Source organism: Kitasatospora sp. NPDC032121 (assembly GCF_055580145.1).
This window is the reverse complement of record NZ_JBVILX010000001.1, coordinates 1,131,260-1,186,492: the sequence shown is the minus strand read 5'-3', so window position 1 is coordinate 1,186,492 and position 55,233 is coordinate 1,131,260. Positions and strand designations below refer to the sequence as shown.

Annotated in this window: 61 protein-coding genes (1 of these 61 running past the window's edge); 33 read left to right on the top strand and 28 right to left on the bottom strand. The window is 66.2% G+C overall.

Translation table 11 applies throughout. The features are described from left to right. Positions 1–62 precede the first annotated feature (62 nt). Positions 63–626, top strand: a complete 564-nt coding sequence (locus ACZ5OX_RS05535; RefSeq protein ID WP_465628831.1) for a hypothetical protein — start codon at positions 63–65, stop codon at positions 624–626. 31 nt (positions 627–657) lie between these two features. On the opposite strand, the gene ACZ5OX_RS05530 is transcribed toward ACZ5OX_RS05535, so the two are convergent. The 3 genes from ACZ5OX_RS05530 to ACZ5OX_RS05520 form a co-directional block, all read right to left on the bottom strand. Then, complete coding sequence (locus ACZ5OX_RS05530; protein ID WP_465628830.1) at positions 658–2,187, bottom strand: chitinase; 1,530 nt, start codon at positions 2,185–2,187, stop codon at positions 658–660. 166 nt (positions 2,188–2,353) lie between these two features. After that, on the bottom strand, positions 2,354–3,499 hold the full coding sequence (wecB, locus tag ACZ5OX_RS05525) for a non-hydrolyzing UDP-N-acetylglucosamine 2-epimerase (protein ID WP_465628829.1): 1,146 nt from the start codon (positions 3,497–3,499) through the stop codon (positions 2,354–2,356). A gap of 49 nt (positions 3,500–3,548) precedes the next feature. Further along, positions 3,549–4,982 (bottom strand): glycosyltransferase family 2 protein, encoded by a 1,434-nt coding sequence (locus ACZ5OX_RS05520; RefSeq protein WP_465628828.1) that lies wholly within the window; start codon positions 4,980–4,982, stop codon positions 3,549–3,551. Positions 4,983–5,166: 184 nt separating this feature from the next. On the opposite strand from ACZ5OX_RS05520, the gene folC reads away from it, so the two are divergent. The 8 genes from folC (at position 5,167) to rodA (ending at position 14,091) form a co-directional block, all read left to right on the top strand. Then, positions 5,167–6,558, top strand: a complete 1,392-nt coding sequence (gene folC, locus ACZ5OX_RS05515; protein WP_449807397.1) for a bifunctional tetrahydrofolate synthase/dihydrofolate synthase — start codon at positions 5,167–5,169, stop codon at positions 6,556–6,558. Between the two features lies 1 nt (position 6,559). Continuing rightward, a complete protein-coding gene (locus tag ACZ5OX_RS05510) occupies positions 6,560–6,910 on the top strand; it encodes a DUF4233 domain-containing protein (RefSeq protein ID WP_465628827.1) in 351 nt (116 codons plus the stop codon). 107 nt (positions 6,911–7,017) lie between these two features. Then, positions 7,018–7,431: a nucleoside-diphosphate kinase gene (gene ndk / locus ACZ5OX_RS05505; RefSeq protein WP_224277488.1), complete on the top strand. Its 414-nt coding sequence runs from the start codon at positions 7,018–7,020 to the stop codon at positions 7,429–7,431. A 328-nt stretch (positions 7,432–7,759) separates the two neighbouring features. Continuing rightward, the gene (locus ACZ5OX_RS05500; protein WP_049648984.1) at positions 7,760–8,785 is read left to right on the top strand and encodes a rod shape-determining protein; all 1,026 of its coding nucleotides are present in this window, start codon (positions 7,760–7,762) and stop codon (positions 8,783–8,785) included. Positions 8,786–8,900: 115 nt separating this feature from the next. Beyond that, positions 8,901–9,872 (top strand): rod shape-determining protein MreC, encoded by a 972-nt coding sequence (gene mreC / locus ACZ5OX_RS05495; RefSeq protein WP_465628826.1) that lies wholly within the window; start codon positions 8,901–8,903, stop codon positions 9,870–9,872. A gap of 3 nt (positions 9,873–9,875) precedes the next feature. Beyond that, a complete protein-coding gene (mreD, locus tag ACZ5OX_RS05490; protein WP_449791775.1) occupies positions 9,876–10,514 on the top strand; it encodes a rod shape-determining protein MreD in 639 nt (212 codons plus the stop codon). A gap of 56 nt (positions 10,515–10,570) precedes the next feature. After that, positions 10,571–12,895 carry a penicillin-binding protein 2 gene (mrdA, locus tag ACZ5OX_RS05485; protein ID WP_465628825.1) on the top strand — a complete coding sequence of 775 codons (2,325 nt, stop codon included), beginning with the start codon at positions 10,571–10,573 and terminating at the stop codon, positions 12,893–12,895. Beyond that, positions 12,892–14,091, top strand: a complete 1,200-nt coding sequence (gene rodA, locus ACZ5OX_RS05480; RefSeq protein ID WP_449791777.1) for a rod shape-determining protein RodA — start codon at positions 12,892–12,894, stop codon at positions 14,089–14,091. The genes mrdA and rodA overlap by 4 nt, the downstream gene beginning before the upstream one ends. 137 nt (positions 14,092–14,228) lie before the next feature. Here rodA and ACZ5OX_RS05475 read toward each other — a convergent pair whose 3' ends face one another. Further along, a complete protein-coding gene (locus ACZ5OX_RS05475) occupies positions 14,229–15,533 on the bottom strand; it encodes a M14 family zinc carboxypeptidase (protein WP_465628824.1) in 1,305 nt (434 codons plus the stop codon). Between the two features lie 555 nt (positions 15,534–16,088). On the opposite strand from ACZ5OX_RS05475, the gene ACZ5OX_RS05470 reads away from it, so the two are divergent. The 3 genes from ACZ5OX_RS05470 (at position 16,089) to ACZ5OX_RS05460 (ending at position 20,043) form a co-directional block, all read left to right on the top strand. Continuing rightward, positions 16,089–18,032 (top strand): TIGR03960 family B12-binding radical SAM protein, encoded by a 1,944-nt coding sequence (locus ACZ5OX_RS05470; RefSeq protein ID WP_465628823.1) that lies wholly within the window; start codon positions 16,089–16,091, stop codon positions 18,030–18,032. A 362-nt stretch (positions 18,033–18,394) separates the two neighbouring features. Beyond that, positions 18,395–19,315 (top strand): hypothetical protein, encoded by a 921-nt coding sequence (locus ACZ5OX_RS05465; RefSeq protein WP_465628822.1) that lies wholly within the window; start codon positions 18,395–18,397, stop codon positions 19,313–19,315. Positions 19,316–19,347: 32 nt separating this feature from the next. Next, positions 19,348–20,043: a hypothetical protein gene (locus tag ACZ5OX_RS05460; protein WP_465628821.1), complete on the top strand. Its 696-nt coding sequence runs from the start codon at positions 19,348–19,350 to the stop codon at positions 20,041–20,043. A 386-nt stretch (positions 20,044–20,429) separates the two neighbouring features. On the opposite strand, the gene ACZ5OX_RS05455 is transcribed toward ACZ5OX_RS05460, so the two are convergent. Further along, on the bottom strand, positions 20,430–20,552 hold the full coding sequence (locus ACZ5OX_RS05455) for a hypothetical protein (RefSeq protein WP_465628820.1): 123 nt from the start codon (positions 20,550–20,552) through the stop codon (positions 20,430–20,432). A gap of 2,302 nt (positions 20,553–22,854) precedes the next feature. On the opposite strand from ACZ5OX_RS05455, the gene ACZ5OX_RS05450 reads away from it, so the two are divergent. The 12 genes from ACZ5OX_RS05450 (at position 22,855) to ACZ5OX_RS05395 (ending at position 30,973) form a co-directional block, all read left to right on the top strand. Further along, positions 22,855–23,661, top strand: coding sequence for a hypothetical protein (locus tag ACZ5OX_RS05450; protein WP_465628819.1), 807 nt, complete (start codon positions 22,855–22,857; stop codon positions 23,659–23,661). A gap of 270 nt (positions 23,662–23,931) precedes the next feature. Further along, positions 23,932–24,090 carry a hypothetical protein gene (locus ACZ5OX_RS05445; protein WP_465628818.1) on the top strand — a complete coding sequence of 53 codons (159 nt, stop codon included), beginning with the start codon at positions 23,932–23,934 and terminating at the stop codon, positions 24,088–24,090. A gap of 67 nt (positions 24,091–24,157) precedes the next feature. Then, positions 24,158–24,328, top strand: a complete 171-nt coding sequence (locus ACZ5OX_RS05440; RefSeq protein ID WP_465628817.1) for a hypothetical protein — start codon at positions 24,158–24,160, stop codon at positions 24,326–24,328. A 90-nt stretch (positions 24,329–24,418) separates the two neighbouring features. Continuing rightward, entirely contained in the window at positions 24,419–24,904 is a 486-nt protein-coding gene (locus tag ACZ5OX_RS05435; protein ID WP_465628816.1) for a hypothetical protein, read from the top strand. Positions 24,905–25,175: 271 nt separating this feature from the next. Continuing rightward, complete coding sequence (locus tag ACZ5OX_RS05430) at positions 25,176–25,967, top strand: hypothetical protein (RefSeq protein ID WP_465628815.1); 792 nt, start codon at positions 25,176–25,178, stop codon at positions 25,965–25,967. 304 nt (positions 25,968–26,271) lie between these two features. Next, positions 26,272–26,607, top strand: a complete 336-nt coding sequence (locus tag ACZ5OX_RS05425; protein WP_465628814.1) for an Lsr2 family DNA-binding protein — start codon at positions 26,272–26,274, stop codon at positions 26,605–26,607. Continuing rightward, positions 26,604–26,852: a hypothetical protein gene (locus tag ACZ5OX_RS05420; RefSeq protein ID WP_465628813.1), complete on the top strand. Its 249-nt coding sequence runs from the start codon at positions 26,604–26,606 to the stop codon at positions 26,850–26,852. The genes ACZ5OX_RS05425 and ACZ5OX_RS05420 overlap by 4 nt, the downstream gene beginning before the upstream one ends. Positions 26,853–27,271: 419 nt before the next feature. Then, positions 27,272–27,466 carry a hypothetical protein gene (locus tag ACZ5OX_RS05415; protein ID WP_465628812.1) on the top strand — a complete coding sequence of 65 codons (195 nt, stop codon included), beginning with the start codon at positions 27,272–27,274 and terminating at the stop codon, positions 27,464–27,466. A 14-nt stretch (positions 27,467–27,480) separates the two neighbouring features. Further along, the gene (locus tag ACZ5OX_RS05410) at positions 27,481–28,926 is read left to right on the top strand and encodes a DUF3987 domain-containing protein (protein ID WP_465628811.1); all 1,446 of its coding nucleotides are present in this window, start codon (positions 27,481–27,483) and stop codon (positions 28,924–28,926) included. 329 nt (positions 28,927–29,255) lie between these two features. Further along, entirely contained in the window at positions 29,256–30,068 is an 813-nt protein-coding gene (locus ACZ5OX_RS05405; protein WP_465628810.1) for a hypothetical protein, read from the top strand. Positions 30,069–30,243: 175 nt separating this feature from the next. Further along, a complete protein-coding gene (locus ACZ5OX_RS05400; RefSeq protein ID WP_465628809.1) occupies positions 30,244–30,732 on the top strand; it encodes a hypothetical protein in 489 nt (162 codons plus the stop codon). Beyond that, on the top strand, positions 30,725–30,973 hold the full coding sequence (locus tag ACZ5OX_RS05395; RefSeq protein ID WP_465628808.1) for a hypothetical protein: 249 nt from the start codon (positions 30,725–30,727) through the stop codon (positions 30,971–30,973). The genes ACZ5OX_RS05400 and ACZ5OX_RS05395 overlap by 8 nt, the downstream gene beginning before the upstream one ends. 46 nt (positions 30,974–31,019) lie before the next feature. Here ACZ5OX_RS05395 and ACZ5OX_RS05390 read toward each other — a convergent pair whose 3' ends face one another. Then, complete coding sequence (locus tag ACZ5OX_RS05390) at positions 31,020–31,238, bottom strand: DUF397 domain-containing protein (protein ID WP_465628807.1); 219 nt, start codon at positions 31,236–31,238, stop codon at positions 31,020–31,022. Next, positions 31,216–32,052: a Scr1 family TA system antitoxin-like transcriptional regulator gene (locus tag ACZ5OX_RS05385; RefSeq protein WP_465628806.1), complete on the bottom strand. Its 837-nt coding sequence runs from the start codon at positions 32,050–32,052 to the stop codon at positions 31,216–31,218. Before ACZ5OX_RS05385 ends, ACZ5OX_RS05390 begins: the two co-directional genes overlap by 23 nt. A gap of 106 nt (positions 32,053–32,158) precedes the next feature. On the opposite strand from ACZ5OX_RS05385, the gene ACZ5OX_RS05380 reads away from it, so the two are divergent. From ACZ5OX_RS05380 to ACZ5OX_RS05350, 7 genes are all read left to right on the top strand, one after another. After that, positions 32,159–32,569, top strand: coding sequence for a hypothetical protein (locus ACZ5OX_RS05380; RefSeq protein ID WP_465628805.1), 411 nt, complete (start codon positions 32,159–32,161; stop codon positions 32,567–32,569). After that, positions 32,566–32,760 (top strand): hypothetical protein, encoded by a 195-nt coding sequence (locus ACZ5OX_RS05375; protein ID WP_465628804.1) that lies wholly within the window; start codon positions 32,566–32,568, stop codon positions 32,758–32,760. The genes ACZ5OX_RS05380 and ACZ5OX_RS05375 overlap by 4 nt, the downstream gene beginning before the upstream one ends. Then, a complete protein-coding gene (locus ACZ5OX_RS05370; protein ID WP_465628803.1) occupies positions 32,757–33,032 on the top strand; it encodes a hypothetical protein in 276 nt (91 codons plus the stop codon). Before ACZ5OX_RS05375 ends, ACZ5OX_RS05370 begins: the two co-directional genes overlap by 4 nt. Before the next feature lie 82 nt (positions 33,033–33,114). Next, the gene (locus tag ACZ5OX_RS05365) at positions 33,115–33,465 is read left to right on the top strand and encodes a hypothetical protein (RefSeq protein WP_465628802.1); all 351 of its coding nucleotides are present in this window, start codon (positions 33,115–33,117) and stop codon (positions 33,463–33,465) included. A gap of 108 nt (positions 33,466–33,573) precedes the next feature. After that, complete coding sequence (locus tag ACZ5OX_RS05360; RefSeq protein ID WP_465628801.1) at positions 33,574–33,774, top strand: hypothetical protein; 201 nt, start codon at positions 33,574–33,576, stop codon at positions 33,772–33,774. 1 nt (position 33,775) lies between these two features. Beyond that, on the top strand, positions 33,776–34,675 hold the full coding sequence (locus ACZ5OX_RS05355) for an MvdC/MvdD family ATP grasp protein (protein WP_465628800.1): 900 nt from the start codon (positions 33,776–33,778) through the stop codon (positions 34,673–34,675). Between the two features lie 62 nt (positions 34,676–34,737). Beyond that, a complete protein-coding gene (locus tag ACZ5OX_RS05350; RefSeq protein WP_465628799.1) occupies positions 34,738–35,073 on the top strand; it encodes a hypothetical protein in 336 nt (111 codons plus the stop codon). Between the two features lie 59 nt (positions 35,074–35,132). On the opposite strand, the gene ACZ5OX_RS05345 is transcribed toward ACZ5OX_RS05350, so the two are convergent. After that, positions 35,133–35,357 carry a hypothetical protein gene (locus ACZ5OX_RS05345; RefSeq protein WP_465628798.1) on the bottom strand — a complete coding sequence of 75 codons (225 nt, stop codon included), beginning with the start codon at positions 35,355–35,357 and terminating at the stop codon, positions 35,133–35,135. A gap of 118 nt (positions 35,358–35,475) precedes the next feature. Here ACZ5OX_RS05345 and ACZ5OX_RS05340 point away from each other — a divergent pair, with 118 nt between their 5' ends. Continuing rightward, entirely contained in the window at positions 35,476–35,721 is a 246-nt protein-coding gene (locus tag ACZ5OX_RS05340) for a hypothetical protein (protein WP_465628797.1), read from the top strand. A 3-nt stretch (positions 35,722–35,724) separates the two neighbouring features. On the opposite strand, the gene ACZ5OX_RS05335 is transcribed toward ACZ5OX_RS05340, so the two are convergent. From ACZ5OX_RS05335 to ACZ5OX_RS05280, 12 genes are all read right to left on the bottom strand, one after another. Next, positions 35,725–37,014, bottom strand: a complete 1,290-nt coding sequence (locus ACZ5OX_RS05335) for a peptidoglycan-binding protein (protein WP_465628796.1) — start codon at positions 37,012–37,014, stop codon at positions 35,725–35,727. A 93-nt stretch (positions 37,015–37,107) separates the two neighbouring features. Then, positions 37,108–37,368, bottom strand: coding sequence for a hypothetical protein (locus tag ACZ5OX_RS05330; RefSeq protein ID WP_465628795.1), 261 nt, complete (start codon positions 37,366–37,368; stop codon positions 37,108–37,110). An 8-nt stretch (positions 37,369–37,376) separates the two neighbouring features. Beyond that, positions 37,377–37,952 carry a hypothetical protein gene (locus tag ACZ5OX_RS05325; RefSeq protein WP_465628794.1) on the bottom strand — a complete coding sequence of 192 codons (576 nt, stop codon included), beginning with the start codon at positions 37,950–37,952 and terminating at the stop codon, positions 37,377–37,379. Then, complete coding sequence (locus ACZ5OX_RS05320; RefSeq protein ID WP_465628793.1) at positions 37,953–38,783, bottom strand: hypothetical protein; 831 nt, start codon at positions 38,781–38,783, stop codon at positions 37,953–37,955. Continuing rightward, a complete protein-coding gene (locus ACZ5OX_RS05315; RefSeq protein WP_465628792.1) occupies positions 38,776–39,540 on the bottom strand; it encodes a hypothetical protein in 765 nt (254 codons plus the stop codon). The genes ACZ5OX_RS05320 and ACZ5OX_RS05315 overlap by 8 nt, the downstream gene beginning before the upstream one ends. Before the next feature lie 9 nt (positions 39,541–39,549). Then, entirely contained in the window at positions 39,550–40,551 is a 1,002-nt protein-coding gene (locus tag ACZ5OX_RS05310) for a hypothetical protein (protein WP_465628791.1), read from the bottom strand. 53 nt (positions 40,552–40,604) lie between these two features. Beyond that, positions 40,605–41,834, bottom strand: a complete 1,230-nt coding sequence (locus ACZ5OX_RS05305) for a siphovirus ReqiPepy6 Gp37-like family protein (protein ID WP_465628790.1) — start codon at positions 41,832–41,834, stop codon at positions 40,605–40,607. A 5-nt stretch (positions 41,835–41,839) separates the two neighbouring features. Beyond that, on the bottom strand, positions 41,840–42,745 hold the full coding sequence (locus ACZ5OX_RS05300) for a phage tail domain-containing protein (RefSeq protein ID WP_465628789.1): 906 nt from the start codon (positions 42,743–42,745) through the stop codon (positions 41,840–41,842). Positions 42,746–42,853: 108 nt separating this feature from the next. Further along, positions 42,854–47,632: a transglycosylase SLT domain-containing protein gene (locus ACZ5OX_RS05295; protein ID WP_465628788.1), complete on the bottom strand. Its 4,779-nt coding sequence runs from the start codon at positions 47,630–47,632 to the stop codon at positions 42,854–42,856. Between the two features lie 8 nt (positions 47,633–47,640). Further along, positions 47,641–47,931, bottom strand: coding sequence for a hypothetical protein (locus tag ACZ5OX_RS05290; protein ID WP_465628787.1), 291 nt, complete (start codon positions 47,929–47,931; stop codon positions 47,641–47,643). Positions 47,932–48,050: 119 nt separating this feature from the next. Then, positions 48,051–48,332 (bottom strand): hypothetical protein, encoded by a 282-nt coding sequence (locus ACZ5OX_RS05285; protein WP_465628786.1) that lies wholly within the window; start codon positions 48,330–48,332, stop codon positions 48,051–48,053. Positions 48,333–48,405: 73 nt separating this feature from the next. Then, entirely contained in the window at positions 48,406–49,326 is a 921-nt protein-coding gene (locus ACZ5OX_RS05280; RefSeq protein WP_465628785.1) for a phage tail tube protein, read from the bottom strand. Positions 49,327–49,438: 112 nt separating this feature from the next. Here ACZ5OX_RS05280 and ACZ5OX_RS05275 point away from each other — a divergent pair, with 112 nt between their 5' ends. Beyond that, positions 49,439–49,771 carry a GNAT family N-acetyltransferase gene (locus tag ACZ5OX_RS05275; RefSeq protein WP_465628784.1) on the top strand — a complete coding sequence of 111 codons (333 nt, stop codon included), beginning with the start codon at positions 49,439–49,441 and terminating at the stop codon, positions 49,769–49,771. Here ACZ5OX_RS05275 and ACZ5OX_RS05270 read toward each other — a convergent pair. The 8 genes from ACZ5OX_RS05270 to ACZ5OX_RS05235 all read right to left on the bottom strand — a co-directional run. Beyond that, positions 49,756–50,139, bottom strand: coding sequence for a hypothetical protein (locus ACZ5OX_RS05270; protein ID WP_465628783.1), 384 nt, complete (start codon positions 50,137–50,139; stop codon positions 49,756–49,758). The genes ACZ5OX_RS05275 and ACZ5OX_RS05270 overlap by 16 nt on opposite strands. Then, entirely contained in the window at positions 50,136–50,462 is a 327-nt protein-coding gene (locus tag ACZ5OX_RS05265) for a hypothetical protein (protein ID WP_465628782.1), read from the bottom strand. The genes ACZ5OX_RS05270 and ACZ5OX_RS05265 overlap by 4 nt, the downstream gene beginning before the upstream one ends. Positions 50,463–50,479: 17 nt before the next feature. Then, positions 50,480–50,761, bottom strand: coding sequence for a hypothetical protein (locus ACZ5OX_RS05260; protein WP_465628781.1), 282 nt, complete (start codon positions 50,759–50,761; stop codon positions 50,480–50,482). Positions 50,762–50,781: 20 nt separating this feature from the next. After that, positions 50,782–51,180, bottom strand: a complete 399-nt coding sequence (locus ACZ5OX_RS05255) for a hypothetical protein (RefSeq protein WP_465628780.1) — start codon at positions 51,178–51,180, stop codon at positions 50,782–50,784. Further along, complete coding sequence (locus tag ACZ5OX_RS05250) at positions 51,180–52,268, bottom strand: hypothetical protein (protein WP_465628779.1); 1,089 nt, start codon at positions 52,266–52,268, stop codon at positions 51,180–51,182. The genes ACZ5OX_RS05255 and ACZ5OX_RS05250 overlap by 1 nt, the downstream gene beginning before the upstream one ends. Before the next feature lie 124 nt (positions 52,269–52,392). After that, on the bottom strand, positions 52,393–52,908 hold the full coding sequence (locus ACZ5OX_RS05245) for a hypothetical protein (protein WP_465628778.1): 516 nt from the start codon (positions 52,906–52,908) through the stop codon (positions 52,393–52,395). Between the two features lie 38 nt (positions 52,909–52,946). Next, positions 52,947–54,389, bottom strand: a complete 1,443-nt coding sequence (locus tag ACZ5OX_RS05240; RefSeq protein WP_465628777.1) for a phage portal protein — start codon at positions 54,387–54,389, stop codon at positions 52,947–52,949. A gap of 9 nt (positions 54,390–54,398) precedes the next feature. Further along, positions 54,399–55,233: the 3' portion of a hypothetical protein gene (locus ACZ5OX_RS05235; protein ID WP_465628776.1), read on the bottom strand. It continues 488 nt past the right edge of the window; 835 of the gene's 1,323 nt are visible here — the last part of the coding sequence; its start codon lies beyond the right edge, outside the window; it ends in the stop codon at positions 54,399–54,401.

Sequence of the window (55,233 nt, the reverse complement as noted above, 5' to 3'; positions counted from 1 at the left end):
TGCCCGCGCGCGTTCGCAGAAGTTTGCAGGTCAGCTGTGTACCGTGTGCACGGAGTTTCCGAATGGGCGTTTCTGCTGAGCGACGGACGGGAGGGCACGGCGTGGTGGTGACCGAGGAGTTGGCCGACGAACTGCCTGCCGAGGCGGTCGAGGAGGCCAAGGCCAGGGCGGCGACCCTGCTGCTCGCGTTCCGGCACGGCAACCAGATCGCGTTCGACCACGAGCTGGACCTGCTGTTCGCCGAGCACGCCGAGCGCGAGGTGACCACCCTGCTCGCCTGGATCGCCGCCGAGGCCGTCCGCAAGGCGTACGCCCCCGAGGTCGGCGACAAGGTGCTGCGGGCGATGGCCCGGCGCGCCCCCGAGGACACCGGTGCGGTCGAGGTGGACGAGGAGACCGCGAACGCCGCCCAGTTGATCGAGGCGGTGGCGGCCGGCGAGGTGGCCGAGGTCCGCGGCCTGGTGGCGGCGACGCCCGACACCACCTTCCTACTGGGCGGTCTGCTGCAGGGCGTCGCGATGATGCTGCCGCTGCTGCCCGACGGTGAACTGGCCGAGATCACGGCCGAGTTGCGTCGTCGGCACGGCGGCGCCGCGCACGTGCCGGAGGCCCGGGCCGGGGTCTGACCCCGGGCCGCCGGCAGGCCGGTCGCGCCGGTTACGGCATGGCGTGCAGATGCGAACCGATGGTGTTCGCGACCGGGTTGCCCGCCTTGGCGTCCCAGTTGGTCGACCAGGTCATCGCGCCGCCGATGCCCGGCCAGGTGGCGTCCGGCTTGTAGCTGCCGCAGTTGCTGCCGGAGGCGAGGCAGTCCAGCGCGCTGTTGACCGTGCCGGCGGCGAGGTACCCGCCGCCCGCGGCGCTGGTGGAGGCCGGCACCCCGAGGCCCACCTGGTCGGGCCGCAGCCCTCCCTTGAGCTGGATGCAGGCCAGCGCGGTGAGGAAGTTCTCGGTGCCCTGCGAGTAGACGTTCCCGTCGCAGCCGTTCATCGCACCGGAGTTGTAGTACTGCATGTTGACGATGGTGAGGATGTCCTTCACGTTCAGCGCCAGCTTGAAGTACTCCATGCCGGTCGACTGCATGTCGATCGTCTGCGGGGCCATGGTGAGGATGAACCCGCTTCCCGCCTTCGCCGCCAGGGCGTGCAGGGCCTGGCCCATGTAGGTGGAGCTGATGCCGTTCTCCAGGTCGATGTCGATCCCGTCGAAGCCGTAACTCTGCATCAGCGCCCAGGCGGTGCCGGTGAAGTTCGCGGCGGAGGCGGAGTCGCCCACCCAGACCGTGCCGTTCTGCCCGCCGACGGAGAGCACCACGCGCTTCCCGGCCGCCCGCTTCGCCGCGATGTCGGCCTTGAACTGGGCGTCGGTGTAGCCGCCGAGACGGGAGGAGAGGGTGGGGTCGAGGGTGAAGCCCAGGCCGCCGCGGGTGGCGGTGGCGTCCGCGAAGGAGACCGCGATGATGTCGTAGGCGGCCGGGACGTCGCTGATCCGCTGGACGGTGGCGCCGTTGTCGAAGTTCTGCCAGTAGCCGGTGAGGATGTGCTTGGGCAGGTTCGGCGGCCTGCCGGTGGACGTGGCGGTGGGGGAGGGGCTGCCGGTGTCCGTGGCGGTGGGCGTCGGGCTGGGCGAGGCCGTGGCGGTCGGGCTCGGTGACGGCTGCGGTCCGCCGGGCCCGAGCAGCGAGACGTCGTCGGCGGCGAAGGCGGGCTGCCCGTACCAGCCGTGCAGGTAGACGGTGACGCTGGTGGTGTTCGGGCCGGTGGTGAAGCTCGTGTCCAGTCGGGTCCAACCGGTGCCGCCGGGGGTCCAGGTGCTCGGGTCGGTGCCGCCGGTGCCGCGGGCGCCCAGGTAGACGTACGAGCCCTGGACCCAGGAGCTCAGGGTGTACGAGGAGGAGGGCTTCACCGGGACGGTCTGGGTGCACTCGCCGGTGTCGCCGCCGCCCGGAGTGGACTGCAGGGCGTACGTGCCGGAGTGGGTGGTGGTGCTCTGGACCGTGCCGCTCGAACAGGTCCAGCCGGACAGGTTCCCGGTCTCGAAGCCGCCGTTGGTGATCAGGTCCGTGTCGGCGGCGTGGGCTCCGGTGCCGCCGGCGAGCACGAGCCCGCTCAGGCCGACGGCGACGGCGCTCGCACCGGCGAGCAGCGAGTGGACGGCGCGGGTGCGCCGGTGTCGGGCAGGTGGCATGACTCCATCTCCAGTGGGGGAGGGCCCGGCGGCGCCTCGTGGGGGGGGAACGCCGTCCGGGGTGTCGATGGTGCGCTTGCGGGAGCTACCGACAACTCAAGTCCCGTTCGGGAACGGAGACTTGCCTCACAAGGTGGAGTAGACCAATTCTGCTGTCAAGGGGGTGTCAGGCGGCCGGTGGCACCGCGTCGGCTCGTTCGGGCGCGGCGATCGCCGCGGTCAGCGCGGCGATCCGGGCCGAGGCCAGGCCGTCGCCGTACGGGCTCGGGGTGGCCGCCAGCCGGGCGAGCCGCTCGGGGGAGTCGGAGAGCCAGGCGCGGGCCAGGGAGCCCAGCTCCTCGCCGGGCCGCACGAGAGCGGCGAAGCCGGCCGCCATCGCCTCCGGTCGCTCGGTGGAGCGGCGCACCACCAGCAGCGGGCGGCCGAGCACGGTGCACTCCTCCTGCACGCCGCCGGAGTCGGAGACCAGCAGCGCCGCGTGGCCGGCCAGGCCCAGGAAGTCGCCGTAGCCGACCGGGCCGGTGACGGCGAGGCGCTCCAGCAGGCCGTCCAGGCCGAAGCGCTCGACGGCGGCCCGGGTGCGCGGGTGCATCGGGAACAGCACCGGGGTGCCGGCCCGGGCGATCCGGTCCAGCTCGGCGAGCACCGCGCCGAGCGCCTCGGCGGTGTCGGTGTTCTCCGGACGGTGCACGGTGGCCAGCACGTACGCGTCCGGGCGCAGTCCGTGCGCGGCGAGCAGCGCGGCGCGGGCGGCCTCGTCCGGCAGCTGACGGCGGACCACCTCGACGACGGTGTTGCCGGTGAGCTCGATCCGCTCCTCGGCCAGCGACTCGGCGCGCAGGTTGGCGACGTTCTCCCCGGTGGCGGCGCAGAGCAGGTCGGAGACGTGGTCGACCATCACCCGGTTGTGCTCCTCGGGCATCGCCCGGTCGAAGCTGCGCAGCCCGGCCTCGACGTGGACCAGCGGGATCTCCCGGGCGTTGGCGGCCAGCGCCCCGGCCAGGGTGGCGTTGGTGTCGCCCTGGACGACCACGGCGGCGGGGCGGTCCTCGGCGAAGGCGGCGTCCAGCTGGCCCAGTGACCGGGCGATCTGGCCGGCCCGGGGGCGGCCGCCGACGCCGGTGAGCAGCTCGGGCTCGGGCAGGTCGAGGTCGCGCAGGAAGCGGCCGGACATCGCCTCGTCCCAGTGCTGGCCGGTGTGCACCAGCCGGGTGGCGTCGCCGAGTTCGTGGATCAGCGGGGCGAGTTTGACCAGCTCGGGGCGGGTGCCGAGGACGACGGCGACGCTGGACGGGGGCAGGCACGTGCTCATGCGGGACTCCGGGTCGGGACGTGGTGCGTGGGGGAGGCGTGGGGGCGGCTCAGGACTCGAGCGCGGTGGGGGCACCGAGGGCGACTTTCTCGGCGTTGCGGCGGGTCTTGGCCCAGCCGTTGCGGCCGAGCAGCATCCGGACCGCGGCCCGGGCGGCGACCACGAACAGGTGGTAGGCGTAGAGCCAGACCAGCAGGCCCCAGAGCAGCGCCGTCAGCCGGCCGCGGTCGGGGTGGGCGGTCCTGCGGTAGGCGAAGCCCCAGAACACCATCGGCAGCGTGGCGAGCACGAAGACGAGCAGCATCCACGGGCCGAACCTGAGCTGGAACTCGGCGGTCTCCTCGGGGAAGAGCACCACCCCGGCGCCGGTGATCCCGAGCGAGAGCGGGAAGAGCAGCACCAGCAGCACGCAGACCACCGGCTGGAGGAAGGTGTACAGCACCTCGGCCTTGCCGGAGAGGGTGTAGTGCGGCGAGCGCAGCACCCGGCCGGTGTAGCGCAGGCACTGCATGTTGCCCTGGGCCCAGCGGGTGCGCTGGGTGAGGAAGCGGCGCAGCGAGATCAGGCCCTCCTGGGAGACCTGGGCCTCGGTGACGTGGGTGAGCCGCCAGCCGGCCAGCCGCAGGTCGAGGCCGGACTCGTAGTCCTCCAGCAGGGCGCGCTCCGGCCAGGGGCGGCCGGCCCGGCCCTCCTCGGCGGTCAGCGAGTCGAGGGCGGTGAGGCGGGCGAACTGGCCGTTGCCGCCGAGGCCGACGCTGCCGGTGCGGCGGCGCAGCAGCTGCATGCCGGTGTTGGTGGCCTGGAACTCGACGTCCTGCATCCGCACCAGGGCGCGGGCCAGGGCGTTGGCCGCCCGGCCGCGGCCGGGCAGCGGGAGCTCGTCGTCGGCGTTGCGCATCCGGACGCCGATCTGGACGGCGCCGGTGTCGGGCCGGCCGAGCGCCCTGGCGTTGCAGACCTGGGCGAGGGTGCCCGGGTCGAGCTGCCCGTCGGCGTCGACCACGCCGATCACCACCCGGGAGCGGTCCGCGTCCTCGGGCAGCCAGGCGGAGATCTCCCGGTAGGCGGCGTTGAGGGCGGCGCCCTTGCCGATCCGGGCGTGCGGGCGGCGGCGCTGGACCAGGTGCACCCGCGGGTCGCGGGCCGCGGCGGCGAGCACCAGCTCGCGGGTGGCGTCCTCGCTGTCGTCGTCGATCACCCAGAGGTGGGCCTCGGGCGCGGCGGCCCGCAGGCCGTCCAGCGTCTGGGTGACCACGGCCTCCTCGTCCCGGCAGGGGATGACCAGGTGCCAGCGGAAGGCGGTGGGGTCGCCGGGTTCGGCGGGGCGGTTGTGCCGGAAGGCGTGCCGGGAGCCCGCCCAGTACACGAGGAAGCGTCCGAAGACGAGGGCCATGTAGCCGACGAGGGCCAGCGAGATCAGTCCGGCGACCCAGACGACGGCGTCCTGGCGGAGCACGATCCAGTCGTGCAGGGCGTCAGGCATGGCGCAATGCTCCTCATGATCAAAGGTTGAAGGCTCCTATCGGCTGCGAATCGATGCTTCATTGCGGGTCAAATCGCCAAATCAATAGTAAAGGGACGAAACTAGGTGATCATGGAAAAGAACGGGCAAAGTGGTCGTTCTCACCCCGTGAGGAGGACCCGTCGGCGCTCCGTAGACTGTGGTCGTGAGCGACAAGGCCGACCCGAACCCGTACACCATCCGCCCCGCCGACGGCGGCACCGGCGACGCCCTGCGCGACGTCGAGGTGGAGCTCTCCGAGCGCTGGCCGGAGAACAAGCTGGAGCCCTCGCTCGACCGGATCGAGGCGCTGATGGACATCCTGGGCCAGCCCCAGCGGTCCTTCCCCTCCATCCACATCACCGGCACCAACGGCAAGACCTCCACCGCCCGGATGATCGAGCAGCTGCTCAACACCTTCGAGCTGCGCACCGGCCGCTACACCAGCCCCCACGTGGAGTCCGTCACCGAGCGGATCAGCCTGGACGGCGCCCCGATCACCCCCGAGCGCTTCGTCGAGGTCTACCGCGACATCGAGCCCTACGTGCAGATGGTCGACGCGGCCCAGCCGGTGCCGATGTCCTTCTTCGAGGTGCTGACCGGCATGGCCTACGCGGCCTTCGCCGACGCCCCGGTGGACGTCGCCGTGGTCGAGGTCGGCATGGGCGGCTCCTGGGACGCCACCAACGTCATCGACGCCGCCGTCGCGGTGATCACCCCGATCGGACTGGACCACACCGACAAGCTCGGCGAGACCACCGGTGAGATCGCGGGCGAGAAGTCCGGGATCATCAAGTCCGGCTCCGTCGCCGTCGTCGCCCAGCAGCAGCTGGACGCCGCCCAGACCATCCTGCGCCGCGCCGTCGAGGTGGACGCCACGGTCGCCCGCGAGGGCATGGAGTTCGGCGTGATCCGCCGCGAACTCGCCGTCGGCGGCCAGCTGGTGACGCTGCGCGGACTCGGCGGCGAGGAGTACGAGGACGTCTTCATCCCGCTGCACGGCGAGTACCAGGCGCACAACGCGGCCCTCGCACTCGCCGCGGTCGAGGCCTTCTTCGGCGTCGGCGGCGCGCGCGGCGGGCAGCTGGACGTGGAGAAGATCCGCCAGGCCTTCTCCGGCGTCTCCTCGCCGGGCCGCCTGGAGGTCGTCCGCCGCAGCCCCACGATCATCCTGGACGCCGCCCACAACCCGCACGGAGCCCGCGCCACCGTGGCCGCGCTCACCGAGTCCTTCGGCTTCACCCGGCTCGTCGGCGTGATCGGCACCTCCGGGGACAAGGACGTGGCCGGCGTACTGGAGGCCTTCGAACCGATCCTGGCCGAGGTCGTCATCACCCAGAACTCCACCCACCGCGCGATGGACGTCGACGCGCTCGCCGCCCTGGCCGTCGAGGTCTTCGGCGAGGACCGCGTCCAGGTCGAGCCCCGGCTCGACGACGCCATCGCCGCCGCCGTCACCCTCGCCGAGGAGGAGGGCGACCTCGGTGGCGCCGGGGTGCTGGTCACCGGTTCGGTCATCACGGTGGGCGAGGCCCGCCTGCTGCTCGGGAGGAAGTGACATGAGGACGCTCTGCTCCTCGACGCTGATCGGCGAAGCGCTCCTGATCATGTTCGCGGCGCTGGTCGCGATGCGGCTCTCCGACGTCTCCACCGGGGAGATCTGGACGGTCAGCGGCATCGCGATGGCCCTGTGCATCGCGCTCTGCGGCATGATCAACCGCCGCGGCGCGGTGCAGATCGGCTGGGCGCTGCAGATCGGACTGATCGCCGCCGGCTTCATCCTGCCGACCATGTTCGGCCTCGGCGTGGTCTTCGCCGGCCTGTGGTGGTGCTCGGTGCACTACGGCCGCAAGGTGGACGACTTCAAGGCCGCCCGGGCCGCCGCCGAGGCCGCCGCCGTACACGCCTGAGGCCCGGACCGGCCGACCGACACGCCGTGTACGCAAGGTAACCTCTGCCCTGTCGGCACCGCTTGTCGACCCGACTGTCTGCCGAACCGAATCCCAGGAGACGCACCGTGTCCCAGCGCACTCTCGTCCTGCTCAAGCCCGACGCCGTCCGCCGCGGCCTGGCCGGCGAGATCATCAGCCGCATCGAGCGCAAGGCCGGCTGGCGCTTCGCCGCCATCGAGCTGCGCACCTTCGACCGGGCGACGCTGGAGCAGCACTACGCGGAGCACGTCGGCCGCCCGTTCTACGAGCCGCTGCTGGAGTTCATGACCTCCGGTCCGTCGATCGCGCTGATCGTCGAGGGCGAGGAGGTCGTCAAGGGCATCCGCATGCTGGCCGGCGCCACCAACCCGCTGGAGGCCGGGGCCGGCACCATCCGGGGCGACTACGCGACGATCACCCGCGAGAACCTGATCCACGCCTCCGACTCCCCGGAGTCCGCCGAGCGCGAGATCAAGATCTTCTTCCCCGCGCACGCCTGATCCGGCGAGCCGAAACCGGGCGACACGCCCGGGGGACGTTAGTACCGCCCCGGTCGGGACCATTGGCCCGGCCGGGGCATTCTTATCGTGAAATAGGGAACTGGCGGCGCCGACACGGCGTCCCAATCCTCGGAGAAGCGATCACGCCCCGGACAATGGACGGTATGCCCCACGTCGATGTCCGTACCGCGCGGCGTGACTACGATGGACGCGACTCAAGGGCCCGGTAAGGCAGCTCAGCTGGTCTCCGCCCAAGCGTGGGCGCGCATTCGTCCACCCCCCATGAACTCCGAGCCCGGGAAGGCACCCACACCCCATGGCGAGCAACCTGTCGTTCATCGGCCGCGACTTGGCGATCGACCTCGGAACAGCCAACACGCTGGTGTACGTCAGGGGCAAGGGCATCGTCCTGAACGAGCCGTCCGTCGTCGCGGTGAACACCAACACCGGCGGGATCCTCGCCGTCGGCGCCGAGGCCAAGAAGATGATCGGCCGGACCCCGGGCAACATCGTCGCCATCCGCCCGCTCAAGGACGGCGTGATCGCCGACTTCGAGATCACCGAGCGGATGCTGCGGTACTTCATCCTCAAGATCCACCGCCGCCGCTACCTCGCCCGCCCCCGCGTCGTGGTCTGCGTGCCCTCCGGCATCACCGGCGTCGAGCGCCGCGCCGTCATCGAGGCCTCCTCCCAGGCCGGCGCCCGCCAGGTGCACATCATCGAGGAGCCGATGGCCGCCGCCATCGGCGCCGGCCTGCCCGTCCACGAGGCCACCGGCAACATGGTCGTCGACATCGGCGGCGGCACCACCGAGGTCGCCGTGATCTCCCTCGGCGGCATCGTCACCGCCCAGTCCATCCGGGTGGCCGGCGACGAACTGGACAACGCGATCGTCCAGCACATCAAGAAGGAGTACTCGCTGCTCCTCGGCGAGCGCAGCGCCGAGCAGATCAAGATGAGCATCGGCAGCGCCTTCGGCCTCGAGGGCGAGAAGGACGAGCACGCCGAGATCCGCGGCCGTGACCTGGTCAGCGGCCTGCCCAAGACCGTCGTCATCTCCGCCGCCGAGGTCCGCGAGGCCATCGACGAGCCGGTCAACGCGATCATCGACGCGGTCAAGACCACCCTCGACCAGTGCCCGCCCGAGCTGGCCGGCGACGTCATGGACCGCGGCATCGTGCTCACCGGCGGCGGCGCCCTGCTGCGCGGACTGGACGAGCGGCTGCGCCGCGAGACCGGCATGCCGATCCACATCGCGGAGAACCCGCTCGACTCCGTCGCGCTCGGCTCCGGCAAGTGCGTCGAGGAGTTCGAGGCGCTCCAGCAGGTACTCGACGCCTCACCGCGTCGTTGACAGGTCGCCGCACCACCGCTACCACGCGTCACATCCGACACTCGACTGAACGGGCCGCCGCCCGGGCCCCACAGCCCCGGGCGGCGGCCGGGTACGAAGGGGCAGTACCAGCACCGTGAGGGACACACGAGAGAGCCGGCTGCTGCTGATCCTGCTGGTGGCCGTCGCCTTCGCGCTGATCACCGTGGACATCAAGGGCGGTGAGGACTCCCCGCTCGGCCCGGCCCGGCACGCCGCCGCCCGCGTCCTCGGACCGGTCGAGCGCGGCGCCGCCACCGTCGTCGACCCGGTCGCCGACACCGTCCGCGCCTTCCGGGACGCGGCCACCGACAGCGGCCGCACCGACCAGCTCGCCCGCGAGAACACCGAACTGCGGCAGAAGCTCGCCTCCTCCGACATGGCCACCGGGCGCACCAAGCAACTGGACGACCTGCTGCGCACCGCCGGCTCCGGCGGCTACACCGTCAAGGCCGCCCAGGTCATCGCGATCGGCCCGGCCCAGGGCTTCTCCTGGACCATCACCATCGACGCCGGCAGCGACGACGGCCTCACCCGCGACATGACGGTGATCAACGGCCAGGGCCTGGTCGGCCGGATCACCACCGTCGCCCCGACCACCGCCACCGTGCTGCTCGCCTCCGACCCCGGCTTCTCGGCCGGCACCCGGCTGGAGGGCACCGGCGAGATCGGCTTCGCCTCCGGCGGCGGCGACAGCCCGATGAAGGTCTCCCTGCTCAACGGCAAGGCCCAGGTCAAGGCCGGCGACCGACTGGTCACCTTCGGCTCGCAGAGCGGCCGCCCGTTCGTGCCCGGCGTCCCGGTCGGCAAGGTCACCGAGGTCCAGGCCAACGCCGGCCAGCTGACCAAGACCGTCCTGGTCGAGCCCTTCGTCCAGTTCACCCGGCTGGACCTGGTCGGCGTGGTGGTCGTGCCGCCGCGCACCGACCCGCGCGACGCCGTCCTGCCGCCGGCGCCCGCCCCGGGCCAGCCGGCCGCCGCGCCGGGCCAGGTCCCGGCCGCGCTCCCCGGCCAGGCCCCGGCCGTCGTGCCCGCCGCCCCGCCCGCACAGCCCACTGGGGGGAACTGAGCCATGCGCCTCGCCCGCATCCCCGTCTCCGCCGGCCTCGTCCTGTTCGGCCTGATCCTCCAGGTCAGCGTCTTCGGCCGGCTCCAGCTCCCGGGAGCCACCCCGGACATACTGCTGCTCGTCGTGGTCGGCCTCGCCATGGTCTACGGGCCCACCGGCGGCTGCCTGGTCGGCTTCTTCGGAGGGCTGCTGGCCGACCTCGCGCCGCCCTCCGACCACGCGATCGGCCGCTACGCGCTGGTGCTCTGCCTGATGGGCTACGCCGCCGGACTGCTGCGCCCGGACCACGGCCGCCAGCGCTCGGTGGCCGGCTCGCTGGTCGTGGTCGGCGTCGCGGCGGTCGCCTCCACCCTGCTCTACGCGATGGTCGGCGCCCTGGTCGGCGACACCGCGGCCCGGCACGTCGGCCTCGGCGGACTGGTGATCAGCGCCCTGCTCTACGACCTGCTGCTGGCGCCCTTCGTGGTGCCGCTGGTGATGTACCTCGGCCGCCGCTTCGGGCGCGACCCGGTGACCGCCGCGGACGACGACGAGGGCGGCTCCGGCCTGGGCACGCTGTCCCGCTACCGGACCACCCGCGAGACCTCCTCCGGTCCGTCGTACAAGAAGCGGCGCGTGCCCGGCTTCGCCCGCCGCCCGTAACCGGCCCGGCCCGGCCCCGACCACCCGACCTCCCCGCATCCTGGAGCGCACGAGACGTGAGCAACATCCCCGAGACCGGACGCACCCGACGGGTGACGATCCGTCTGGTGGTGCTGCAGATCCTGGTGCTGTCGCTGCTCGCCACCCTCGGCGGGCGGCTGTGGTACCTGCAGATCCGCAACGCCAAGGAGTACACCGCGAAGGCGACCGGCAACCACATCCGCGAGGTGGTCGAGCCGGCCGTCCGCGGCGAGATCCTGGACGCGTCAGGGCGGGTGCTGGCCGGCAACGAGACCCGGCTGGTGGTCTCCGTCAGCCGCACCTCGCTGCTGCAGCAGAAGGACGGCGGCAAGGCGGTGCTGTCCCGGCTGGCCGAGGTGCTGGGGATGCCCGCCAAGGACGTGCAGGAGAAGGTCCGGCTCTGCGACGCCAAGACCTCGCAGCCCTGCTGGAACGGTTCGCCGTACCAGCCGATCCCGGTCACCAAGGAGGCGACCACCCAGCAGGCGATGCAGATAATGGAGCGCCGCGAGGACTTCCCCGGGGTCACCGCGCAGCCCACCGCCGTGCGCCACTACACCGGCGCCGAGGGCGCCAACATGGCCCAGGTGCTCGGCTACCTCTCGCCGGTCACCGACGAGGAGGTCAGCAAGACCGCCGGCAAGAGCGGCCTGGACCGCTACCTGCCGGCCGACCAGATCGGGCGGGCCGGCCTGGAGTCGGTGTACGACCGCGACCTGCGCGGCACCGCGGGCATCACCAAGCTGGAGGTGGACAACCTCGGCCGGGTGATCGGCAACGCCGGCACCGTCGCCCCGCAGACCGGCGACAACCTGGTCACCAGCATCGACGCCCGGGTGCAGAAGGTGGTCGAGGACAACCTGGCACAGGCCATGAACGACGCCAGGAACACCTTCGACAAGGTCACCAACCGCAACTACGAGGCCGACTCCGGCGCCGCCGTGGTGATGGACGTCCACACCGGGCGGATCGTCGCGATGGCGAGCGCCCCGACCTACGACCCGAACCTCTGGGTGGGCGGCATCAGCGGCAAGGACTACCAGTCGCTGACCAGCAAGGAGTCCAACTTCCCGCTGCTGAACCGGGCCATACAGGGCCAGTCCGCCCCCGGTTCGACCTTCAAGGTCATCTCCACCACCGCCGCCGTGCAGGCCGGCTACTCGCTGGACGGCCGCTACGACTGCCCGAAGAGCATGACCATCGGCGGCCGCGAGTTCAAGAACTTCGAGAGCGAGAACTTCGGCCAGATCTCCCTGGAGAAGGCGCTCGAGGTCTCCTGCGACACCGTCTTCTACGGCCTGGCGTACGACCAGTGGATGAAGGACGGCGGCATCAAGCCCAAGAAGGACCCGGGCGACTGGTTCTTCAAGACCGCCCACCAGTTCGGCCTCGGCGCCAAGACCGGCATCGACCTGCCGGCCGAGGTGCCCGGCCGGGTGCCGGACCGGCAGTGGAAGCAGTCCTTCTACGACAACAACAAGGACGCCTGGTGCGCCCAGGGGCAGAAGGGCGGCAACAGCTACTCCGACCAGATCGCCCGGGAGAACTGCGTCGACGGCTACCAGATGCGCGCCGGTGACGCCGTCAACTTCGCGATCGGCCAGGGCGACACCCTCGTCACCCCGGTCCAGATGGCCCGGATCTACTCGGCGCTGGCCAACGGCGGCACCTTCTACCGGCCGACCGTCGCCAAGGCCGTGATAAGCCCGGGCGGGGACCTCGTCCGCGAGATCGCCCCGCAGGCGGACGCCCAGTTCCCCGGCGACCAGAAGCTGCTCAGCTACATCGACCAGGCCACCGAAAGCGTCATCAAGTCCGGTACCGCCGCCTGGAAGTTCAACGGCTGGCCGCAGGACAAGATCGCGCTGCACGCCAAGACCGGCACCGCCGAGGTCGAGGGCAAGCAGACCACCTCCTGGCTGACCACGTACAGCAAGGACTACGCCGTCGTCATGACGATCAGCCAGGGCGGCACCGGCTCCGGCGGTTCCGGTGACGCCATCCGCCGGATCTACCAGGCGCTGTACGGCGTGGACGACAAGGGCACCATCGACAACAGCAAGGCGCTGCTGCCCGCGCCGCAGTCCGAGCTGCCGAAGTTCAACCCGGACGGCACCGCGATCATCAAGCCGGTCGCGTACGGCGCCGGCCAGGGGGCGGGCGTCCAGGGCCAGGGCCCGGCTCAGCTCCAGGCGGCGGGCGTTGTGCCGGCCGCCGCGCTGCCCGACGCGGACGCGGTGCAGCCGGCCCCCGCGACGGCCTTCCTCGACCGGACGCCGCCGACCGACCGTCCGGCGTCGTACACCGCGGCCGACGCCGCGCTCGAACCCTCGCGCGGACCGGGAAGGGGACGGGCATGACCTCCTACGGCTCGTACCGGCAGCTGCGGCTGGCCCCGCAGCGCAGCGGGGTCTCCAAGGCCCTGGCCAAGGACTCCCCGCTCTGGCGGCTGGACTGGATACTGCTGGTGGCCGCGCTGGCCCTGTCGGCCGGCAGCTCGCTGCTGGTCTGGTCGGCCACCCGCGGGCGCGACTCGCTGACCCACGGGGACCCGCAGTACTTCCTGTACCGGCACCTGACCAACTTCGTGGTCGGGCTGGTGCTGTGCTCCGTGGTGATAGCGATAGGGAGCCGGCGCTTCCGCACGATCGTGCCGTTCCTGTACGTCGGCGTGATCGTGATGCTGCTGGCGACGCTCAGCCCGCTCGGCTCGACCATCAACGGCGCGCACTCGTGGATCCAGCTCGGCGGCGGCTTCTCGATCCAGCCGGCCGAGTTCGCGAAGCTCGCGATCGTGCTGGCGATGGCGGTCGTGCTGTCGGACCAGGTGGACGCGGGGGAGCGGGAGTTCCCCTCGCACCGGGCCGTGTTCCGGGGCCTGCTCTGGGCCGGCCTGCCGATGGCCATAGTGATGCTGATGCCGGACGCCGGCTCGGTGATGGTGATGGCCGCGATCGTGCTCGGCATCCTGCTCGGCTCGGGCGCCGCGAACCGCTGGGTGCTCGGCCTGCTGATGGCGGGCACCGCCGGGTGCGTGGCGATCTGGAAGTTCGGGCTGCTGAGCCAGTACCAGATCGACCGCTTCGCCGCCTTCGCCAACCCGCAGCTGGACCCGAACGGCGTCGGCTACAACACCGCCCAGGCCCGGATCGCGATCGGCTCGGGCGGGCTGACCGGCAAGGGGCTGTTCCACGGCACCCAGACCGTCGGGCAGTTCGTGCCGGAGCAGCAGACCGACTTCGTGTTCACCGTGGCCGGCGAGGAACTGGGCTTCATCGGGGCGCTGGCGATCATCGCGCTGGTCGGCGTCATCCTCTGGCGGGCCTGCCGGATCGCCCGGCAGGCAACCGACCTGTACGGGACGATCGTGGCGGCCGGGATCATCGCCTGGCTGTCCTTCCAGGCCTTCGAGAACATCGGGATGTGCCTGGGCATCATGCCGGTCGCGGGCATCCCGCTGCCGTTCGTCTCGTACGGCGGCTCGTCGATGTTCGCGAACTGGCTGGCCATCGGGCTGCTCCAGGCGGTGCGGAGCCAGCGGCCGATAGCGGCCTGAGCGCGCTCAGCGGCGGGGCCGGTCCGGGACTTCCCGGGCCGGCCCCGCCGTCGTGTCGCGGCCCGTCGTGCCGCGGTGGGCGCGACCGGTCGGACGTGGTCCTGGACGCGGCCCTGGACGTGGTCCCGGACGCGGCCCTAGCGGAGGCAGTCGGCGGTGGCGAGGACGGCGCGGGTCTGGTGCGCGAGTTGCTCCTGGACGGGGACCCAGCGGACGCCGAAACGGTGGCGCAGCCGGTCCAGGCCGTCGCCGACGACGGCCCGGGCGCGGTCCCGGGCGGCCTCCGCGGCGGGCCCGCGGGCGTCGGCGAGCAGCCGCAGCAGGATCGACGCGACCCGCAGCGGCACCCGGGCCGCGACCAGTCCGGCGGTGGTCACCCGGGAGACGGTGAGCGGCTCGGCGCCCCAGCGCTCCAGCCACTCCCCGGCCACCCGCGGGGCGACCGCCAGACTGGACTCGGCGGTGCGCAGCAGCGCGCCGGACGCCTCGGCGCCGTACGCCCGCGCGCCGTGCGCGGGGACGGCCGGGAGCAGGGCGGTGAGCTGCTCGGCGCGGACGGTGAGGTCGCGGGCGGCCGCCGCGAGGGCCTGCGCCCCGGCCGGGTGGGGGCGGGCGTCGCCGACCGCGTCGACGGCCCACATCGGGACCTCCAGGACCGCGCTGACCGCGCCGTACCCCGCCGCGTACGACCAGGTGGACAGCTCGGGCTCGTCCGGCAGGGCCCGGGAGCCACCGGCGCCCGGGGCCGGCATCAGATAGGTGCCGGGGTCCGGGCTGGCCCAGCCGATCGCGTCGTAGGAGTCCACGTCGAGCGGGACGCCGGCCCGCTCCGCGGAGCGGGCGAAGCGCCCGGCCAGGCCCCGGACCGGGCGGGTGAGCTGCACGAACGCGCCGCCGAAGTCCACCCCGTGCAGCGAGCACTGGAGGAAGGGGCGCAGCTCGTCGATCAGGCCGGTCAGTGCCAGGCTCTCCGGCATCGGCGGGCGGCCGGAGCCCGGGGCGGGCAGCAGCTCGGGCTGCTCCTCGAAGGAGGGGCGGAAGAAGTGCTCGTAGTGGCGCCGCATGGTGAGCGGGCCGTCCAGCCAGCCGGCGTTGAGCGCGGCGCCGTCCGGGTCGAGGCAGAGCAGCAGGTGCCAGGAGAGCCCGGGGCGGGCGGGGCCGTCCAGCAGCACCTCGGCGAGCCGGACCGTTCCGGCGGTGCCGATCGGCTCGTTGGGGTGCGGGCCGCCGACCACCAGCACCGCGCGCGGCCCGCGGTCCACGGAGAGCAGCATCAGCGGGCGCCCGGCCCGGGAACGGCCCACCTCGCGCAGTCGGCAGCGGTCCGGGTGCCGCAGCGCGAGCCGCCGCGCGGCGGACTCGGCCTGGGCCGGCGTGGGGTAGCGGGCCGGCCGGGTGTCGAGGGGCCGGAGCGGGTGGATCCGCCGACCGGTGTCGGTCATGGTTCTCCTAGCGCCGGTCGTACGGCCGCCGGGGCGCGGGCGTGCGGGTGCGCCGCCGGGCACGGCGTGCGGGCGGGGGACGGGGACGGACGGGGCGGCACCGCGGGGCCGGGAACGGCGGCCGAGCGGGGCGGGACGGGCCTGGCAGAGCGGACAGGGCTGGTGCTGCGGCGGCCCGTGGTGAGGGAAGAGGCGCGCCGGCCGGAAAACCGACGAGGGCCGAGCGTACGACTCAACTTCCTTGTCCGGAAGGGGTGCAGATCTCTTTGGCGGAGCCCTGTCAGTACCGCACGGCCCGTCCGGGCGTGTCAACGGCGGACGGCACGGGCCGGCGGGCGCCCACCGCACGTGCCGGGGCGGGCCGGGGCGGGCACCGGCGGTCGGCGGGCGGATGCGGGCGGGTGCGGGCGGACTGCGGCCGTCCGGGGCGCGCCGGAGTACGGAGGGCCCGTGAACCGGGGCAGACGGCCCGTTCCCCGGATTGGGCTACCCTTGAGGGTCACCCCTCCCGTGCCGGCTCTCGGCATCGAATCACGTCGTAAGGGTTCCTAGTACATGACTGTCGAATCGGTCTTCCCACGCCTGGAGGCCCTCCTCCCGCACGTCCAGAAGCCGATCCAGTACGTCGGCGGCGAGCTCAACTCCACCGTCAAGGACTGGGACGCCTGCGACGTCCGTTGGGCGCTGATGTACCCCGACGCCTACGAGGTCGGCCTGCCCAACCAGGGCGTCATGATCCTCTACGAGGTGCTGAACGAGCGCGAGGGCGTGCTCGCCGAGCGCACCTACAGCGTCTGGCCCGACCTCGAGGCACTGATGCGCGAGCACGGCGTCCCGCAGTTCACCGTCGACGCCCACCGCCCGGTGAAGGCCTTCGACGTGTTCGGCCTGTCGTTCTCCACCGAGCTCGGCTACACCAACATGCTGACCGCGCTCGACCTGGCCGGCATCCCGCTGGAGGCCAAGGACCGCACCGACGAGGACCCGATCGTCCTGGCCGGCGGCCACGCGGCCTTCAACCCGGAGCCGATCGCGGACTTCATCGACTGCGCCGTGGTCGGCGACGGCGAGCAGGCCGTCCTCGACATCACGGAGATCGTCCGCGCCTGGAAGACCGAGGGCCGCCCCGGCGGCCGGGACGAGCTGCTGCTGCGCCTGGCCCGTACCGGCGGGGTGTACGTCCCGAAGTTCTACGACGTGGAGTACCTGGCCGACGGCCGGATCGGCCGCGTCGTGCCGAACGCCCCGGGCGTGCCGTGGCGGGTGTCCAAGCACACCGTGATGGACCTCGACGAGTGGCCGTACCCGAAGCAGCCGCTCGTCCCGCTCGCGGAGACGGTGCACGAGCGGATGTCCGTGGAGATCTTCCGCGGCTGCACCCGCGGCTGCCGCTTCTGCCAGGCCGGCATGATCACGCGCCCCGTGCGGGAGCGAAGCATCACCGGCATCGGCGAGATGGTGGAGCGCGGGCTGAAGGCGACCGGCTTCGAGGAGGTCGGCCTGCTGTCGCTGTCCAGCGCCGACCACACCGAGATCGGCGACATCGCCAAGGGCCTCGCGGACCGGTACACCGAGGACAAGATCGGCCTGTCGCTGCCGTCCACCCGCGTCGACGCCTTCAACATCGACCTCGCCAACGAGCTGTCCCGCAACGGGCGCCGCTCGGGCCTCACCTTCGCCCCCGAGGGCGGCAGCGAGCGCATGCGCAAGGTGATCAACAAGATGGTGTCGGAGGAGGACCTGATCCGCACCGTCGCCACCGCGTACGGCAACGGCTGGCGCCAGGTGAAGCTGTACTTCATGTGCGGTCTGCCCACCGAGACCGACGAGGACGTGCTCCAGATCGGCGAGATGGCGAAGAACGTCATCCAGAAGGGCCGCGAGGTCACCGGCCAGAACGACATCCGCTGCACCGTCTCCATCGGCGGGTTCGTGCCCAAGCCGCACACCCCGTTCCAGTGGGCCCCGCAGCTGTCCGCCGAGGACACCGACGCCCGCCTCGCCAAGCTGCGCGACTCGATCCGCGGCGACCGCAAGTACGGCAAGAACATCGGCTACCGCTACCACGACGGCAAGCCCGGCATCGTCGAGGGCCTGCTCTCCCGCGGCGACCGCCGGGTCGGCGCGATCATCCGCGAGGTCTACGAGGACGGCGGCCGCTTCGACGGCTGGCGCGAGTACTTCTCGTACGACCGCTGGATGGCCTGCGCGGACAAGGGCCTGGCCGGCACCGGCGTCGACGTCGACTGGTACACCACCCGCGAGCGCAGCTACGAGGAGGTGCTGCCCTGGGACCACCTGGACAGCGGCCTCGACAAGGACTGGCTGTGGGAGGACTGGCAGGACGCCCTGGAGGAGGTCGAGGTCGACGACTGCCGCTGGACCCCGTGCTTCGACTGTGGCGTGTGCCCCCAGATGGGGACATGGGTACAAACAGGCCCCACCGGCAAGAAGCTGCTGCCGCTCACTGTAGTGAATAACCCAGGTCAGCAGGCATGAACGGTTCGCTCAGGCGGTTAGCCGAGGAGATTGCAGCCCTCAATGAGAGTGAGATAGATCACATCCTGGGGGCGCTCGGCTCGCATCGCGAATCCAGCCCACTCGACCGCACCTGCACTCCACTACCCGAACCCAGAGAGGTTCGAGGGGTCGAGGTCTCGATCGAGTGGATCTGAGCGACCAGAAGGCCGCCACACGGCTGTGTGGCGGCCTTCGTTGCGTCTGTGCTGGACCGGAGGGCGGGTGATCGTGTTACGGTTCCCGAGTTGCAAGTAAGATTCGAGTTGCAACCAGGTCCCAAGCACAGCTGACCCCGGCGGCGCGCCAACGCCCCGGGGTCCGACACGAAGAGGAACGTCTCCGTGCAGATTCAGCGTACCCGGCATGACCGGGACTTCACCGTCCTGCCCAACGCGATACTTCAGGCCTCGAACCTGTCCTTGGCCGCTCGTGGCCTCCTCGGACTGCTCCTGAGCCAGCCTTCCCAGACCGCCGAGACGGTCAGGTCTCTCACCGAGGACACTCAGGAGGGGCAGCGACGTGTCACCTTGGCCCTGAAGGAGCTCCGGTCCGCCGGCTACGTCGTGTGCGCCAAGGCTCAGAACGAGTCCGGCCGCTGGTTCACGCAGGTGACAGTCTCGGATGTCCCGATGACCGAGGGACCGGAGATCGAGTCTCCGAAGTCCGGGGGACAGAAGTGCCGGAGCTTCGGGCCTAACCCTTCGGGAAAGAACCAGGAAAAGAACCCCACCCCTGCCCCTCCTGCCGAAGAGGCTGAGGCCGCGCCGGCGGCCGAGGTCGAAGGCGGGCAGGAAGATGACCACCAGGACCAAGCCACGGCTGAAGCCGTGGCTGTCCTGGCCGGTGTCGGTCGCGTTGAGCGCCGCCTTCGCCTGGGTGTCCCCGAGATGCTTCGACTGGCCCCGCTCGCCGTCGAGTGGCTGTCCCGTGGTGCCACCGAGGCCGAGATCCGTGACGCCCTGATTTCCGGCCTTCCTGCCAAGATCAGGTCCGCTGCCCACGTGATCGAGTGGCGTCTCACGAACAAGATCCCGCCGGTTCCTGTCCCCGTCCAGCCGGTTGTCCCCCTGGTCGAGTGCGCCGAGTGCCGGGGGCCGCTTCCCCGTGGCCAGGAGGCCGGAATTTGCGGCCCGTGCGCCGGGGTGGCCCCGCGCGCCACCGCGCCGGCCGACAGCCTTGATTGGCGCGACACCCGGAACCGTCCCGGGCTTGTGTCCCCTGCCGCTGGCGTCGCGCGTGCTCGCGCTGCCCTCGGTTTCTGACCCTTCCGAACCTGGCCTGAGAGGGGACACCCATGTCCGCGACCGTTTCTGTTGACCTGCCCTGGTTCGCACGGGCGACCCGTAAATTTGGCGCACCGGCCGCTTTTGCTGCGGCCCTGATCATGTCCGTCCCGGGTGAAATCCACCTCGCCGAGGTGGCCGGGTGGTCCTCCGGCTTCTCCACGCTGATGCCGGTCTGTGTCAGCGTGTACGCGGCCAGCGCCGCCGTAATGGCCGACGTGGCCCGACGCTTCGACCTCCCGGGAAAGATGTCCGCACAGATCGGCGCCGTCTTGGCCCTGATCCTGGCCATCCTGGCGCAGGACATTTCCCACCTGATCCAGCTCAACTACATGGGCACCTCTGCTGTCCTGGTCGCTGCTGTCTCGGCCATTCCGGGGCTGGTCGTGGCTCACCTACTGCACATGGGCCGTGGCCCGCGTGAGACGGCCATCGAGGTTGAGGCTCCTGATGTCCCCGAGCCCGACGAGAACCAGGAGGACGGACAGCTGTCCCTGATCGACATGGAGACAGGAGAGGCGAGGCCGCGGCGAGGGAAGCGCGGTCGGCCGGCAGTGGCCCCGGAGGTGGTCCAGGCAGCGGCCGAGAAATTGAAGGCCGAGCAGAAGAAGGTGACCGGCGCCGCCCTGGCGGAGGAACTCGGGCTGTCTCGCCGGACCGGATCGAGGTACCTGGGCAAGCTGGCCCACGAGGCGGAGACCGGCTGACAGGCCGGAAACTCAAAGAGGCCCCCTCGAAGGAGGGGGCCTGAGCGTGGCACTCCTGTGGCCACGGGCGGCAAGGGGTCGAAACCGAGCCTGAGCCGAGCCTACAGGGCTGAACTGAGCACCGGCCCCGGGTCCTGTCCCCGGGGCCGGCTACCTGTATCTGGGCGACGAGGAGCCTCCCAAACATCGGTGCACAGGGTCACCCTACCGGCTTCTGACCTTCTTGATTGAAGTGCTCATATGGCACCCTTCGCGGGGTGCCTTTTGGCGTTTGGTGACCACTTCTGCCGGGACATATAAGACCCCCGGCAATAAAGATGTATGTGTCAACGAGGCCAGTGATGGGACGTTGCCAAGGAAAGAGTGAGGCACCTCACCCCCTGGGCTCAGTTGTCGTCCTCGTCCCGACCGGACAGCCCGGCCGGCTCCATGCTGTCCAGGTCTTCACACCGGCAGACGTCTCCCTCGGGGGCGAAGCACGCCGAGTGGTGCCAATCCTGCTGTTCCATGTCCTCTTCCTCTCGGAGGGCCTGAATCCAGTCTCGGAACGCCCTTCAGAGTGGTCGAGGCAGCAGTAAACACGCAAACACAGTGCGTTAGTTGGGCGTTAGAGGCCTCCCGGCTCGGCATGGTAGGCGTCGGGCGCCCTTCGAGGCCTCCAATTCATTCATTCAGCGCGAGTTCGAGCCCGCGGAAGGGCTCTTGACCGCCCGCAGGCACCTCCGGCGCCTCTCCAGAGGCTCCAGGAAGCCCCAGAAGGCCCCCAGGGCGGCCCGAGAAGCCGTTTCAACCCCCGTGGAGCTTCCGCAGGTCTTCAGGCTGGCCAAGAGCCTCTTGCGGGCTGGCCTCGTGCTCGCCATCCGTAGCCATGGGGGGGTGGTCCGGGGATCTAGAGGATTTGCAATGAGTGAATTAATGTGCTATTGCGTCGATCTGCTAAAAACTTTCATACCCGTACAGCTTGGGAGGAAGGCACCCCCGGTGGGTCCTGTGTGCGTGTATGCATGTATTACCCCCGGGTACACATCACAGGCGATCACGAATGAATCAATGCTCTGACCAGGCAATTCATTCACGCGGGTACACACATGACGACACGTCAGGGGGACATCCTCCCGAGAGGGCAGGGGCACCGGTCTAGACCACTCAGGTTCACTGACGGGGGATCAGATACACACATGACTGGTCATCAGGTAAGCGCTTGCATGTCCGATTCGATACGTAATGCCTGACTCATGCCTGACCGTGTCATGCTCATGAATGTAATCATTGTGTGCAGCTCAATGGGAGAACTAGTGCAAACAAGCTGCATATCTCGTGTGTGTGATAACAGACATGTCACGGAATGGGCTCTCAGTGGTAACAGAATGTGACTACTCTATGTAGTGTTTCATGCACTGAACTAATCGCCGGCTCTAAAAGTGTCCGTTTTGGGGTATTGACTTTCTGGAAATCCGTGATAGCGCGTGTATGCGCCCTCCCCTATACCCGCAGAGCGGCCCCATTCGGCACTTTCCGTGATCAGGTGGTTACGTGACCTCATTTCTGACATGGGCACTGCGGGTTGCTTGCAACTGGGGAAGTGCCTAACGTTCTCGGTGTCGGAAAGAGCAACACCGAAAGGCCCGGTCAGGAAGTACCGCCCCCCAAGGGGGCAAGGGAAACCGGCTGAAAGGCAAGTAGGGGAGTCGGACCGACGGAGAGTGAAACCGCCTCTCCCAAACGCACAGCGGACCGGAGCGATACCTAGCACGCAACGGCTTTCCGGGTTCGGTGTGGTGGTTATGAGCCACCCATCGGGCTACAACAGGGAAGACGGGAAAACAGCGCCAAGGGCCGTAAAGGGATCGAAGTACCTTGACAACATCAAAGGGGCTATCAGCGGCCATTGTGGGCCGCATGCTCCCGGTATCCAAATAGAGGCCGGTGAAACCGTCAGCGCACGCGCTGAAAGGTCACTACACCGAAAGGCCGTGAGGACCGGGGACATGTGGAACTGCGTTGGCAGGCCAGAGAATCCTAGGACCGGGCCGAGAGAGCGTCTAGCAGGCGTTCACGGAGCCTGGCACCGTCAGCCGAAACGATCCTATGTGCTGCGACGACCCCGAAAGGGAGAGCAAACGGGGCAGACACGCGACTGACGTAAAACTCATGACTGTGCAGCGACCACGCGACGACCAATGCACTGATCCCAGAATGAAAGGACTGGGGAGCGAGCGGGAAGCACAGTCAAAGCGCGGCAGGGAGCGCCAAAACCACCCTGTAGGGCCGGAAGGGGTCAGACCCAACCGGCTCTCTATGCGCCGCTAAGGGGCGCAGGAATGCAGCACCGACCTAAGGAGAGGGAGTGTCTGACACCCTTATCAAGACCCCATGTGGGTGCATTGTGCGCGGCAATCGCCACACCTGGGACTATCGGCGATACACCGTAGAGATTCGCGACAGGTACGGGGTCACCCTTAGGACCGTCGACGTACCGGCGAACGATGACAAGCATGCTGAGTCGCTGGCTCAGCAGCAGGGATTTACGGGTGGTGAGCGGGTTCGTCCGGCTAGCTGGACTTACCACAGCATTGGATACGCGACCATGCGTGGCCAGTGCTGCACCGATTCCCGGATCTGCACCGGGTGCATGAACCGAATCCTTGACGGCCTGTATTAGGCCTCTTTTTTTGCCCTCTTACTTGCAACTCGAAATTTGCTTGCAACTCTGGAGGGTGGGCGAGCGCGCCTAGTCGCTCACGGCCCCGGCCGTGGGTGGCTAAGTCCGGTCGGCTGACTGGCAACACCCCTACTACCGAAGGAATGAGTATGAGCACTGCAACCGCAGAGATCACCCTCTCGGAGGCAATCGAGAAGTACGCGAGTCAGAACTACGTCTATGCCCCGTGGAATTTCGAGCACGCTGCCGAACAGAACGGGTGGACGTCCATCGGGATGATCACGGACCCGATGGGGTCGCCGGTTAGCAGCAGCACCGACCCCCGGCATTACCAGTACGTCACGCACACCTATGCCCTTCACGCCAGCAATGCGGAGCGCATTGAAGAGATCCTGAATGAGGTCGCCGGCGGCCTGGAGTGGGCCCACGGTCCCGGGGATTGCTATGTCTACAACGCGGACCACCCCGGGATGGTGAAAGCGGTCGAGGGCATCGAGGGCGCTTTGGCGAACTATGCGGTTCTGAACGAGGAACGCATGTCTGAGCTGGAGTACGAGGAAAACCACTCGGACGAATTCAAGTGCGGTTCGGGAGACCCGGATTGCGGTTGTGAGGCGAACACTCACGTCTGCCGTGAGGAGTGGTTGGGCGCCGTCGCTGACGACACCGACGAATTGACCTCTGACCTTTACTGGTGCCGGTATTGCAGTGACTGGGTGAAGGTTACGGACGCTGACCGAATGGAGGCGGACCGTCGTGGCCACGGGCCCCGCAAGTGGTGGGAGTTCACCCGGGCGGACTTTTCGCCCCGGGCCGCGAAGCGGCATGAGGAGGCCCAGAAGCGCTACCGCGAGGAAGTCCAGGAATGGCAGCAGCTTGGGCAGCTCGACCTGTTCTCGGACGCCACCGTCCCAACCGTGGATGAGCTGATCAACATGATGGGACTGGAGAACTGAAATGCGCCATATCTTTGCCCGTATCGCTCTCGTTGGCGCTCTCACGGCCTCGTTCTATGTCGGGTATCTGGCCAACCACTCGTCAGGCCTGGACTCGTCGGTGAGCACGTTCAATGACGGGTTCGCCGATTCGAAACAGGATGACTGCGACCAGGGATTCCAGCCCGCTTGTGACTGGATTTCCTTTCACTGAGTGACGCGCTTTGGTTCGGCCGGGCAGGGCCCGGCCGCTCCATGGCCTTTCACCCAACTAGAGAACGGAATAGACAAATGAACCAGGCCCCCAAGACTGAGCAGAGCATTGAAGCCCTCGCGGCCGATTACGAGGCGCGACAGGCATTCATTGACATGTGGAACCACGGCTTCCCGCGTTGCCCGCTGACCCGTTACACCGAGGCCGCTTTCCGGCTTGCCGACGAGCTCGTCTGACCTGTTTTTGGTTCGGTCGGGCTTGCTCCGACCTGCCACTTATTATCCGTAAAGAGAGAGTGGAGCCGTGAACCAGATCTTTGAGAACGACAAATGCATTGAGGCGGTGGCTGCCGCATATGAGGCTCGGCAAGCTTTTCGTGAAATGCTGCCGCATGGATTTCCGGGTTGCCCGCTTCTCCGTTACACGGAAACTGCGTGGCGCCTGGCTGACGAAATAGCTGCAAACCTTTTCTGACCTGCTTTGGTCGGGGCCGGTAATCCGGCCCCGGTCATGGCCTGTCAGTCGACAGAACACCACTTATCCCGATCCCTGAAAGGGGCAGGCATGGCTAAGCGCAACCGCCACACCGTACGACTTCTGAAAGCGCAGAGCGAGGGTGCAGTTATCCGAGAGTGGGGCACCTATGCCCCGGTGAAGTACCGGCCACGCAGTCACAGCGACGCGTACCCGTGGGCTGTGCTCGATGAGCCGGTTAATCAGTACGTCCACATGTCCGCTCGATACTGCATCGCGGTTTGGCCGGATGGGAGGTGGACCAATTCGGTGGGACAGGTGGTGACCCGTGAAAAGCCCTGGTCCGCCTTTACGGTCATCTTCCGGTGGTCGTGTCACTACCTCGACAAGATTTACAACCCCAACTTCCCGGACCCCAAGGGAGTGGCTTTCCAGGTTTGGGCAAGTGATGGGGACGCCGCTTTCGACTTTGCGGAAGCGGAGGCGGTCATCAGGTTCGGTGATAAGGCAGTTTACCTGGAGCACGTGGTGTGTCTCCACGGTCACGCTTACGAGGTGGAGGGAAAGGACTTCTGAAATGCACGGACTGAGCTGCATTCGCTGTGCGGGTATCCGTGTGAGGTTCACGGTCCGGGCATGGGCCGTGTGCCTCGACTGCGGGGCAGGAATGATGCAGGGCGAATCGATGCGTTGCCGTGAATGGTGCGAGATGTGCGAGGGATTCCTCTCCGAGGACGATCGCTGAATACGTCTGACCCGCTTTGCTCTAGGCCGCTCCGACCCCCGGAGCGGCCTTTTGCATGGCCTGTCAGCCGACAGGACTACCACCTAGCCGAAAGGCATTGAAATGAGCCGCTGGACCGATACCCGTGAGGGCTTCGCCCGACTTGGGGCCGAGTACACCCCCGACTACCGGGGATACGTGATCAACGTCCGCGACGAGGGTGAGGATTGGTACGTCTATGCGTGGGATGAGCGGAACGGAATAACCGCCTACCTGTCCCATGCCGACACGGAGAATGCAGCCCGGGAAATCCTGGAGATCCACGCCGGTATTCGGCGGTCCGGGTTCCTCTGCGAGGTGTGGACCGGTGAGGAGGTTGGGCACTGCCCGGAGGGCGCCACCGGGGTCCGGTGGACCGACTCCAAGCGAACCGGCAAGCGGGTCCGCGTGCTCCTGTGCCCCCACCACGGCGGGATCTTCGACGACTGGACGTGGACCCCCATCTCTACCTACCGAGATGAGTACGGGATCAACCCGGAGGACACCGCCATCATCGGCGGTCGACTGGGGCCCGAGAGGGACGGGGAATCCACGTGGGTGGTCGAGGTGGACAACACCTGCCAGGCCCCCTACGTGAGGAACACGCTTCGGCGAGCACTGGCGAAGACCGAACTCACCTGGTCCAACTCGGACTACGTGAGTGCGGCCCGGTCGTTGGTGTCGAGCCTCCCGGACGACGGGCCGTGGTACCTGACCCGGGTTGAGCTGCACACCATCCGCATTGCGGTTGAGCGGCGACGTTCCCGGTACCCGGCTTACCGTGCCGCAGCAACGGCAGCGAACGACGCCATTGCGGCCCGCATCACCGAGGCGAGCGAGCACGCGATCCGCCGGCGTCAGCAGGGCCTCAGCTAGTCGCTTGCGTGACCACCAGGCCCAAGCCGGCCGAGAAGTCCCGGGGAGAGGTCTGCCCCGAGGCCGGCCGCGGGGGCCTGGTGGTGGCGCTGGCCACTAGACGAAAGGAGCGGTCAATGCCCTACCCGAACAACTACCAGGGCGGTTGCTCGAATAACTGCGGTCGAGAGGCAACGCATTGGGTTGGAATCGAGCGGTTCGGCGAGCCCTGGTTCGCCCGATACCCACACTGCGAGCCATGCGCTGACGAGATGGTTTCTAACCCGGCGATGGGTGCCACCTCGAAGCCGATTCGGAGGCGGTAATGCCGACCGATGATGAAGTGCGGGCATTCATGGTGGAAGTCGGATTGCGTGATCCGGATAACACCTCCGAAGTGACACCGCCAGAACTCCGCTACTTCCACAAGTACAAGCCCTCTCGCGACGCCCGAAAGGCAAGCGAGAGGGCGGCGCAGGAACGCATGGATGCGTCATGGGCGCGGGCAGAGGAGTCTCGGAAGCGTGCCCAGTTCCACATTGACCACATGAAGAAGTGCCGCGAGTGGGGCCGTGAGAACGGATTCACCGTGGGAACGCGCGGAGCCATCCCTAAGGCCGTGCGTGAGGCATACAAGGAAGCGACAGGAGTAGAGCTGTGAGCATGATCAAGCAGTATTCGCAGGATGCGGAAGCGGTCGAGGTTAAGGCGGTCGAGGTCGCTCGAATTGAGGACTCCCGCACCTGCCTGTTGGCACTGGCAGAGCTGTTCCGGGAATGCGGCAGGCTCGCCGCCGGCTACCCCGACCCGGAGCGGGTGGCGCGAATGCTGGTCGAGGACGTCACGGAAACGTGGCAGGCGGAGCGGTGGAACGTCCGTCACGGGGCGGAGCTGGTGGCCGCGTGAGCGTTTGGCAGCCTCATCCGATTCTCGGTCGGGTCGTCCTGGACCCGACGTCGAAGACCACGGCTCCGGGGCCATGGCAGGAATTCCTACTGGCCTTCGTGCCTCTGTGCATAGCTGACCTCAGAACCAAGTCGGCGGCCGACTTTGAGGCCGTCCGAGAGGCTGCGGTCGAACAGATCGCATCCCATGGCGACGTAGCGCAGTTCGGAGGGAAGGGGCGGGCAAAGGCGAGGGTGGGCATAGCTCAGGGCCTTGCAATCCTCGCCTTCGCTGAGGGCGGAGTCACTGCCCTAGGAATTCACGCCTGCGTCGAGGCCCATGAAGGGTGCCCCGGAAACTAGTGCGGTCGCTTTTGGTGATGGCCGGGCCCTGGCGGTCCGGCCTTCGCCATGGACGCTCGCACAAAAGGAGAAACAAGAATGGCCAGGAAGGTAGTTGAGATTGAGACGGTGTCCTGCGACGCCTGCTCGAAGAAGGGTGAGGACACGGACGGCGTGATGAAGCTGATCATCGGTCCCGACGAATACGACTTGTGCGAGATGCACGGGGAGAAGTTTCGTGCCCTTCTCGCCGAAGCGCTCGGCACCACCACTGACATCGCGCAGAGCGCGTGAGAAAGGAGAGGGAAATGAGCACGACCTTTGAGGCAATGCGGTTCGGACCCCTCGGGGACGCCGTTGCGGCGGCCATGCCCAACAGTGAGGCCGACCCGGTAGGCGTATGGGCCGCTTCGCTCTCGATGTACTCGGCTGCCATCAGCCGCACCGTTCGACTGGACAACAACAGGCCCGTGGTCGTCTGGACCGTCCTGGCCGGCCGGTCCGGGGTCGGTCGAAAGGGATACGCGCTGTTCACCGCCAAAACCTTTATGGGTCAGGTGATCGGCGGATTTCTTGACACCCGGACCCGAGACGGAATCTCCTCCGGCCCCAGCCTGGTCGACATGCTCAACAAGTTCGAGCTGGAGACCAGCGGTCAGCCGGGCGGAATCGACGGTCGGGCAATGTTGGTGGAGGAGGAATGGGCCAGTGTCCTTAAGCGACAGAAGCGCTGCCCCAACTTCTCGACGCTCTTCCGGACCGCATGGGACGGCAAGACCATCAGCAACCGTACGAAGAAGGAGCTCCAGGCGGTTAACCGCCCGTTGCTGGGATTCCACGCCCACATCACGCCCGGCGAGTGGGCAAGGTACGTGAGTTCCAGTGAGGCGCTGGGAGGCTCGTATAACCGATTGCTCCCGGTGCTGGTCGAGCGCTCCAAGATGCTGAGCTACGACAACAAGCCTGCATTCGTGGACGTGAAGGCGCTCAAGGCGGCATTCGCGTGGGCCACTTCCGAGCCCCGCGTCATCGGGTTCGACAAGGCGGCCGGCCAGAGGTACGACGAGATTCGGGCCGAGGTCGAAGACAAGATGGCGGAATTGCCCGAGCTGCTGTCGAGCTACATGGAACGGGCGGCGGAACAGGTCCACCGGATCGCGGCCGTCCTCACGGCCACCACGCGGAAGACGAAGATCACGCGGAAGGCGGTCGATGCCGCCTGGGCCTTCGTGCAATACAGCATGTCGAGCGTCGAGAAGCTGGTGCGCGAGGCTGCCGACCAGGCCACGAAACCGGTGAAGAGCACGGCCGAGCTGGTACGTGAGGTTCTTCAGCGGTACGAGGGCGAGGCCTCCAGCACGATCCTGCTTCGGGCCTTGGGAACCCGAGTCACGGCGGCCTCGGTGCGGGCAGCGGTTGAGCAGATGTCCGACGTTGAGATGGAGACGGTCAGGAGCGGGGGCCGCGGGGCGCCCCGCATCATGTACCGCCTGGTTGAACCGCCTGAGGCGCCCGCCGTGGTTCAGGAGCCCGAAGTCCCGACCGCGCCGGCGGTGACCGAGGCCGAGCCGATTTCGAGGCCGGCGAGGCGGCGGCCGAAAAAGGCGGTTGGCTCCGAGCGGCCGGCGGGCAAGCCGACCCTTCGTGTCGTCGGGTCGAGTCCGGTCCCGAAGAAGACGACCACCAGGCCCAAGGCCAAGGCGAAGAAGTCGGCGGTTGAGCCCAGCTCGAACCCGTTCCTTGCCCTGCTGTGAAGCACCGGCTCCGAGGACGCCCGCAGGGCTACTTGCAGTGCACCGAATGCCGGGCCGTATTCCTTAGCAAGGAGTCGGCCCGGCTTTCTGCTGCCCCGTGCGAGGAAATCAAGCTGCCCCACGGCCACCGATTCGACCGTGAGCACGTCCTTTTACCCACCTACTACGACCGGGGGACCGGGCACGGCCCCGACAGGCTATGTGACGACTCCGGTTGCTTCTGCATGCGTCACCAATGTGACTGCGACATGTGCCAAGAAAAGCTCATCGTTCCGGCGCTAAAAGTCCTCATGGACAGCCAGGAATCCGACCCTAAGGACACGACCAAAATGACCGGCGGCATCGAAATGCACCTTCCCGCGACCCTTCGCAAGCACGTGATCCGTGAGCTCGAACCGACGACGGACGGACACCACGACCTGATCACCGCTTGCAAGGAACTCCAGCTCGGCAACTCGGCGCACTCGGTCACGGTGCGAGTCAGCAATGACGCCCTGGGCGTCGCCCTCGACATCTGCCGGCGGTGGCTGGACAGTGACAACGGGAACAAGGTGATGACCGCGAAGACGGTCCTCAAGCGGCATGAGCTGGACTACGAGCCGGAGGACCCGCGCCAGCGGCGGCACGACTTCAAGATGCCCAAGAGCCTGGGCAGTTACGTGTCGAGCCAGATCACGCAGGGGTTCCTGAGGAACCGCCCCGAGCTGCTGGCCGAACTGGAGGCCTGCGCGAACGGCGACGGTAGTTTCAACGGTCGCGTCACTTACGCCACGCTGGGCTGGCTGCTGGAGATCGCCAAGTCCAACGCGGTCCACGGTGCGGGCGCCGTGCAACGGGCTGGGAAGAAGTTCATGACGACATACCTGCCCGCATGGGAGGAGACCGGGCGCCTGGTCGCCAAGTACGAGAAGGCGGCCCCCGCGATCGACCAGGAGCCGGCTGAGGTCATCGAGCACCAGGACCAGGACCAGGAGCCGGCTGCCGAGCTGGACGACCAGGAGCCCGCGGAGGAGGCCGCCCCCGAGCAGGCCGGAAAGTCGGTCGGTCCGGTCCCGGAGAACTGGGTGGCCATGGCGGAGGAAGCGTGCACGGAGACGGCGCGGGCCTGGTGGCGCCGGAAGGTTGCTTCGTGGGGTCGGTGACCCCGGCACGGATGCCCCAGCGACAGCGCCCCCGGTTCGTCCGGGGGCGCTTCGCCCCGGTGGTGTCCCGGTGGATAAGCGGCCAGGTGTGGCACAACGACCTACCCGTGTCGGTACCGCCCGATACGGTCGAGAGGGAAGCCCGCGCAAGCGGGACGAGGAGTGAGGGCACAGTATGACCGAGATCAACCCGACGGCTGAGGTCAACCGCCGCATCTTGGAGAGCCGGGAGAAGCGCAGGAGGAAGGAAGTGACGGACGCGGTCGAGGGCTTCGAGTTGGCGGAGGCTCGTGCCATTGCGCTCCGCGCGCACCAGGAAGGTGCGTTGTTCGACCCGAAGTTCTGGGCGTGGTCGCTCGTCGACCTGGTAGGGGCCGGCAACCCGGCAACGCAGGTCGGCCCCGTGGTCAACGGTCGACAGGAAATCACCTTCATCGTAGGGGCCGCCGAGCGTTGGCAGGCCGCCCCGCTGATCCTGCGGTCTGTCGAGATCGGGGCGATCGTGCGAGCCGAGACGTACGAGCCCACGGGCGGCGTCCAGATCACCGCGGCCTACCCGGTTGAGCTGCTGCTGAGTCCTCCGCTCGATTCGGTGCGGGCGAAGGCGGAGTGGGTGCTCCAGGGCATGCCGGACCCCGAGGAGGAGGGCGAGCCGGATGTGTGAGGCGCCGGACGGTGTCCCGGAGTGCCCGCGTTGCGGCAGTGCGCTCGGCCGGCGACCGGGCCTGTCCAGGGCGGGTGGCACGAGGATCTGTTCGAGCTGCTGCACGGATGAGGCGATCCGGGTAGCCAGCGGCCTGACGCTCCCGGCGGTCGACGAGTGGCCGGTGGCCGGTCGACTGGGCCCGGACGACCTCGCGGTGCCCGAGGGCCACGAGCTGATCCCGCCGGCCTGGTCGGAGTAGACGAGAGGCCCCCCGCCTGCTGGGCGGGGGGCCTCCGTGGTCCGGGTCAGACGTCGCCGAACTCGCCTGCAACGGTTGCGGTGACGAAGTCCCTCCACGCCTCGTTGCTGAAGACAATTGCAGGCCCCTGAGGGTCCTTGGAGTCACGGACGGGGGTGATGCCGGTGTAGCCGTCAGCAACCTCAACGCACCCGCCTCCGCCGTCGCTGTAGGTGCTCTTGCGCCACCCAGCGAAGGCTAGGTCAGCTCGCGTCCTCGTGCTCATAGTCACTCCTTACCTTCCGGATCAGGGCCAAGGTGCTGGCCCTGCCCTTAGCGTCCGCCTGTAGGCGATCGTACTTTCTGGCCCAGCCCGAGACGGTCTCACCGTCTTGCTCTAGGTATCCCCTCTGTAGGGTCTCGAAATACGCGACCATCGAGCGATTCGGCAACGTGAGCAACGTCACCGGGTGGGAAAGCGGTTGCTCTTCGCCGAGGCTGAACGGCGCGATCTGGAGGACGACGTTCGGCCTGGCTGCCAGTGCCTCCAGGTGGGCCAACTGCTGGACCATAACGCTAGGTCCGCCGATCGGTCGACGCAGCACAGCCTCTTCCAACACTGCGTGAACAGCCCGAGTTCGATCAAGTAGCCCTTGCCGTACAGCCAGGAGCTTCAGGCGTTCGTCGGCATCGGCTTGGGTGGCGTCGCCCCTCCGCACGATGGCGGCCTCGTAGGCCGCGGAGTACTGGGGATGCTGCAACACGCCAGGTACCAAGCCCGTGGCGAAGATCCTTATTCCGATCGCCTCACGCTCCTTGGCGGCGTACTCCCGAAACCCCGGGATCAGGCTGCCGCCCTTCCAGCTCCAGTACAGGAGCAGGATCGAACCGCCGGCCTCCAGGTGCTCGTCCACGCGCTCTACGAAGGTCAAAGACGGAGCCTGTTTGGCCCCCTCCACGTTCGAGATATAGGCGTTTGAGTACCCGACCAGCTTGCCTAGCTCGATCTGCGTCAGGCCCTTTGCCTCGCGTGACCTGGTGATTTGCACCGCGAGAGCCGCCAGCGGCGATGACGTTGGATCAACTGTGCGACGCGCCATGATCGTTACCTCTTTGAGGTCGAGTCAGCTAGCGATTTCAAAGCCTTCCGATGGTAGCCGTAAACGTCGAATCTGGTAGTGGCACAACTACGGAAAGGAGCGGACGTTGCAGCGGCACGGAACCCCCACCACCTCCCTCTCGCGTGAGCCGGACGTCGGAAACCAGGCTCTCGGAGTGGAGTCGGAGCGCACCAAGGCCGCCTTCGAGGTGGTGATCTACCTGGCCCAGACCGGTGCGGCGTTCCCCGAGCTGGAGTTGGAGCGCTGCGCGGAGTACGCCAGCCGCTTCGGCTGGGGCGTCGCCCTGGTCGTGGTGGACCCCTCCGACGAGATGGAGAAGCCGCCGGCCCAACGGCCCGGCCTTCAGGCGGCGGTGACCAGGATTCGGGCCGGGAACGCCGGTGCGATCATGGTCCCGAACCGGATGACCATCTCGCCGATCCAGGAGGAGTACAACGAGTTCTCCGAGGCGGTTGAGAAGGTTCGGGGCTTCGTCCAGGTGGCGCCGCGCAGATGAAGCGAATCACCATCCTCCCCGTTGCCGATCCCGTCGGTTCGTGCCGTCCGTGCTGGGTCATGATGGACAACCGCGCGGGTGGCTTGGTGAAGGTCTCCCCGGCGGACCCTCGACCGTTGCGGTTCTACGAATTCGACATGGCACAGAGCTGGGCCGGGAAGTGGAACGACAGGCGGACGGTGGCGGTGTGACCGTTACCACCGACCGCTACCAGCTCGGCCAGCGCTCTGGTGAATTCCTCATCTGGGATTACCTGATGCAGGACGTGTGCCGCCTTCCCGACCAGTCTGGGGAGCTGAAGACACTCATCTTCCCCAGCAGGGACAAGGCGTGCGGATGGCTCGTCTTGTGCAAGATCGCCGGCCTTGAGATGCAGTGCCCGGCGGCGATTAACCAGTCCACCGGCATGCCGCTCATCTTCAGGTCGAGGCCCTACAAGGGCGGAACGCTCGCCTGGGTCTAGTCCACCCTCAAGACCTCCACCCGCCCGCGTGCACCCCCCGGCGCGCGGGCGGGTGGAACACCAACCCATAAGGATGAAGGCAGTGCGCCCCAAGAAGTCGGCCCTTGTGGTTGGAGCCGGCTACGTACCGACCATCTACAAGGGTGGTCTGGCGAGGGTGCGAGCCCTCGCCGGGGACCGGCCGTGCGCCTGTCCTCGCCGATTCGAAGGCTTGTGTGTCGAGGACATGGACCTCCCGCCCATCGGCGGATGGTTCACCGATTACAAGGGTCGCGTCGGAATCTACGTTGCGCGGAAGGTGGTCGTTGACGCTGTAACCCGCGTGACCTACCGCACGATCGTGGCGTTCGAGGAGACCAACAAAGACGGCACAGTTAGCCGCTGGGCGCTGATGTGCGCGGGCCCGAGGAGGCTTCAGCGCACGTACAAGTAGCCCTCAAAGTCTCCCGTCCGTGCGAAAGTTGGGCACGGATGGGCGCAACAAGCCGAAGTGCGAAAGTACTTCGGAATCCTGAAACGAGAAACGAGAAAGGAGATGGAGATGGCATACCTCGCTCTCCGAGGTGCCAGCAACGCCAGTGTGGCGGCGCTCACCCCGGTCCTTCCGGAGCACAGCTACAGCCAGGTCGCAGGTCTGAACCTCACCGCGGACGGTGTTCCGCTGGTCGAGGCCGCCGACGTTCGCGGCTTCACGATCACCAACCGCCCGCCGCCGCTGGGTTCGAAGAAGGACGACGACTGAAATGATCTTCCCCCGTGTGGTCATCGTCGCTGATGACCGTGACTACGCGGCGGACATGGTGGCCCGGCATCTCAGCCGGGCCACCTTCGTTCGCCTCGACCCCGGCCGACCGCGCAACGAGGAACACACCAGCGCTCTCATCCGGAGGAACGCAACTTCGGAGTGGACCGTTGGCGGCGCCCCGGTCGGCCCCTGGACGTCCGTGCTGTGGCGCAAGCCCACCAAGCCGACTTCGCTTGAGGGGGAGGAGGCATGGGCCGCTGACGAAACCACGGTGGCAGTACTTGGCGCGCTCCGCGCCGCTGACGCTGGACGGTGGATGAACGAGCCCATGGCTGTGCACTACCACCGGGTCAGGCTGCCTCAGCTCACACTGGCCGCTGACCTCGGCATGGACATCCCCGACACGCTCACCACCACCAGCCCGGAGGAGGCCGCCACCTTCATTGCCGCTGGACGAACTGTCGTCAAGCCGATGACTCAGACCTACGTCGACTTCGCGCCGGCCTGGGAAATCACCTCGTCCGACCCGCTGATTGGGATGCAGCCGGTACCTCACACCTTTCAGCGGTTGATCGACAAGAAGGCTGACCTGCGGGTAACCGTTGTCGGTGGCCAAGTGTTCGCGGCCCGGATCACATCCGAGCTGCTGGACTGGCGCGCCGGCCCTGAGGCGGCTTCGTATGAGCTGGTTGAACTGGACGACGTCACCACCCACCAGCTCCACGACTACATGGCCGCCGCCAGTCTCTCCTTCGGCGCGTTCGACTTCGCCGAGGATGCTGACGGTCGACCCTGGTTCCTCGAATGCAATGCCAATGGGGAGTGGGGGTTCATCCAGGAGGCCACTGGGGCCCCGATCAGCGAGGCCATCGCCGAGTGGCTGACCCTGGACACCTGACACTGCCCGGTCGGAAGGAGTACCGTCGAAACTCCCGAGCACGGTCAGTACAGGAGGAACCCATGACGGCCTGGACGACGTTCCTGGACGCGGAAGGTCGGGTGAACTGGCGGAGCGGTGACCAGGTCATCGTGGGCCGGGTCAAGGCGCCCTGCACGGACACCCCTTACTGGAACCCGGAGCACTACCCTCCCCACAACTGGGAGAGCCCGCACGACGGGGCGCCGCTGTGGCGTTGCAGGCCTTGCGGGCATGCCACGATCGGGAAGCCAGCGTGCCCGGACACGCAACACCGCTTCGCGTCGAACAGTGACGTCTGCCTGAACTGCGGGCACAAGGTGCTCGATCTCTTCCAGGCGAGTGATGCGAAACCGCAGCTGCCCACTCGTATCGAATAGTGTGAAAAACAGAAAATGCCCCCTTCCCGGCCGGGAAGGGGGCATTTTTGCGTTGTAGATCAGCGGTTCTGCTCGTCCTCCTGCTTGGTCAGCTCGGCCTGGAGGCCGGCCGCGACGTCGAGTGGAGAGGTCTCGTGCAGGGCTGCCGACGTCTTGGTGTCCTCGTGGCGCTGGGCCAGCTCACCGGCACCGAGCAGGGCCGCAGCAGCCGCCACCAGGGCCTCCCACGGGATCGCCGGGTACCAGGCGGCGAGGAGCGGAATCAGGGCCGCAACGGCGGCCACGATGCGGACAGCATGAGCAGAGATGAATGAATTCATCTATTTCCCTTCGTAGTTGTTTCATTCAGATCAGTTCTTGGAAGCGGCCAGCGCCCGGCGAGGACGGCGCTACAGTCTTCCTATGTCCATCGACGCGGCAGCCCTGGCCGACGACCTGTTCGCTCGCACCTCGAAGGCACTCGAAACGGTGCTCGCCCTCGCCGCGGACACTCGGGTGACGTTTCAGATCTCCGACGTCGTGGAGACGGTGGAACGCGGCCTGCCCGCCGGCTACCCTGCGCCTGAGCAAGACGCTTCGAAGCGGGCCGAGTTCATCGAACGGCGGGCAACTGAGATCCTGGACAGCTGGACCTCTGCGGGCTCCTAATCGCTACCGCATGAGACGGGACCAGGTAGCCGGTCCCGGGTAACCATCGGCATCAGCTCCGCGCCAGCCCTGAGCGCGCTGGAAGGCCTGCACGGCTCGCCGATCGGACTCCGACCAACGAGGACCAGGACCAACGGCGTAGAACCGGCCGTACCCGTGTCGGACGAGGGCCTTGCCCAGCGCGGTGACGTGCTGGTTGATCGACCCCGGACGGAACCGGGAAGCCCCCGGGAAGGCTGGCGCCGCACTCGGCTTCGCCGAGCTGGCGGCCGGAATGTCGTGGCCCTGGTGGGTGACCAGGAGAGTCCACGTCTGTGGGCCGGGGATGCCGTCCGCGGAGCTGCCGGTCCAACCCTGGGCCGCCTGGAAGGCCTTCACGGCCTGGCGGTCGGAGTCGGTCCAGCGAGGACCTGGCCCCTCGGAGTAGAAGCGCGCGCCGCCGCGCTGGGCCAGGAGTTCACCGAGGCGGGTTACGTCGCTGTTGTTCGCACCTGGGCCGAACTGGCTGGCACCAGGGAAGGCGTCGGAGTTCGAGGCCGGCGGGGAAACCGGTGGCGGAGTCGGGTCGGGCTGCTGCGGCTCCTGGCCGCCGTCCGGGACGGCTGGCAGGGTGATCGTCTCCCCCGGGTGGATCTGGTCGGGGTTCTTCACGCTCGGGTTGAGTGAGAGCAGAGCGGCCACGCTGATGCCGGCCGCCGCAGCAATGGCCGTGATGGTCTGGCCCGCTCGCACGGTCACGGTTCGGGTTGGCGAAGTCGGGTTGGTCGAGCCAGAGTTGGCCGGGCCGGAGGCAGACGCCTGGTAGGTGAAACACGGCTGTCCCTTCAGGCCGGGGTCCGCCGTGGTGATGCCGCCGTCGAAGGCGGGGAGGCCGTAGCCGTAGACGTAGGAGTCCCGACGACGCCGTTCCCTCTTCATGACCTTATTGCCATTTGCGTCATTGGTGAGGGAAGTATTTCCCTCATAGGTGTAGATGGAATTCGCGTCATACGCGTAGACGATTCCGGTGTGAGTGCCGCCGCCAGGACCGTAGAAGACCTGGGCGCCGATTGCCGGGTAGTCCGAGAATCGACCGCGATCACGGAACCACTGGACCCCGTTGGAACAAGAAGCAGTGCGCGGGTAGAGGCTCGGGACGCCCGCCTTCAGGGCCACCCAGGAGCACCAAGTAGCGCACCAGGGCTGGTAGTTGCTCCATTCAAGGCCGGGGACCTGACCGGAGTACTTCTGGTGTCCTGACGGGCGCTCGCCTGGGGCGCGCTCGGCCTGATATCCGACCTCGGCGGATGCCACGGCGAAGACGGTAGAAACCTGACTCAAGATGCCTCCAGGGCATACAAAAAGGGGCCGGCCATACGGCCAGCCCCTCAGGGGTTAACGAAAGGATTAGAGCCCGGAGCGAATCCGGGAAGGGTCGAGCGTAGTGATCAGCTCGACGAGTCGGCGGTTCTCCGCCTCAATGCGGGTCAGTCTGTCCTTGATTTCATTCAGGTCATCCTGAAGGCGGTCGGCCCGGGTCTTCTGAGCTTCCGCCTCGCCCTTCCAGACCTGAGCCGAATTCATCTGCCAGGATGCCCGGACCATGACCAGAGCGGCCGTTATAGAGGCCGCGGTGCCCGCATAACCGAAAATGTCAGTGGGGGTCATGGGCCTCCTTAGTCAGAAATCTTTTCGACGGTCAGGTTCCAGGACTCTCGTTCATCGCCACTGCCGTTATCACTGCGAAAGCCCTCCCACCACGAGACGCAGTAGGCCGCGAACCGGTCGCCGGCCTGCAAGCGCATGGCCATCGAGAAGGAGCCCGACGCCGCATCACCGTTGATTGGCGGGTACAGGAAGCCACCGACCTTGCCCGCAGGGCTATAGATCCATGCGTGTACCTTCGGGGTGGAGGTGCCCGTCCCCCAACCACCCCAGCTCATCGTGGCCTTGTAGACGCCAGCCTCCGGCACGATAAGAGTTCCACCGTCCGGAGAATTCCACGCCCCTACCTTGGCAATCGGGTTCGAGGTGTTCCAGTAGACCGTGGTGGAGGTGTTCGGGCTCAGTACAACCGGAATTTGCAAGGAGAGCGAAATGACCGGGTTCCCCTTGAGGCGGTTGATGGAAGCCTCATGGTCATTGACCACCGTATACAGCGCGTTGTGTACGTCATACACCTGAGAATTCATGTCGGCAGGGCCGATGACCTGTCGGGAAACCCACGACTTCAGGGCGGGAAGTGAGATCAATTAAAGCTCCAGGATAGTAGTGGTGCCGAGCTCAGAGCCGACGGAGTCGCCGAGAATCCAGGTCGCCTTTCCGTCGGACCGTCCTGGAACTGAGATGAGAACGACCGCCGCCGAAGAGACGGTGGTGTCGAGTTGCACGCTGCCGGGCGAGCCGCCGGCACCCGGCGTATCGGCCACCATCAGGCTGACCTGAGCCGAGCCGAAGTTACCGAGCTGCTGGTCCCGACCGGCGACGCCGGAAGGCCAAGAGAGGCCGGTAAGGGTGCTGGACACGGTGACGGCCGCGTACAAGTTGCGGTAGCTCGTCGAGGCCATCAGCGGAAGCAAGTTGGTGTTGCTGTACTCCTGGATGCCGACTACGGGCGTGAGACCGATGTTGGAGATGTCACCGTTGCGGTACACCAGGTTCATGACGGCGGCACTGCGGGCGTTGCCCACGTCCCAGACCACCGAGTTACCTCGGGAAGGTTCCCAGGGCCACACGGCCACGGCCATCAAAAGCCCACTGGCGAGGGTGTATTGGGTCGGGATGGCCCCAGCAGGGGTGAGTAAACGGGGTGCTGGCGCAGAGCCCGAGGTGACGCACAGACTGACGACGAAATCGTTCGTTCGCACTGCGGGGAGGGGAAGTTCGGCGAGGGCCTGGTCCACGACGAGGGCCTTCGTGCTGGAGACGAAGGAAGGGAACTCCCTCGGAGATGGGGCCGCGCTCATCCACGCGGCCCCATCCCAGTACAGGGGAGGCCGCGGGCTCCACTTGCTCCCGTCCCAGACCTGCGGCGTCTTGTCGATCCAGGCCGCCCCGTCCCAGACCTTGAGCTGATTAGCCATACTGCACCCACACGTCCCCGGCCTTCGGACTGGACGGCGCGTTGGGACCACTGAACACCCGGGCCGAGCCAATGTTCGTTGCCGTGACCGTCCCAGCCGAGATCACCGACCCATCCCCTACAACTCGGAAGACCGAGGAGGTAGTTGTGGTGGTGGCCTTCGAGCTGGTGATGTTGAGGACTGCCTGAGTCGGCCCGTAGGCCGGCGCCCCGATGCAGAGTGCAGCTCGTACACCAACCGTGTCGATCATGAGGGCACCGCTGTTCCGGAGCCGCGTGTAGTCCGTGTTGTCTGCTGTCTTGAGCTTCCAGGCGGAGCCGTTGATGTCGGCGTTCGAGGGCACGATCCACCGAGCCCAGTCCGTACCTGCCGGGACAGGGAGGTCAGCGCCGGCCAGCGGGACGAAATTCGCCAGCCGCTCATTGGTGTACGCCCGGTCCTGGTGAGGGTCAGGTGCCGCCTGGTGCTGGGCCAGGCGCTCACCCGCCGTGACCGACACAAGGCCGATCTTTCCGGCCCCGAAGTCCACCCAAAGCCGCTCGGCGCCGGTGCTCGGGCCGTAGAAGCTGGGGATCATGCCTCGGACGTCCGCTACCAGCTGGATGATTGGGGCGCCGTTGGTGTCGGTCAGGTCCGTCACCTGCCGGGCGCCCTCGCTCGGACCGTCCCAGACAGTTCCGACAGCCCCGGGGATTCGGGCACCGGAGACGCTCTCCGCTACGTCAGCGGCCGTGCCGCCGAAGAGATTTCGTGCCATGGAGCCTCCTTACTGAGTGAAGACGTCGGATTCGACGGTTCCGGACAGGTGCAGGGTCGAGTGAGCCGGAATTCCCTGGAGGACTACTAGGGAATCACCAGCAGGGGTGAAGAGATTCACGGTCGAAGTTCCGGAGCCTTCCCATGTGACCCCCTTGACCGAGGTCATCCACGGCTTACCGCCGCCACCGGCAGGGTTATCGATGTAGCCCTCGAAAATCTGGGCTGTACGGCCATTCGCTGGATTCGGCAGAGAGGTCTGCATGTACCAGCCGGTAGTGACAATGTCGCTAGGCGTCGGATTCTTCAGCTTCATGTTGAAGTGAAATACGTTGGGGGCGATCCAGCGCCACCAGCATTCCCGGTTCACCTCGGCCGGCTGGTTGTTCACGCCCCATAGAGTCGGGGTGTACGGCCTCGCCTTTCCAAGATGGCGGGTCACCATGTAGCCGTCTCGGCTCGTAAAAGCCTCGTACGGGCTGTCTCCGCCGTCCTGGTCGAGGTCATAGATGAAAGTGCCCTGAGGCACGAAGTCGGCGGTTGAGCGGGTGTTCCAGGGCGTTGCCACCGATCGAGGCATGTCGAAGGAGGCGCGGGAGTAGACCGAGAGGGCGCCGTTGGCGGCCGGCACGTCGACCTCCAGCAGCACCATTTCCCAAACACCCCCTGGCGAGCGCTGAGGCCGCGGAGCGATAGGGGAAATGCTGGGCTGGCCCTTTACGGCGGTGATGTTCACCGACCCCTTAACAACGTCCGCCCTGATGACGATCGTGTCCTTGCGGGCCCGGTCGGTTGGATTCGGGTCGATGTCGACATTCAGCGGGGCGGTGAGCTGGTAGTAGAAACCACCGACCCACGCATTACCGGCCTCGATAGAGATCGTGCGGCCGTTGATTACGCGCCAGGCGAAAGGAAGAGCGCCCGGGTCCAAGGTTGAGCTGGTGAGCTGGTAATCAACTCGGTCTCCGCCCCACAGGTGGGCCATCTGCTGCCACTGGACCTGAGAGACCATCTCAGTTCCACCCGAGCCATTAGCCTGAGAAAACGGGTAACTGACTTCTGCCATTACATCCTCGCTTCGAGCTTCCGCAGCTTCTCGCGAAGCTCAGAAACGGTCTTATAGAGATTCAGGGGATCGCCGGTCCCTTGCTCGCCGATCTTCGGGCGAATGGTGAGGTTCTTACCGGCGTCCTCTACCGAGATGTTGACCTCGCGGACGATATCGACGTACTCAACACCGTCGATCGAGACAGTCACCAAGTCCCCAACGAAGTAGTCCCGCCCAAAGCGGGTCTGCTCGGTGTCGATCGGGTAAATTTGGAAGTTGCCGTTCTTCTCACCCTGTTGGAGAACGCTGTCCGCAGCGTCCTCGACGGCTTTCTTCGCGTTCGCGAATTCCGCGTCCGTGGTGTCCTCGCGAGCCTTCACCGGCTGACCCGTAGCCGGGTCGGTCTTCAGTGGGAGGTCTCGGCGGTCCAAGAACTGTTCGATCTGGACGCCCCATTCCGCCTCGGCGTCAGCGTCGATCTTCTGGTACAAGTACCGATCTTCGCCCTCACCCTGGCAAGCCACGATGACGCGGGTTACCCGGGGTGCAGTAAGCGTCCAGATAAATTCCCGCAGGTTCCCAAGCTCAGGGCTGAAACGGACGTCTCGGGATCGGTCTCGGGGAGCGAAGACACGGAGCTCGATGGACTTCGTGTCGGGGTTGTAGAGGAATCGATAGCCGAAATCCTTACCTTCGGTCCACCTTTCAAAAGTGGTCCCGAGGCCATCGAAGCGGAAGGAGTCGTTGACCTGTGCGCCAAGGTCGGCCGGCGCTGGCATCGACAGGCCGGGAATCCGGCGATCGGGAAGAGCGGAGGCGCCTACGGCGTGCTCCAGCTCCCACCACAGAGCTTTGCTCGCTGAGCCGGCGGCCTGGCGAGTTGGACGGGCTGTGTACTGCTTCGAGACGGGCACCGCGGGCTCGGGGAAGGCCAACCTGGAGTAGGCAATCTTGTTGTCGCACTTCCCGCCCACGTAAAGGCTCCCCGGGCCTGTGTGCTGTTCAACTGTCCAGTACTGCTGAAAGAACTCAATCTGCCCTGTCAGAAGCGGCTCAGGAACACCTTCCTGGAAGATGGCGATACCGCCACCCTTCTGCAAAAGGTTCGCCTGCTCGGTGCCGGCCTTGACGAGAAGCTGAAATGACCCCTGCTGGCAGAACCTCACGATAAAGTCCAGCTTGATCCAGGTGTCTATGATGCCGACCCGATTAAGGTCTCGGTCTCGGACCTCTATTCGGTAACTCATAGGCATCAGTAACTCTCATAGCGAGGTCGGAAGGAAAGACGGAGAGAGGCAGCAGAGCTGCCTGCCGTGAGGTCGACGGAGATGGCTGACTTTCCGGCCTCAATGGGCCAGAGCGCGGGAGAGGCGTCCAGCTCTGTCCAATAGTTGGTGCCCTGGTCGTCCTTAAGCGTCTTCACCCCAGGTCGAGTGTCTACAGTGAGGGTGCGGCCCGCCGGCACCGCGTCAGGGCTGCCAGTACCCCCCGCTGCGATCCCGAAGGACTTGCCGTCCGGTGCGGTCATCCGGAATCCTCGGATAGGCCCCTTAAGGTCCCATACGGGCCACGCTTCGACGTCGCCCGGATTGATAATCGGGATGTCCTTGCTGGACAGAGTCCCCTTACTCAGGGAGAGCGGAAACAGAGCCTTTCCTGTCTTCAGGAAGGGCTTCCCGCCGCCGAAACTCCATTCCGCAACCTGAGTATCAGGCCCATAAAACCACGGGTCGAAGGCCGTGAACTGGAGCCCATACTTCATGAAACGGAAACCGGCGTTGTCTACGCCTTCGTCGCCCTCCATACCGCCCTTGTAATAGGCGTAGAGAGTCCGGGTGAGTGAATCAGCCTCAGTGAACTTGAGGACACAGAACCCGTTCTTCGGGTTGAGTGCTGAGATCAGCCGCCGCTTGAGATCCTTCAAGGTGCGACGGTCAACGCCGTGCAGGTATACCGGGATCATGATCTGTCGAGCTGCCACCCGCGAGCCGCGATAGATCGAACCATCCAAATTCGGGCTGTCATCGGAATGCAGCTCGACCGGCGGCATATCCAGCCCGGTGGCGCCGGCCTGGATCAGGATGACGGGCCATTCCCGGGTAGCAAAGGCGGTGAGGGGGATTTCCTCCCCCTCACCATTAGAGCCCGTGATCGTCACGTGAGTGTGGCCCCATGCCACCGGCTGAGGTGGCAGTGGAAGAGGTGCCGGCTGCTGGTCGAGAACCAGCGGCTTAATCGCCGGAATTGGCATGGGGCCTCCAAATGACTACATGGCTGACATAACCTCCGCATACTGGAGGGCGCGAAGAACTGCCTGAGTGGTGTCCTCCGACTTGGCCTCGTGAACGTGAATCTCGTAGGTCTTGCCCTGGAGCATTCGCCGGGTATCCCCGGAATCATGCACCCGCTCACCCCCACGGAAATTCACCAGCTCGGGCCCGTGCTCGCCGACCAGGCGAAGGCCCGGCGACGCGGAAAGCGTCCCGGACCAATACCCGGACGTGCCCGAAAGGGCCTGCGGCCACTTGGCGCCGTAACGGTGGATGGCATAGTTCAGGCCCGCGTAAATCGAGGCAAGGCCGTTAAGGCGCCCGAGGTACTGATACGGTCCGGCGTACGCCGCGAACGTCGCCGGGATCGTCTGCATGAGGCCAGCAGATGCGCCGATGTTGGGATTGAGAGCATTGCTATCCCAGTTGTTCACCGCATTCGGGTCACCGCCTGACTCCACCTTGATTCGGTGAAGAATGAGGTCGGTGTAATCTAGGCTGACGCCCAGCTCCCCGAGGACCCGCTGGACAGTTGGACGCCAACGAGTGACCTGGTCTCCGGTCGGGTCGAGCTTCCCGCCGAACATATCCATGAAATTCAGTGCCTCAGGCGGGATTTCTACGCCGGAGACCTTGGCGTTCTTGTCGAAGTCGAACAGGCCCTCGGTATTGGGAAGCGCCTCCTTGGCTGTACTCAGAACGTCCATGAGGACGGAGCCGGCGTATTCGTCGGGCGCATCATAGATATCCTTGATGGCCTTGACCATGTCCACAACCTGGTCAATCTCAGCCGACGCCATATCCGAAATCGCATGGTAGGCATCAGTGACGCTACCGACTGGATCGGTGATGATGTCCTTTGCTCCACCGACCAGAGACTTCACGGACTCCCAGACCCCGCCGACCAGATTCGATCCGGCGCGCTTCAGAGTCTCGACCGAGAAAGTGTCCGAAAGGAATTTGTTGCCTCGGTCGACAATGTTCCCGTTGCCCTTCCAGACGTCATCCCAGAAGTAATCTCCCAAGATTGGGGCGACAGTCCCGCCGACAATGCCGGCGACCTGACCTAGGACGGTTGGGACTCGTCGGAGAAGCTTCCAAGAGTCGTTCGTAACAAAGTCGAATATGCCCCGGAAACGGTCGGCGACGCCGGACCCAATCCACCTCGACGTGTTGGCGCCAGCACCCAGCATTCCAGTTTGGGCATCACCGCCAACATCGTCCGAAGACTTGGCGAATCGCATTACGTTGATCGCGCCGGTTGCGAAAGGCCAGATGTTCTGAAGACGGATGGCCTCGGTGATCTCGTTGAACCCCAAGCGCCCGGCAATACCGCCGCTGGCGAATCGGGAGAGGTGACCCTTTCGAGCAGCGGCATTCCAGCTGTGAATCAGCGCCGGCCCGAGGGCCGCGGTGACCTCCGGGCGAAGAATTGCCTCACCAGGAGAGAGCATCGCGGGAATGGAGTCCACACCTGGCGCATAGCCCGGAAGGACACCACCAGTCGCGTACTTCTTTTTATTGTCCGGCTTCGAGGGCGAACCCCCGGAGGTTCCTCCAGGCGCCTTCTTGGTGATGTTGTCGATCGAGGTATCAAGGTTGTGAGCGTGCGTGTGAGCCGTGCTCAGGGCACCGCTCAGCTTCTCGACCTGCTCCTTGATGCTGCTCAGAGAACGGCCATTCAGGAGGCCTATTCGGCCTGCCAGGCTGCCTTCACCCGTGCCTTGGCCAACCTTGGTGTAGACAGAATCGGCGGAGTTGTGAACCCCATCGAATTCATTCTTCAGCCCTGACAGGGACCTCTGATTCAGGAGCCCAACACGACCGGCAACGCTGGTCGCCCCGGTTCCTTGGCCGATCTTCTCGTGAAGGCGATCAGCCGTTGCGGTGGTCTGGTCGAACTCACCACGGAGGCCGGAAAGAGACCTCTGGTTGAGGAGTCCAACGCGGCCGGCCACCGAGCCCGCTCCTGTGCCCTGTCCAATCTTCTCGTGGAGCTGGTCCGCCGCCCCGTGGGCCTGGCGAAACTCTGCTGAGAGGGCGTTCAGATTCTTGGCGTCCAGGAGCCCGACAGACCGAGCGGTGTCGTCCACCTTGTTTTTGAGGTCGGTGACCGTGCCGTGCGCGGAGTCGACGGCCACCTTGAGCCCCACCAGCTTCTTGTCATTGAGCTGGGTGACGGCGAGCGACGTGTTCTCGATCTTGTTCTTCAAGTCGGTCACAGCGCCGTGGGCGGAGTCGACAGTCACCTTGAGGGCGGTCAACTTCTTGCCGTCAAGCTGGCCGATCTCGCGCTGACCATCCTTGACGGCGGCCACCAGGCGCTCGGCGCTCTCGCGCGTGGTGGTGAACTCGCCTCGAAGGCCGGAAAGGCTCGCCCGGTTCAGGGGCTCGATCCCCTGCGTCTGGACCTGGTGGACCTCGGCTCGGGCGGCCTGTGCGGCACCCTCGACGCTGCGGTTCCCCCCGGACAACTCCCCGATGATGGAGCGAAGTTGGGTGCTGTTGATCGCCTGGAGGTCTCGGCGGAGCTCCGCCGTCCTTACGTCCGCCTCGCGGATCTGCCGCTCAAGCTCCCGGATCTCAGTGCGGACCCGGCGCTCGTCTCCGCTGGTACCCCCGCTCAGTTCGATTCGGCGGTTCCGGTAGCCCTGCAAGAACCCGTCACCGTCGCTGCGGCTTTGCAGGCCTGCACGGGTCTGGCGGGCAACTCGGGTCGCTCCGCGGACTCCACGGCCGGCGGCCCGTACTGGAGCTGCTGCAACAGCGGCCCCCGTGCCGACGAGCTTCCCGGCCTTGCCGACGAGCTTAAGGACCGCACCGGCAGCAATCGCCAGGGGCCCGAAGACGGCGGCGAGCTGAGCCGCCTTGAGGACCATGTCCCGAAGGCCCGGGTGTTCTTCAAGGAAGTCCGCTGCCTTCTTGATCCACCCCGTGAACTTCGTCAGGGTGTCAATGAACTTCTCGACGGTCAGCTTGAGGGTCGGGAACACGGACTTTCCGATGTCCTGGACATCATTAAGCAGGCCGCCTTCAAAATGCGTCCCATTGTCGTCCATGACCTTCTTGCCCATGATCTTCTGGCCAAGATTGGAGTACTCGTAAGCGCCGTCCTCGCCCTTGGAGTAGAAGAGCTGGCCGAGCTTGAACTGCGCGGCCTCCTTCATGTTCTCTATTCGGCCGCTGATCGTCGCGCCACCCATACGGGCTGCTGCACCATTGATTTGGAGCTTCGGGTCCTGCCAGTGTGCGAGAAGCTTCTCAATAAGCTGCTCGCCCGTCACACCGCCCGTGTGCTTCGCGTCGGCCATGAACGCGTAGAGCTGAGCCGAGGCCTCGTTCGTTGTCGGGATCTCGCGGTCAATCCCGTTTTCCTTGTCCATCTTCTTGAAGTTTGCGATCTCGTCCTTGGTGAGGGCTCGATCACGGAAACCAAGGAGCTTGGCAATCTGTTGGCCGGGAATACCTGTCGCACGCTCAAGCTGCTTGAGGTTACGCAGCGGCGTACGGCCCATGTCCTGAATGACCTCAAGCGCATACATACCCTGGCTGACCATGGTCGGGTCGAGGACACCGCCGTAAGCGGCCGAGTCACCAATCATCTTGACCATGTCGACGGACCGCTGAGCGACTTCTCTGGAGCCCTTTGCGTGCTCCACTGGATCGTCAGAGGCGAAATCCTTGTTGTGCGCCGCATTAGCTCGGGCGTATCGGGTGCCGTACTTGAGCATGTCGTTAACGCTGTACGGCGTCTGAATACCGTACTCGGTCATTTGCTCAAGAAGGCCGGTAACGTCCTTCAGCTCAATTCCCATGCCCCTGAGGCCGGTCTGAGCGGAAATCATGGCGTCGGCGGACTTAATGCCGAAGGTAGTTGCAGCAGCGGCCGCGATACCGAGAGGGGTAACCAGGTTGTTGGTTACGAGGTGCCCGCTCTCAGCGAGGGTCGTTCCGAACTTCTCGGTCCCCTCGAAGGTCTTCTTCCAGCCGCTACCGATTCGCGTCATGACCGACGTGTGAGCGGTCTCCATATCGGATAGCGTGGTGCGGGTCTCGGCAAGCCTCTGGCGGAGTCCGTCCCGCATGGCCGAGTTCTGGGCAATCTCGTCCCGGATAGCCTGCTGCTGGGCCTGCTGACGGACTCGCGCAGTCTCCCGAATGGCCGCCTGAGTTTCCCGTTCGAGACGGAGCCGGGTTGCCTCAATCTCCCGATCGATACGGGCCTCGTCCTCAAGAGCCTGCTGTCGAAGAGCGCGCTCCTGGCGGGCGGTCTGAGCGGCCTCCTCGGCCTGGCGGCGTAGGCTAGCCACGCGCTCCTGTTCCTGCCGCTGAGTCAGCCGGCTGCGAGCCGTCGCAGCCTCGGTCTCCTGCTGCACGGCGGTCCGAAGCGCCCGCTGGGTGACGGTCGACGTCTCCTCGGCGAGCTGCTGCTTCTTGACCTCCAGGTCCCGAGCTTCCTTGAACCGACGTGCGGCCTCGGCGCCGAACTGGGCCGTGAGCTCACGCTCAATCCTCGCCAGCGTCTCCGCGCTGTCCTTGCCCTCCGCCTCGACGGCGGACTTCGCTTTCTTCGCCGCCGTGGCGGCAGCCTTCGGCAGGCTTTCGAATCCCTTGGTGGCCGCAGCGGTAAGCGACTTCCCGGCCTCTGCGCCGGCCCGCTCCATCTGCTTGGTCAGCTCGGCCTTGAACTTGGTCAAAGACTCCCGGCTGAGATCCGTACTGATCTCGATGTAGCCAGAGCCCACCCTGATGGGGCCGCGAGTACTCGGTGCCATGCGGCCTCCTACAGGTTGCTCATGCGGGTGAAGAAGTCGGCGAGCTCACTCCCGGACGCGAAGTCCGGTTCCGGTGCCGAGAGTTCGGGAGATTCCATGCCGGGTCGGGGAACCGGCTCGGGGATCGGCAGGCCAGTCGGGGAGTCTGAATTGGCCTTGATGAACAAGAAATTGGAGAGTTCGAGGGCATCACTCACCCGGGCGAGGAGGTGATCCGCGGTGCCCCACTGGGCCGTCTCATCCATGGCCGCCAGGAGCGCGGAGCGGCCAGCCTTGTTCATCAAGGCGGAGATCAGCACGTGTACACGGCGTAGCGATAGCCGTCCGCGCCAGAGGTCCAGGAGGTCAACGCCGTAGAACTCCAAGAGGTCGGCTTCAAGCTCGTCGGGGTACTCCTGGATAACCCCAACGATTTGGATCAGTTTCCCTGGCCGGCCTGAGCCCGGTTGACCTTGTCGGAGAGGGCCTGAAAGTCGCGGATGGTCGGCTTGGTCTTCCGATACTCGGCCCAGGCGTCCTCACCCACAATCAGGCGGACCGCCTCCACCTCGGATTCGGCCTCCAGAATCTCCAGCGGCATATCCAGAGGAGCAGGGACCGTGAAGGTAATACCGGCGTGCTCGAAAGTCGTCGGCTCGTCGGTGGCCTCCGCCTTCGCGGCGGCAGTCTTCGGGGCAGCGGTCTTCTTGGCAACAGCCATGGGGAACTCCAGCATCTAAAGGGAAGAATGGGGGCCGGGGAATATTGCCCTCCCCGGCAGAGGCCACCGACGTTTAGCCGGTAACGACGGTGCAGGTCTTCGTGGAACCCACCTGCGTCTTGTCGGAAACGGTGTAGCAGTAATCCACACCAGCGTGAGTCACCTTGAGCTCGGCGGTTGCCTGGCCCTTCGGAATAGTCACGTCGAAATTGCCGTCAGCGTTCAGAGTGGTCTGAAGCTGGAAAGCAGTGCCGGCACCATTCAGCAGCTTGACAGTAGCCGGGCTGGTAACGCCGGTAACGGTTACACGGGCAGTCCAGGAGGACGCCGCCGAATCATTGGAGGCGTAACCTGGCACAGCAACCGTGGAAGCGAATGGAGCAGGCGGAGTAATACCGCCGCCGGTGCCCTTAACGTTGTCATTCGTGAGGACGTAGCCCAGCGAGCCATTGGCGTCCAGCGCCGAAATGGTCAGCTCGTACTTCTGAGCCTCGGTGCGCTGAAGGGTAATCGCACCACGATCAGAAATCATCGCCCGCGGAATCACGCAGCGGTACAGCGTGCCGTTCTGGGACCAGTCGACCACCAGGGAAATTTCCTGAAGGTCCGGGGTCGAGGAAAGGTCCAGGCGGTAGGTCCCGGTGTCCGCGCCCTTGTCATCCTTTACAGCCACCCACGGGGCACCCCAGAAGAGTTCAGAGGTGAGCTGATTGGTCTCCAGAAGGGTCGCCTTGATCTGCATGCTCGCAGACTTAACGTTGTAAAGGACTGGGGTGGCACTCTGCCACGCATTAACCGGATCAGTCTCGATAGAAGGCGTGATCGTCACGCCGCCCTCGTCGACATATCCGAAAGCCTTGTAACCGCTGGGAACAGCCTTGCCGTCCCCGACATCGGTCGGGAGCTGAGTCCCACCAGGGAGGCCATTCGGGGCGGGAGCTACGAACACTCCACCGTTAGGAGCAAATCGGATCTTCTGGGCGTCATTAGCCATATGCTCTGGCCTCCGGGCATAGAAAAAGCCCCGTAGCACATGGCCACGAGGCTTGTATGAGAAAGGTGGAAACCCCACAAGTTAGGGGTTATGAGGAAGTAGGTTGGCCCCTATGAAGAGTGCTTACGTAAACCACCAGGGCCGGGCCTACGCGTCACTGCTGTGTGACCCGGACTCGGGCGCCGTAGCGATCCTCACGGAAATCCGGGTTGATCCCGATTTTCAAGGGAGGGGATGGGGGCGCGAGCTGCTGAAGGAGATCACCGCTGCGGCCGACGAAGACGAGGTGGTGTTGATGCTGTCCGTCGAACCGGGGCCGGAAGGGCTGAACTCCGAGGAGTTGACGGCCTGGTACTCCCGGTACGGGTGGGAACCCGTCACCAACACGGAGACTGGCGAGGTCGAGCCCGATGTCCTGTGCAGGATGCCTCAGGCCTCGACGTAGAAGGCGGTGACCTCGCCGCCGTACATGTGCTCCCGGCTCACCGAGTCCGGGTAGTACCGGGGCCGGGAGACCTCGGCGACGTCGAGCACCAGGGCGCCGCCGGCCTCCTGGCCGGGCAGTTCCTCAAGGAGGGCCTGGCGGACCAGGAGCGCGAGGCGCTTAGCCTCTGCGCGGTCCTCGGCGTACACGTCGTACTCGACGTCTGCCCTGTCCATCCGGTCCCGGACCAGACGGTGACCACCTGATTCAGCGAGGTAGACGGTGGTCTCGCCGGCCTCGCGGCCAACCAGGTCCCCAGTCACGGAACCCTGCGGCAGGTCGGGCAGTGAACTCAGGTACTCCCAGAGGACTTTGACGGGATCAATCATTCAATCCTCGCCTTCTCCAGGGCGGCCTTCAGGAAGAGGCGGGCGGGGTGGCGGCGGCCCTTGCGGTCCCGATAGCCCCGCTCCTGGAGCATGGTGTGTCGAACCGCGTGGTCGAACTCAATGACCACCTGGCCGTACCAACCGCCCTGGTAGAGCGTGACCAGGGCCTCGATGTTGCGCTTCGTGGAGTTCCAGTTGTTGCGGGTCGCGCTCGCTCGCGGGGCCTCCTTGATGGCCAGGGCGGCGACGTCGGCGGTATGCAGCTCGACTATCTCTCGGGCCTGTGGGAGGGCGAGGATTTCCCGCTCCCAGTTCCGATCCATACGAAGGGTGAACCTGCTCATCGCCTCACCCGCACGGCCTTGATGGTGATGTGGCTGAGGCCGCCAGCCCGCCAGTGGGCGGGCTCGTCCTCGATCTGGTACGTGATGCCCCGGACCGTGATGCGGTCCGCGGAGTCGACTACCGCGCTCAACGGGAGGTAAATCACCAGGCGGTCAACCGTGGTCTCCCTCTCGGGGGAGCGGACCGTGTATGGCTTGCCGGGCTGGACCGAAGCCAGGCCTGCCCAGACCCGGGCGGAGTGCTCCCAGTCCCGCCGGTTGGTGTAGGCGTCCGCCACCAGGGCGGCGCGATGGACCTCTACGGGCTCGGTGTACCGGATGGCGACACCTCCTCGACAGGTAGCGGATCCCACGTGGTGAGGCGGATCGTGGAAAGGCCTCGCCGGTAGCGGCGGAGGCCCGACTTCGCGGCCTCGGACAGGCCGGCCTGCGCGGCGGAGGCCGCAAACTGGACCTCCAGCTCGCCGGTACGCTCGCTCACCACTCCGGGCGTCACGGATAGCCAGCGGATCACCTCGGCGCAGGCAATCACCTTGAACGAGGCCGGAGGGGCGGCCCTGTCCCAACTACCGGTGCAGTGCTCGGCGATGAGCGCCGACACGTCGTCCAACAGGGCTTCAACCCGGGGACGCTCGTCGTCCAGGACGGGCCGCCCCAGGCGGGCGGCCACGTCCTCAACGGTGGCGAAACGTTTCATCAGCCCGCCGGAGCCTCGGTGATGGAAATCTTGAGACCGCGCACAAACTTCTCACCGATGGTGGTACCGCGGACCGAATAGTCCGGGTCTTCCTTGACGGTCGCCAGGCCATACATGGTGTCCAGGCCGATCGTGTCAGCCTTCTTACCGAAGTCGTAGTCGATCAGCATTCGGGTAGCAATGCCGTTCACATTCTGGATGGAGCCGTTGACGGCACCCATCGGGATAGCCGGGCAAGCCGACACCAGGAACAGCGCCGAACGGTGGAAAAGGTACATCTCCAGGCCGAAGGAGTTGTGGATCACGATATCGAAGCCGTAGATCCGGCCAATGGTCGCGCGACGAAGAGCGTTGGTGTCACCCGAATAATCGACCGCCACGAATTCCGGGTCCTTGAGCAGAATCGCCTCAACTTCGGGGCCGGCGATCAGGTACCGCTCGGAGGCCGGGACATTCGCAAGGTTGAGCGCGAGACGCGCATCCACCAGGGCGGTTCGGATGTTGAGTGCACGCTTCGAGAGGGTCGCCGCGGTGCCGTCCGCTGCCGGAATCGTAACGGCGACGTCGCCGCCGATCGCGTTCTTCTGGCCGACAGTCAGACCACTTCGGTTGATATTCGCCTTGATAAAAGCGGCGGTGGTGTCATCGAAATACTCGGCGAAACCGCGAGTGAGCTTCGAAAGGACCTGAGAGCCGAACTGGCGCAGGTCAAAAGCCACCTGCTCCATGCTCAGAACGGTGGAGTTCTGAGCGAGCGTGGTCAGCTGAACCGGAAAGCGGCTCTCGTTGACGAAGCCCGTAGGCGCCCGGCGGTCAGCAGCCGGAAGAGGGCGATCCGAGGCCGCCGCGAAGACATTCTTATCACCCGTGATTGGGTTGGTAATCGGGGCGGTGATACCGGCCGACTGAACCGGAATACCTCGGGCCTCACGGTTGACGTTGATGACGTCACCGATGCCACCGGTGAAGTTCAGCTCAGAATACCGAGCCGGGATACCACCAAGGGTAAGCTGCCGGTCCAGGAGACCCAGCGCGGCTACAGTTACCTGCTTTGGGTCAAGATTGAAGTGATGGGTGGTTGGCGCCATAGGCCACGCTCCAGGGCATAAAAAAAGCCCCGAGGCCGCAAAGGGCCTCAGGGCTTTAGAAGAAAAGGGTTATTGCTACCGGGAAGCTACTCACCAGTTGCAAGCAAAAGGGCAAAAAAGAGCCTTAGAGGAACCGACCGCCCGCGATCAGGTCGGCCAGCTCATTGGGGTCCATGCTCGTGATGCCGCCGCCGGTACCTCGGTGGTAGCCAGCGCCCTGGAGGTCAGGGAACGCGGGCTCGGGCGACGGCTTCGGAAGGGACTCGATGAGGCCCTTCACGGCCTCGGTATCGGCCTTGCCGTCGTCGGTGAGGAACCGGTTCAGGTCGAGGTAATCGGTGGGCACGGTCACGCCCGCAGCGGCAGCCTGAGCGCGAATCTCAGCCGCAGCCAGAGAGGTGCCAACCTCGGACAGGGCGGACTTACGGCCCTCGGCACGGGCATCAGCCAGCGCCTTTTCCTGGTCAGACATGGCCGCTGCCTTCAGGTCCTCCAGCTCCTTGGAAGCCGCCTTCCAGCGGTCCTCATTCTTGCGAGAGAGCGCCTTCCACTTTTCGGCCTCCGCGGCCTGGTCGGCTGGCGGGGTCTCCGGGGGAGTGGTCGGGGTAGTCGGCTCGGAAGTGGGAGCGGTCTCGGGCATGGGTAATCTCCATTTCGGATGGGCTTGCCATTTCGGCGTTACTTCTTCACTTCGTGGATCTTGCGGTTCGCGTTCCCCGCATTACCCTGAGGTGGCTTGCTGGCTGCCTTCTTGGCTTCGAGAGCGGCCGGGTCGTGCTGGGGCTGAGGCCCGAGCTTCTGAATCTCCGCAGCCGCCTTAGCGTCCGCCTTCCGCATTTCGCGGAAAGACTCGATCTGGGCGGAGGAGTATCCGGCGTCGGACCAGAGCTGTTCCTCTGGCACATTGAGCTGCTTCAGCTTCAACAGGGCGTCAATATGCTGAGCTTCGGTCCGGTATTCTGGGTCCTTCCAGACCGTTTCCAGGCTGAAGGCGTCTCGGCGCTTGTCACCCTTGATGGCGAAGCACAGGCGGATTACCCGCTCCCACGCCTCACCGAAGTGCAGCATGCGTTCCCTGACCTTTGCGACTAGGCCGGCCTCGGCCGAGATGATCGACTCGCCCGAAGGGGTCGAGCCGCCATTCACCAAGAAGTAGTGATGGGGGAGCCGAGATACAGAACTGAGGTGCTGGACCAGCATGCTGACCAAGGTCACGTAATTCCCGAGGTCGGCGGCCGGGAAGGAACCGAAACGCGCCTGGGGGTCCTCTGCCTGGAGGATCTTGTCCACCGCGACCTGGAAGGGCTCGATCGGATTTCCGTTGGCATCCTCTTGGATCTCAAGACCTGTGACATGCCTCTGGGGGAATGCCGCCATCTCGGACGCGGTCAGGGCGTCCATGATCGTCTTGTTGATCGCGTCCTGAATCGGGATGCAGTTCGTCAGATCGGAGAACGGGTCACCGAGGATTCGCGACCGATTGGTGAAGGCGACAACGGGAACCGTCTGGAGGGGATTGCGGGCCTTCTTGCCCTTTGCCCAGTCAGTCTCTCCGAAAGGCACCTCATAGACGTATTCCTCAGTCCAGAGCGTTGCCCCGATGCGGCCCCACGAGTCCGTGTTGAACTCAGCCGCGGCCTCGATCTCTACCAGGCTGCCGGCCTTGTACTGCACGGCCATACGCTCGGCGGAGGCCGGGGTGATGAGGGGGTCTCCGGCCTTGTTCGGCCAGACCTTTGCATAGGAGACGCCCTGAATCATGGCGTCCAGGTGGACCGCGTTGGACAGGGCATCCATGCTGGACCGCTGCCAAAACTCGCGGGCCTCCTTGTCCGTCCCGGAGTCACCTGGAAGGGAAAAGGCGTCGACATGCATTCGTTCCGCTGCGGAGTCGATGATCATGCCGCAGAAGTTGTCTCGCCACTCGGAGAAGACCTCGCGGAAAGCATCCTTGTATCGCATCTGCGAGAAGGCAAGCTTCTGCTGATTTCCCTCGTAGTACTCGGCGAATCGCTTCATCGGCGAGCCAGCGCCGGGAAGCTTGGAGTGTAGATATGCGAGCCACTGAACCGGATTTTCCGGCGGGCCTATGGCACTGTAGCCAGTTGGGGGGACGATCATGCAGCCTCGCTAAAAGCCGACTACACGCCTCCGTCGCACCTTGAGACGCCCATCAGCAATTGCGTCAGCTCTGGCCTCAAATGCGAGAATGGCGCATACGGCCAGGTCGATCTTACGTTTGGAACGGGGCGAATCCTTCGTGATAAGGAGGCCCTGAGGAACCTCGCGGGTAACCGCGTTAAGGACATGGCGAGTCAGGTTTTCGTCACCATCATGAGAAAGGTCCTTGACCGTTACGGCGGTCCGGAAGCGCTCGATTGCCTGGACCATACGAGTAGGCTTATTCGTCCAGTACTCGAATACGTAGTCCTGGCCCCGGTCGTTGTGCTCCAGGGCCCACCGGCCGATGGCCTCTTGCCAATACGGCGGGTCGCAGTACATCCACTCAACACGGTAGGCGGAGAAAGCTTTCTGCACGGCCGCTTCAACGGCGAGAACATCGACTTCCCAGTCCGGCCGATTCGGGTCTCGGGGGTTTTCCCAGAGCCCGAGCACGAAGAGCTTGCCATCCCGGAGACGGACTCCGACAAGGCCTGTCGCGTCACCGCGGATACTGCCGTCGAAGCCCAAGGCGATCTGATCACCCGGCATAATCGGGTCGTCGCCGGACTCGCAATCTTCCCACTCCGACTTGCTCATCCACCCGTCGCTACTTTCAGCGATCGTGTTAAAGAAGAACCGGAGGTAGGTGGAATCCGGAGTGGTCCGGTCGTAGAGGATCGTCCGGGTCAGGCCCGGAATATCAGCCCAGGTGGCGTCTCCATACGCCTCGACCAGGGCGGCCCGGACCCGCTCCTCGTCTCGCAGCTCGCCGGCCTCGATGTCGCCCTCAAGGCAGTCGTAA

Bases quoted from the DNA above. Each gene is read 5' to 3' on its own strand.
- wecB (WP_465628829.1), bottom strand. From the start codon at position 3,499: ATGAGCACGTGCCTGCCCCCGTCCAGCGTCGCCGTCGTCCTCGGCACC.
- ACZ5OX_RS05375 (WP_465628804.1), top strand. From the start codon at position 32,566: ATGAAGCGAATCACCATCCTCCCCGTTGCCGATCCCGTCGGTTCGTGC.
- ACZ5OX_RS05460 (WP_465628821.1), top strand. From the start codon at position 19,348: ATGTCCGCGACCGTTTCTGTTGACCTGCCCTGGTTCGCACGGGCGACC.
- ACZ5OX_RS05385 (WP_465628806.1), bottom strand. From the start codon at position 32,052: ATGGCGCGTCGCACAGTTGATCCAACGTCATCGCCGCTGGCGGCTCTC.
- ACZ5OX_RS05520 (WP_465628828.1), bottom strand. From the start codon at position 4,982: ATGCCTGACGCCCTGCACGACTGGATCGTGCTCCGCCAGGACGCCGTC.
- ACZ5OX_RS05475 (WP_465628824.1), bottom strand. From the start codon at position 15,533: ATGACCGACACCGGTCGGCGGATCCACCCGCTCCGGCCCCTCGACACC.
- ACZ5OX_RS05430 (WP_465628815.1), top strand. From the start codon at position 25,176: ATGAGCCGCTGGACCGATACCCGTGAGGGCTTCGCCCGACTTGGGGCC.
- mreD (WP_449791775.1), top strand. From the start codon at position 9,876: ATGCGCCTCGCCCGCATCCCCGTCTCCGCCGGCCTCGTCCTGTTCGGC.
- ACZ5OX_RS05315 (WP_465628792.1), bottom strand. From the start codon at position 39,540: ATGGCACGAAATCTCTTCGGCGGCACGGCCGCTGACGTAGCGGAGAGC.
- ACZ5OX_RS05530 (WP_465628830.1), bottom strand. From the start codon at position 2,187: ATGCCACCTGCCCGACACCGGCGCACCCGCGCCGTCCACTCGCTGCTC.
- ACZ5OX_RS05245 (WP_465628778.1), bottom strand. From the start codon at position 52,908: ATGCCCGAGACCGCTCCCACTTCCGAGCCGACTACCCCGACCACTCCC.
- ACZ5OX_RS05535 (WP_465628831.1), top strand. From the start codon at position 63: ATGGGCGTTTCTGCTGAGCGACGGACGGGAGGGCACGGCGTGGTGGTG.
- ACZ5OX_RS05400 (WP_465628809.1), top strand. From the start codon at position 30,244: ATGACCGAGATCAACCCGACGGCTGAGGTCAACCGCCGCATCTTGGAG.
- ACZ5OX_RS05405 (WP_465628810.1), top strand. From the start codon at position 29,256: ATGACCGGCGGCATCGAAATGCACCTTCCCGCGACCCTTCGCAAGCAC.
- ACZ5OX_RS05445 (WP_465628818.1), top strand. From the start codon at position 23,932: ATGAACCAGGCCCCCAAGACTGAGCAGAGCATTGAAGCCCTCGCGGCC.
- ACZ5OX_RS05450 (WP_465628819.1), top strand. From the start codon at position 22,855: ATGAGCACTGCAACCGCAGAGATCACCCTCTCGGAGGCAATCGAGAAG.
- ACZ5OX_RS05340 (WP_465628797.1), top strand. From the start codon at position 35,476: ATGTCCATCGACGCGGCAGCCCTGGCCGACGACCTGTTCGCTCGCACC.
- ACZ5OX_RS05305 (WP_465628790.1), bottom strand. From the start codon at position 41,834: ATGAGTTACCGAATAGAGGTCCGAGACCGAGACCTTAATCGGGTCGGC.
- ACZ5OX_RS05360 (WP_465628801.1), top strand. From the start codon at position 33,574: ATGGCATACCTCGCTCTCCGAGGTGCCAGCAACGCCAGTGTGGCGGCG.
- ACZ5OX_RS05455 (WP_465628820.1), bottom strand. From the start codon at position 20,552: ATGGAACAGCAGGATTGGCACCACTCGGCGTGCTTCGCCCCCGAGGGA.
- ACZ5OX_RS05320 (WP_465628793.1), bottom strand. From the start codon at position 38,783: ATGGCTAATCAGCTCAAGGTCTGGGACGGGGCGGCCTGGATCGACAAG.
- ACZ5OX_RS05270 (WP_465628783.1), bottom strand. From the start codon at position 50,139: ATGATTGATCCCGTCAAAGTCCTCTGGGAGTACCTGAGTTCACTGCCC.
- ACZ5OX_RS05275 (WP_465628784.1), top strand. From the start codon at position 49,439: ATGAAGAGTGCTTACGTAAACCACCAGGGCCGGGCCTACGCGTCACTG.
- ACZ5OX_RS05410 (WP_465628811.1), top strand. From the start codon at position 27,481: ATGAGCACGACCTTTGAGGCAATGCGGTTCGGACCCCTCGGGGACGCC.
- ACZ5OX_RS05295 (WP_465628788.1), bottom strand. From the start codon at position 47,632: ATGGCACCGAGTACTCGCGGCCCCATCAGGGTGGGCTCTGGCTACATC.
- ACZ5OX_RS05390 (WP_465628807.1), bottom strand. From the start codon at position 31,238: ATGAGCACGAGGACGCGAGCTGACCTAGCCTTCGCTGGGTGGCGCAAG.
- ACZ5OX_RS05415 (WP_465628812.1), top strand. From the start codon at position 27,272: ATGGCCAGGAAGGTAGTTGAGATTGAGACGGTGTCCTGCGACGCCTGC.
- ACZ5OX_RS05250 (WP_465628779.1), bottom strand. From the start codon at position 52,268: ATGGCGCCAACCACCCATCACTTCAATCTTGACCCAAAGCAGGTAACT.
- ACZ5OX_RS05265 (WP_465628782.1), bottom strand. From the start codon at position 50,462: ATGGATCGGAACTGGGAGCGGGAAATCCTCGCCCTCCCACAGGCCCGA.
- ACZ5OX_RS05435 (WP_465628816.1), top strand. From the start codon at position 24,419: ATGGCTAAGCGCAACCGCCACACCGTACGACTTCTGAAAGCGCAGAGC.
- ACZ5OX_RS05310 (WP_465628791.1), bottom strand. From the start codon at position 40,551: ATGGTCTCTCAGGTCCAGTGGCAGCAGATGGCCCACCTGTGGGGCGGA.
- rodA (WP_449791777.1), top strand. From the start codon at position 12,892: ATGACCTCCTACGGCTCGTACCGGCAGCTGCGGCTGGCCCCGCAGCGC.
- ACZ5OX_RS05255 (WP_465628780.1), bottom strand. From the start codon at position 51,180: ATGAAACGTTTCGCCACCGTTGAGGACGTGGCCGCCCGCCTGGGGCGG.
- ACZ5OX_RS05355 (WP_465628800.1), top strand. From the start codon at position 33,776: ATGATCTTCCCCCGTGTGGTCATCGTCGCTGATGACCGTGACTACGCG.
- ACZ5OX_RS05285 (WP_465628786.1), bottom strand. From the start codon at position 48,332: ATGGCTGTTGCCAAGAAGACCGCTGCCCCGAAGACTGCCGCCGCGAAG.
- ACZ5OX_RS05240 (WP_465628777.1), bottom strand. From the start codon at position 54,389: ATGATCGTCCCCCCAACTGGCTACAGTGCCATAGGCCCGCCGGAAAAT.
- ACZ5OX_RS05395 (WP_465628808.1), top strand. From the start codon at position 30,725: ATGTGTGAGGCGCCGGACGGTGTCCCGGAGTGCCCGCGTTGCGGCAGT.
- ACZ5OX_RS05330 (WP_465628795.1), bottom strand. From the start codon at position 37,368: ATGACCCCCACTGACATTTTCGGTTATGCGGGCACCGCGGCCTCTATA.
- ACZ5OX_RS05510 (WP_465628827.1), top strand. From the start codon at position 6,560: ATGAGGACGCTCTGCTCCTCGACGCTGATCGGCGAAGCGCTCCTGATC.
- ACZ5OX_RS05350 (WP_465628799.1), top strand. From the start codon at position 34,738: ATGACGGCCTGGACGACGTTCCTGGACGCGGAAGGTCGGGTGAACTGG.
- ACZ5OX_RS05470 (WP_465628823.1), top strand. From the start codon at position 16,089: ATGACTGTCGAATCGGTCTTCCCACGCCTGGAGGCCCTCCTCCCGCAC.
- ACZ5OX_RS05280 (WP_465628785.1), bottom strand. From the start codon at position 49,326: ATGGCTAATGACGCCCAGAAGATCCGATTTGCTCCTAACGGTGGAGTG.
- ACZ5OX_RS05425 (WP_465628814.1), top strand. From the start codon at position 26,272: ATGCCGACCGATGATGAAGTGCGGGCATTCATGGTGGAAGTCGGATTG.